The organism is Ensifer sp., from assembly GCF_035999135.1.
Taxonomy (GTDB): Bacteria; Pseudomonadota; Alphaproteobacteria; order Rhizobiales; family Rhizobiaceae; genus Ensifer.
The window spans coordinates 1-57,258 of sequence record NZ_DASYGZ010000171.1 but is presented as its reverse complement, the minus strand read 5'-3'; the positions used below and the strand labels follow the sequence as shown (position 1 = coordinate 57,258).

At 63.1% G+C, this 57,258-nt stretch carries 50 protein-coding genes (1 of these 50 only partly in view); 27 read left to right on the top strand and 23 right to left on the bottom strand.

Annotated features, from left to right (window positions below; genetic code table 11):
- The 3 genes in view from VGO12_RS22575 to VGO12_RS22565 are tightly spaced (at most 15 nt apart) and all read left to right on the top strand, a layout consistent with a single transcriptional unit that may run on beyond the window.
- On the top strand, positions 1-546 hold the 3' portion of the coding sequence (locus VGO12_RS22575; RefSeq protein ID WP_327514975.1) for an ABC transporter permease subunit. Its footprint begins 156 nt before the window's first position; only the last 546 of its 702 coding nucleotides appear in the window; the start codon falls outside the window, past its left edge; its stop codon occupies positions 544-546.
- Positions 547-561: 15 nt separating this feature from the next.
- Positions 562-1,326: an ABC transporter ATP-binding protein gene (locus VGO12_RS22570; protein WP_327514974.1), complete on the top strand. Its 765-nt coding sequence runs from the start codon at positions 562-564 to the stop codon at positions 1,324-1,326.
- A 10-nt stretch (positions 1,327-1,336) separates the two neighbouring features.
- Entirely contained in the window at positions 1,337-2,488 is a 1,152-nt protein-coding gene (locus VGO12_RS22565) for a M20 aminoacylase family protein (protein ID WP_327514973.1), read from the top strand.
- Positions 2,489-2,518: 30 nt separating this feature from the next.
- Here the strand turns inward: VGO12_RS22565 and VGO12_RS22560 are convergent, their stop codons facing one another.
- Positions 2,519-3,895, bottom strand: coding sequence for an FAD-containing oxidoreductase (locus VGO12_RS22560; protein WP_327514972.1), 1,377 nt, complete (start codon positions 3,893-3,895; stop codon positions 2,519-2,521).
- On the bottom strand, positions 3,892-4,359 hold the full coding sequence (locus tag VGO12_RS22555) for a DUF4126 domain-containing protein (protein ID WP_327514971.1): 468 nt from the start codon (positions 4,357-4,359) through the stop codon (positions 3,892-3,894). Before VGO12_RS22555 ends, VGO12_RS22560 begins: the two co-directional genes overlap by 4 nt.
- Positions 4,360-4,703: 344 nt before the next feature.
- Between VGO12_RS22555 and osmF the strand changes: the two genes are divergently transcribed.
- From osmF to VGO12_RS22505, 10 genes are all read left to right on the top strand, one after another.
- A complete protein-coding gene (gene osmF / locus VGO12_RS22550) occupies positions 4,704-5,609 on the top strand; it encodes a glycine betaine ABC transporter substrate-binding protein OsmF (RefSeq protein ID WP_414650766.1) in 906 nt (301 codons plus the stop codon).
- A 99-nt stretch (positions 5,610-5,708) separates the two neighbouring features.
- Positions 5,709-6,878: an ABC transporter permease gene (locus VGO12_RS22545; RefSeq protein WP_414650765.1), complete on the top strand. Its 1,170-nt coding sequence runs from the start codon at positions 5,709-5,711 to the stop codon at positions 6,876-6,878.
- On the top strand, positions 6,875-7,813 hold the full coding sequence (locus VGO12_RS22540) for an ABC transporter ATP-binding protein (protein WP_327514968.1): 939 nt from the start codon (positions 6,875-6,877) through the stop codon (positions 7,811-7,813). Before VGO12_RS22545 ends, VGO12_RS22540 begins: the two co-directional genes overlap by 4 nt.
- Complete coding sequence (locus tag VGO12_RS22535) at positions 7,813-8,550, top strand: ABC transporter permease (RefSeq protein WP_327514967.1); 738 nt, start codon at positions 7,813-7,815, stop codon at positions 8,548-8,550. The genes VGO12_RS22540 and VGO12_RS22535 overlap by 1 nt, the downstream gene beginning before the upstream one ends.
- Before the next feature lie 57 nt (positions 8,551-8,607).
- Positions 8,608-9,420: a pirin family protein gene (locus VGO12_RS22530; protein ID WP_327514966.1), complete on the top strand. Its 813-nt coding sequence runs from the start codon at positions 8,608-8,610 to the stop codon at positions 9,418-9,420.
- 242 nt (positions 9,421-9,662) lie between these two features.
- Complete coding sequence (locus tag VGO12_RS22525) at positions 9,663-10,820, top strand: Gfo/Idh/MocA family oxidoreductase (RefSeq protein WP_327514965.1); 1,158 nt, start codon at positions 9,663-9,665, stop codon at positions 10,818-10,820.
- Between the two features lie 13 nt (positions 10,821-10,833).
- Positions 10,834-11,718 (top strand): sugar ABC transporter permease, encoded by an 885-nt coding sequence (locus VGO12_RS22520; protein WP_327514964.1) that lies wholly within the window; start codon positions 10,834-10,836, stop codon positions 11,716-11,718.
- The gene (locus tag VGO12_RS22515; RefSeq protein ID WP_327514963.1) at positions 11,715-12,572 is read left to right on the top strand and encodes a carbohydrate ABC transporter permease; all 858 of its coding nucleotides are present in this window, start codon (positions 11,715-11,717) and stop codon (positions 12,570-12,572) included. Before VGO12_RS22520 ends, VGO12_RS22515 begins: the two co-directional genes overlap by 4 nt.
- Before the next feature lie 37 nt (positions 12,573-12,609).
- A complete protein-coding gene (locus tag VGO12_RS22510) occupies positions 12,610-13,839 on the top strand; it encodes an ABC transporter substrate-binding protein (RefSeq protein ID WP_327514962.1) in 1,230 nt (409 codons plus the stop codon).
- 94 nt (positions 13,840-13,933) lie between these two features.
- Positions 13,934-15,067, top strand: coding sequence for a sn-glycerol-3-phosphate ABC transporter ATP-binding protein UgpC (locus tag VGO12_RS22505; protein WP_327514961.1), 1,134 nt, complete (start codon positions 13,934-13,936; stop codon positions 15,065-15,067).
- A gap of 108 nt (positions 15,068-15,175) precedes the next feature.
- Here VGO12_RS22505 and VGO12_RS22500 read toward each other — a convergent pair whose 3' ends face one another.
- Entirely contained in the window at positions 15,176-16,648 is a 1,473-nt protein-coding gene (locus tag VGO12_RS22500) for a M81 family metallopeptidase (protein ID WP_327514960.1), read from the bottom strand.
- Positions 16,649-16,678: 30 nt separating this feature from the next.
- A complete protein-coding gene (locus VGO12_RS22495) occupies positions 16,679-17,170 on the bottom strand; it encodes a hypothetical protein (RefSeq protein ID WP_327514995.1) in 492 nt (163 codons plus the stop codon).
- Positions 17,171-17,283: 113 nt separating this feature from the next.
- Between VGO12_RS22495 and VGO12_RS22490 the strand changes: the two genes are divergently transcribed.
- From VGO12_RS22490 to VGO12_RS22465, 6 genes are all read left to right on the top strand, one after another.
- Positions 17,284-17,673, top strand: a complete 390-nt coding sequence (locus tag VGO12_RS22490) for a RidA family protein (protein ID WP_327494451.1) — start codon at positions 17,284-17,286, stop codon at positions 17,671-17,673.
- Between the two features lie 24 nt (positions 17,674-17,697).
- Positions 17,698-18,561 carry a MurR/RpiR family transcriptional regulator gene (locus tag VGO12_RS22485; protein ID WP_327514959.1) on the top strand — a complete coding sequence of 288 codons (864 nt, stop codon included), beginning with the start codon at positions 17,698-17,700 and terminating at the stop codon, positions 18,559-18,561.
- 21 nt (positions 18,562-18,582) lie between these two features.
- Positions 18,583-19,359: an SDR family oxidoreductase gene (locus VGO12_RS22480; protein ID WP_327514958.1), complete on the top strand. Its 777-nt coding sequence runs from the start codon at positions 18,583-18,585 to the stop codon at positions 19,357-19,359.
- 22 nt (positions 19,360-19,381) lie between these two features.
- Positions 19,382-21,301 carry a beta-N-acetylhexosaminidase gene (locus tag VGO12_RS22475; protein ID WP_327514957.1) on the top strand — a complete coding sequence of 640 codons (1,920 nt, stop codon included), beginning with the start codon at positions 19,382-19,384 and terminating at the stop codon, positions 21,299-21,301.
- Positions 21,302-21,312: 11 nt separating this feature from the next.
- Positions 21,313-22,755 (top strand): M81 family metallopeptidase, encoded by a 1,443-nt coding sequence (locus tag VGO12_RS22470; protein ID WP_327514956.1) that lies wholly within the window; start codon positions 21,313-21,315, stop codon positions 22,753-22,755.
- A gap of 84 nt (positions 22,756-22,839) precedes the next feature.
- Complete coding sequence (locus VGO12_RS22465) at positions 22,840-24,066, top strand: MFS transporter (RefSeq protein WP_327514955.1); 1,227 nt, start codon at positions 22,840-22,842, stop codon at positions 24,064-24,066.
- Positions 24,067-24,164: 98 nt separating this feature from the next.
- Here the strand turns inward: VGO12_RS22465 and VGO12_RS22460 are convergent, their stop codons facing one another.
- The 12 genes from VGO12_RS22460 to phnC form a co-directional block, all read right to left on the bottom strand.
- Complete coding sequence (locus VGO12_RS22460; protein ID WP_327514954.1) at positions 24,165-24,803, bottom strand: hypothetical protein; 639 nt, start codon at positions 24,801-24,803, stop codon at positions 24,165-24,167.
- 250 nt (positions 24,804-25,053) lie between these two features.
- Positions 25,054-26,727 (bottom strand): urocanate hydratase, encoded by a 1,674-nt coding sequence (hutU, locus tag VGO12_RS22455; RefSeq protein WP_327514994.1) that lies wholly within the window; start codon positions 26,725-26,727, stop codon positions 25,054-25,056.
- A 2-nt stretch (positions 26,728-26,729) separates the two neighbouring features.
- Positions 26,730-27,548: an N-formylglutamate deformylase gene (hutG, locus tag VGO12_RS22450; protein WP_327514953.1), complete on the bottom strand. Its 819-nt coding sequence runs from the start codon at positions 27,546-27,548 to the stop codon at positions 26,730-26,732.
- Position 27,549: 1 nt separating this feature from the next.
- Positions 27,550-29,085 carry a histidine ammonia-lyase gene (hutH, locus tag VGO12_RS22445; protein ID WP_327514952.1) on the bottom strand — a complete coding sequence of 512 codons (1,536 nt, stop codon included), beginning with the start codon at positions 29,083-29,085 and terminating at the stop codon, positions 27,550-27,552.
- Positions 29,082-30,326 carry an imidazolonepropionase gene (gene hutI, locus VGO12_RS22440; protein WP_327514951.1) on the bottom strand — a complete coding sequence of 415 codons (1,245 nt, stop codon included), beginning with the start codon at positions 30,324-30,326 and terminating at the stop codon, positions 29,082-29,084. The genes hutH and hutI overlap by 4 nt, the downstream gene beginning before the upstream one ends.
- Before the next feature lie 298 nt (positions 30,327-30,624).
- On the bottom strand, positions 30,625-31,212 hold the full coding sequence (phnN, locus tag VGO12_RS22435) for a phosphonate metabolism protein/1,5-bisphosphokinase (PRPP-forming) PhnN (RefSeq protein WP_327514950.1): 588 nt from the start codon (positions 31,210-31,212) through the stop codon (positions 30,625-30,627).
- The gene (locus tag VGO12_RS22430) at positions 31,209-32,348 is read right to left on the bottom strand and encodes an alpha-D-ribose 1-methylphosphonate 5-triphosphate diphosphatase (protein WP_327514949.1); all 1,140 of its coding nucleotides are present in this window, start codon (positions 32,346-32,348) and stop codon (positions 31,209-31,211) included. Before VGO12_RS22430 ends, phnN begins: the two co-directional genes overlap by 4 nt.
- Before the next feature lies 1 nt (position 32,349).
- The gene (locus VGO12_RS22425) at positions 32,350-33,057 is read right to left on the bottom strand and encodes a DUF1045 domain-containing protein (RefSeq protein WP_327514948.1); all 708 of its coding nucleotides are present in this window, start codon (positions 33,055-33,057) and stop codon (positions 32,350-32,352) included.
- 125 nt (positions 33,058-33,182) lie between these two features.
- Complete coding sequence (gene phnE, locus VGO12_RS22420) at positions 33,183-34,694, bottom strand: phosphonate ABC transporter, permease protein PhnE (protein WP_327514947.1); 1,512 nt, start codon at positions 34,692-34,694, stop codon at positions 33,183-33,185.
- Between the two features lie 9 nt (positions 34,695-34,703).
- Entirely contained in the window at positions 34,704-35,666 is a 963-nt protein-coding gene (gene phnE / locus VGO12_RS22415) for a phosphonate ABC transporter, permease protein PhnE (protein WP_327514946.1), read from the bottom strand.
- 178 nt (positions 35,667-35,844) lie between these two features.
- Positions 35,845-36,750: a phosphonate ABC transporter substrate-binding protein gene (gene phnD / locus VGO12_RS22410; protein ID WP_327514945.1), complete on the bottom strand. Its 906-nt coding sequence runs from the start codon at positions 36,748-36,750 to the stop codon at positions 35,845-35,847.
- A gap of 86 nt (positions 36,751-36,836) precedes the next feature.
- Positions 36,837-37,679, bottom strand: coding sequence for a phosphonate ABC transporter ATP-binding protein (phnC, locus tag VGO12_RS22405; protein ID WP_327514944.1), 843 nt, complete (start codon positions 37,677-37,679; stop codon positions 36,837-36,839).
- Between the two features lie 190 nt (positions 37,680-37,869).
- Between phnC and VGO12_RS22400 the strand changes: the two genes are divergently transcribed.
- On the top strand, positions 37,870-38,943 hold the full coding sequence (locus VGO12_RS22400; protein ID WP_327514943.1) for a 2-dehydropantoate 2-reductase: 1,074 nt from the start codon (positions 37,870-37,872) through the stop codon (positions 38,941-38,943).
- A 29-nt stretch (positions 38,944-38,972) separates the two neighbouring features.
- Here VGO12_RS22400 and VGO12_RS22395 read toward each other — a convergent pair whose 3' ends face one another.
- The 3 genes from VGO12_RS22395 to VGO12_RS22385 form a co-directional block, all read right to left on the bottom strand.
- Positions 38,973-39,353, bottom strand: a complete 381-nt coding sequence (locus VGO12_RS22395) for a YciI family protein (RefSeq protein ID WP_327514942.1) — start codon at positions 39,351-39,353, stop codon at positions 38,973-38,975.
- A 124-nt stretch (positions 39,354-39,477) separates the two neighbouring features.
- Entirely contained in the window at positions 39,478-40,605 is a 1,128-nt protein-coding gene (locus tag VGO12_RS22390; protein WP_327514941.1) for an FAD-binding oxidoreductase, read from the bottom strand.
- A 78-nt stretch (positions 40,606-40,683) separates the two neighbouring features.
- A complete protein-coding gene (locus tag VGO12_RS22385; protein WP_327514940.1) occupies positions 40,684-41,649 on the bottom strand; it encodes a LysR family transcriptional regulator in 966 nt (321 codons plus the stop codon).
- Between the two features lie 224 nt (positions 41,650-41,873).
- Between VGO12_RS22385 and VGO12_RS22380 the strand changes: the two genes are divergently transcribed.
- Positions 41,874-43,061, top strand: coding sequence for an acyl-CoA dehydrogenase (locus VGO12_RS22380; RefSeq protein ID WP_327514939.1), 1,188 nt, complete (start codon positions 41,874-41,876; stop codon positions 43,059-43,061).
- Positions 43,062-43,072: 11 nt separating this feature from the next.
- On the top strand, positions 43,073-44,257 hold the full coding sequence (locus VGO12_RS22375) for a CaiB/BaiF CoA-transferase family protein (RefSeq protein WP_327514938.1): 1,185 nt from the start codon (positions 43,073-43,075) through the stop codon (positions 44,255-44,257).
- Positions 44,258-44,352: 95 nt separating this feature from the next.
- Here the strand turns inward: VGO12_RS22375 and htpG are convergent, their stop codons facing one another.
- Entirely contained in the window at positions 44,353-46,242 is a 1,890-nt protein-coding gene (htpG, locus tag VGO12_RS22370; RefSeq protein WP_327514937.1) for a molecular chaperone HtpG, read from the bottom strand.
- Between the two features lie 360 nt (positions 46,243-46,602).
- On the opposite strand from htpG, the gene VGO12_RS22365 reads away from it, so the two are divergent.
- Genes VGO12_RS22365 through fabI form a run of 4 tightly spaced genes read left to right on the top strand, consistent with a single transcriptional unit; the run spans position 46,603 to position 51,779 of the window.
- Positions 46,603-48,813, top strand: coding sequence for a DUF3141 domain-containing protein (locus VGO12_RS22365; protein ID WP_327514936.1), 2,211 nt, complete (start codon positions 46,603-46,605; stop codon positions 48,811-48,813).
- Between the two features lie 19 nt (positions 48,814-48,832).
- Positions 48,833-49,789, top strand: coding sequence for a phosphate acetyltransferase (locus tag VGO12_RS22360; RefSeq protein WP_327514935.1), 957 nt, complete (start codon positions 48,833-48,835; stop codon positions 49,787-49,789).
- A 2-nt stretch (positions 49,790-49,791) separates the two neighbouring features.
- On the top strand, positions 49,792-50,976 hold the full coding sequence (locus VGO12_RS22355) for an acetate/propionate family kinase (protein ID WP_327514934.1): 1,185 nt from the start codon (positions 49,792-49,794) through the stop codon (positions 50,974-50,976).
- Positions 50,977-50,993: 17 nt separating this feature from the next.
- Positions 50,994-51,779, top strand: coding sequence for an enoyl-ACP reductase FabI (gene fabI, locus VGO12_RS22350; protein WP_327514933.1), 786 nt, complete (start codon positions 50,994-50,996; stop codon positions 51,777-51,779).
- A gap of 14 nt (positions 51,780-51,793) precedes the next feature.
- Here fabI and VGO12_RS22345 read toward each other — a convergent pair whose 3' ends face one another.
- Both VGO12_RS22345 and VGO12_RS22340 read right to left on the bottom strand, forming a co-directional pair.
- On the bottom strand, positions 51,794-53,269 hold the full coding sequence (locus tag VGO12_RS22345) for an NAD-dependent succinate-semialdehyde dehydrogenase (protein WP_327514932.1): 1,476 nt from the start codon (positions 53,267-53,269) through the stop codon (positions 51,794-51,796).
- 256 nt (positions 53,270-53,525) lie between these two features.
- On the bottom strand, positions 53,526-54,794 hold the full coding sequence (locus VGO12_RS22340; protein ID WP_327514931.1) for a 4-aminobutyrate--2-oxoglutarate transaminase: 1,269 nt from the start codon (positions 54,792-54,794) through the stop codon (positions 53,526-53,528).
- 224 nt (positions 54,795-55,018) lie between these two features.
- Here VGO12_RS22340 and VGO12_RS22335 point away from each other — a divergent pair, with 224 nt between their 5' ends.
- Complete coding sequence (locus VGO12_RS22335; protein ID WP_327514930.1) at positions 55,019-55,831, top strand: MerR family transcriptional regulator; 813 nt, start codon at positions 55,019-55,021, stop codon at positions 55,829-55,831.
- Positions 55,832-55,972: 141 nt separating this feature from the next.
- Here VGO12_RS22335 and fba read toward each other — a convergent pair whose 3' ends face one another.
- Positions 55,973-57,016, bottom strand: coding sequence for a class II fructose-bisphosphate aldolase (fba, locus tag VGO12_RS22330; RefSeq protein WP_327514929.1), 1,044 nt, complete (start codon positions 57,014-57,016; stop codon positions 55,973-55,975).
- Between the last annotated feature and the right edge of the window lie 242 nt (positions 57,017-57,258).

The following is a 57,258-nucleotide window of genomic DNA, read 5'->3' as shown; positions in this document are numbered from 1 at the left end:
CCGGCCTATGTCTTCACCTTTGCCTTTCGCGGCACGCCGCTCTTGGTGCAGATCTATCTGATCTATTACGGCCTCGGGCAGATCCTGCCAGGCACCTGGGTGCGCCACAGCTTTCTCTGGCCCTATCTGCGCGACGGCCTCTGGTATGCGATCTTCGCGCTCAGCCTCAACCAGGCGTCCTACAATGCCGAGGTCATCCGCGGCGCGATCAAGGCGATCCCGCGCGGCCAGATCGAGGCGGCAAAGTCGATCGGCATGCGCTCGTCGATGGTCCTTCGCCGCATCACCCTGCCGCAGGCGTTCCGTTCCTGCCTGCCGGTGCTGACGGGGGACCTGATCATCCTGTTGAAGACGACGTCGCTTGCCTCGACCATCACCATCCTCGAGGTCATGGGCACCGCCCGCATGCTGCAGCGCCAGTCGCTTCTGATCTTCGAACCGCTGATTGCTGCCGGCATCATCTATTTCACCGTCGTCTTCATCCTGACGCGCGTCATGGGCGTGGTCGAGAAGCGGCTGACCCGCTACCGCACGGCGAAGGCATAAGGAGGAGGAACGGACATGGTCGCATCAGCGCTTTCCGTGAACAACATTCACAAGAGCTTCGGGTCCGTCGAGGTGCTGAAAGGCGTCTCCTTCGAGGCGAAGTCCGGCGACGTCATCTCGCTGATCGGCAGCAGCGGCTCGGGCAAGAGCACGCTTTTGCGCTGCATCAATTACCTGGAGACGCCGGATGAGGGCCAGATCTCCGTTTCTGGCGAAGTCATTCGCACCGTGAAGGGCAAGGACGGCAAGTTCCATGCCGCCGACAAGCGGCAGCTCGAACATATCCGCACCCGCCTCGGCATGGTGTTCCAGAGCTTTAATCTCTGGTCCCACAAGACGATTCTCGAAAACATCATCGAGGGGCCGATCCACGTGCTCGGCATGGCTCGCAAGGACGCGATCGGCGAGGCCGAGCTCTTGATGGAAAAGGTCGGCATCACGCCCAAGTGCGATCATTATCCGAACCAGCTGTCGGGCGGCCAGCAGCAGCGCGCCGCCATCGCCCGGGCGCTGGCGATGAAGCCGGAGGTCATGCTCTTCGACGAGCCGACCTCGGCGCTTGATCCGGAGCTCGTCAACGAGGTGTTGCTCGTCATCAAGAAGCTCGCGGAGGAAGGCCGCACCATGGTGATGGTCACCCACGAAATGTCACTCGCCCGTGATATCTCCAGCGAAGTGATCTTCCTGCACAAGGGCCTGGTCGAAGAACGCGGCGCCCCCCAGCAGATGATGCGTGACCCGCAATCGGCGCGCCTGCGCCAGTTCCTGCAGATGGCTTGAGGAGGCCCTAATGCGCGACGCCAGCTTTTCCGACTTCCTGCCTGAACTGGTCAAGATCCGCCACACCCTGCACGCGATGCCCGAAATCGGCCTTTCCGAAGTGAAGACCTCGGACTATGTCGCCGGGCTGCTGCAATCCTGGGGCTTCGAGGTTACCCGCGGTCTCGCCACCACCGGCATCGTGGCGACGCTGAAGCGCGGCAACAGCAACCGCGCCATCGGCTTTCGCGCCGACATGGACGCGCTGCCGATGCAGGAGGAAACCGGACTTGCCTACCAGAGCAAGCATCCCGGCGCGATGCATGCCTGCGGCCATGACGGCCACACGAGCATGCTGCTGGGCGCCGCCTGGGCGCTGTCGAAGGACGAGAGCTTCAACGGCACGGTCCACCTGATCTTCCAGCCGGCCGAGGAGAATTTCGGCGGCGGCAAGCTGATGATCGAGGACGGGCTGTTCGAGCGGTTTCCCTGCGAACGGGTCTATGCGCTGCACAACTGGCCGGGGCTCCCGGTCGGGCAGTTCTCCAGCCGTGCCGGCGCAATCGCTGCGTCTATCGACGTGCTGACGCTGACGATCAAGGGCAAGGGCGGGCACGGCGCCCAGCCGGAGCTGACGGTCGATCCGGTTGTCGTCGGGTCGAGCGTGGTCATGGCGTTGCAGACGCTTGTCTCGCGCAACGTTTCCCCGCACCAGCCGTCTGTCCTGACGGTGGGCTCATTCCAGTCGGGATCCGCGTCGAACATCATCCCCGATACGGCGGTGCTTGAAATCAGCATGCGCGCGATGGATCCCGTTGTCCGCAACCAGTTGCAGGAACGCGTCGAACGGACCGCCCGCCTGCAGGCCGAAAGCTACGGCGCTGAGGCCACGTTCGACTGGCAGGTCGGCTATCCCGCGACGATCAACGACGCCGAGGCGGTTGACGATGCGCGCGCCGTCATCAGCGAGACTTTTGGCGCCGATGCCTATGTCGAATTGCCCGAACCGCTGATGGGCAGCGAGGACTTTTCGTTCCTGCTGGAAAAGGTGCCGGGCGCCTATGTGCTGATCGGCAACGGCGACAGCTCTGGGCTGCACACCACCCGCTACGACTTCAACGACGACATCCTCGAACGCGGCGCGACGTATTTCTACAACCTCGCACGCGCCGCGCTGGTCTGATTCAAAGCCGAAATGGATCGACCCGGTCGCTCAGGTGGCCGGGTGCAGGTCGCCAAAGACCGTCGGAATCAGTTCCGACACGGTCGGGTGGATGTGCACCGCATGCGTGATCGTGGTGTAGGGCTTGCCCGCATACATCACGTCGAGGATGCTCTGTACCGCCTCGTCACCGCCGGTGCCGAGGATCGAGGCGCCGAGGATTTCGTTGCTGTCGGCGTCGACGATGACCTTCATGAAGCCCTCGGTTTCGCCCTTTTCGACGGCGCGGCCGACGCGGGTCATCGGCCTGGTGCCGATCAGCAGCTTGCGCCCTGACTTGCGCGCTTCCGTTTCCGTCATGCCGGCGCGGCCAAGGGGCGGATCGATGAAGAGGCCGTAGGTCGAAATGCGGTCGCTCACCTTCCTGTTTTCGTTATCGAGCAAGTTCGCTGCGATGATCTCGAAATCATTGTAGGCGGTGTGGGTGAAGGCGCCGCGGCCGTTGCAGTCGCCCATCGCGAATATATGCGGGACGTTGGTCTTCAACTGCTCGTCGACCTCGACATAACCGCGGGCGTCGGTCTTGACGCCGGCGCGGTCGAGATCAAGATCATCGGTGTTTGGTCGCCGACCGGTCGCAAGCAGCAGATGCGAGCCGACGATTTCCGGCGCTCCTGCGGTACAGTCGACCCCGGCGGCGACATCGTCGCCGCGTTTGGCAAAGCGGATACACTCCGCATTGAGCCGGAAGTTTATGCCTTCCTTTTCGAGGATCGCGAGGATGGCGTCGGAGACATCCGTATCCTCGCGGCCGATCAGGCGCGGCCCCTTTTCGATCACCGTCACCTCGGAGCCGAAGCGACGGAACATCTGCGCGAACTCCAGCCCGATATAGCTACCGCCGACCACGATCAGGTGCCTGGGCAGGGTGTCGAGGTCCATGATCGAGACATTGGTGAGATAGGGCACGTCGGCCACGCCGGGGAAGTCCGGTGTCGCCGCACGCCCGCCGACATTCAGGAAGATCTGGTCGGCCGAAAGCAGGTCGCCGCCGACACGAACCTCATGCGGGCTTTCGAAGCGCGCGTGGCCCTCGAAGACCTTTATGTTCTCCATGCCCTTCAGCCAGTTTTCGACATTCTTGCGCGACGTGAAGCGCACCGTGTCCTTGCGCGCCATCACACGGGCGAAATCGATCGTGATGGGGCCGGTCGTCACACCGAAGTCCGCGCCTCGCCGCGCCAGATGGGCGGCGTAAGCGCTCGCAACCATCGCCTTGGTCGGCATGCAGCCGGTGTTGACGCAGGTGCCGCCGAAGTGCTTGCGCTCGACAAAGGCAACGGTCTTGCCGGCGGCCGTCAGCCGGCCGGCGAGCGATGGGCCGGCCTGGCCGGCGCCGATGATGATTGCGTCGAAATGTTCTGTCATGACACGGAGGACACCACCCAGAATGCGAGGAGAACGGCAACGACGTCCTCAAGAAGCGCGATCGGCAAGTCCTTGCCGCCGATGGCTGCCACCAGACGCTTGCGCGCTTCGTAACCGCCGAGCGTGCCGATGACGGCACCGATCACCCCGGCGACCAGTCCGCCCAGCATAGCACCTCCCGCCGTACCGAGCACCGCCCCGCAGAAGCCGCCCGAAACGATGCGCGCGCCGAACTGTTGCGGCACCTTGCGGCTGGGCGTGCTTGGCAATTGGTCGGTCACGAACTCGACCAGCGCCAGCAGGCCGAAGATGTAGGGTGTGAAGCGAAAGCCCGTGAAGGCGGCCCAGGTATTGGCGAGCGGCAGCCAGCCGGCGGCAGCGGCAATGCTGACGGCAGCGGGCGCGGTCATGGCGCGAAGGCCGGCGACCACGCCGATGATGAGCGCGAGAAGGTAGATCGACATTGTGTCCCCGAACGGTCGCCGGGCGAACCCGCGCCACCAGCCCCCCGGGGCGGTTCGGGTCGAGCGGCATCGCAACCAAAAGTGAAAGCAGGCGTTTCTGGCGGGCCTTTCCGAGAGTGGCCGACTATGCCTGCGATTGCAACGGTCAATCACGCGCAGCCAGAACGCAGTAGTCTACGCTTTCGATGGCGTCAGTCGATCCCAGGATTTTTCGACCGCCACAGTCTCCGCGCACGACCCTATTTTTTGCCGGGCCCTGACATATATGGAATGGCTTGCCCCGACGCGGCGAACGTTCCGTGGTCAAACTTGCGGAGCGAAATTCGAGGGAGAAACTCATGCGCTTGACTGGATTTTTTATCGGAACTGCCCTTGCCTTCACCCTGACTGCTGCGACTGCGAGTGCTGATGTCGTCGTCTCCTCGAAGATCGACACGGAAGGTGGCGTGCTCGGCAACATCATCCTCGCCGTGCTCAACGCCAACAACATCAAGACCGTGGACCGCGTGCAGCTCGGTGCGACGCCGGTGCTGCGCAAGGCGATCACCGCCGGTGAAATCGACATCTATCCCGAATATACCGGCAATGCCGCCTTCTTCTTCGAGAAGGCCGATGATCCGGTCTGGAAGGATGCGGCCAAGGGTTACGAGACCGCCAAGAAACTCGACTACGACGCCAACAAGATCGTCTGGCTGACCCCTTCGCCGGCCAACAACACCTGGGCGATTGGCCTTCGCAAGGAGGTGGCGGACGAGAACAAGCTGAAGACGCTGAGCGATTTCGGCAAGTATGTGTCCGGCGGCGGCAAGGTCGTTCTCGCTGCTTCATCCGAGTTCGTCAATTCGGCGGCGGCCCTTCCCGCCTTCCAGACGACCTACGGTTTCACCTTGAAGCAGGACCAACTGATCACGCTTTCGGGCGGTGACACGGCGGCGACCATCGCGGCTGCGGCCAACCAGACGAACGGCGCAAACGCGGCGATGGTCTATGGCACCGATGGCGGCATCGCGCCGTCTGGCCTCGTCGTCCTCGAGGATGACAAGGCCGTGCAGCCGGTCTACCAGCCGGCTCCGCTCATTCGCGAGGCAGTGCTGAAGGAAAACCCCGCGATCGAGGGGCTTTTGAAGCCGGTGTTCGAGAAGCTCGACCTCGTGACCCTGCAGGATCTCAACGGTCGCGTTCAGGTTGGCGGTGAGCCGGCCAAGGCGGTTGCAGAGGACTTCCTGAAGAAAAACGGCTTTCTGAAATAGGTTGACGGATAACCGGGACGCTGGTCCGATGGCCGGCGTTCCGGGGACATGCCTGCAGGTGCCGACGTCGCGCCGGCACGGGCGGGGAGGAAATGCGGCTTGAAAGATCTGCGCTTTGACAAGCTCGGAGTGATTATCGCGGCTTTGGCGCTGGCGGGGGCAGCTATCGCCCCGTTTGCCACGTTTCGCGCCAATCGCATCGTCGCCGGCGAGGCGAAGACAATCGTCGAAGCCCTCACTCTGCCGTGGAGTGCCCTGGTGCTGCTGGTGGTCCTTTCGAGCGTTGCTGTAGCGGCGCTGCGTGTGCCGGCCATGCTGCGTCTTGCCGCAGCGTTCACGGCGCTGGGTGTACTTGCGCTCGGCATCGGCATTGCCGCCCTTCATCTGACGCCCGAGGGCAACAGTTACGCCCGCGTCTCGCCGGCCTCCGGTTTCTGGATCATGCTCTTTGCCTTCGGGCTTCTCGCCGCCGATGCGCTGACACGCCTGCGTCCGACGCCCTTCGTGCGGATCGTGGTGCTCGTGGCGGTGTTGGCTTTTGCCGGGTTTCTCATTCTCTCCGGCAGCTGGGACGGACTGTCGATCCTGAAGGAATATGCAAGCCGGGCCGATACCTTCTGGGCGGAAGCGCGCAAGCATGTGACGTTGGCCCTCGGCTCACTCGCGGCTGCGACCATCATCGGCATTCCGCTCGGGGTCCTTTGCCACCGCTTCAGCCGCCTGCGCGACGGCCTCCTCGGCGTGCTCAACGCCATCCAGACGATCCCGTCGATCGCGCTCTTCGGTATCCTCATCGCGCCGCTCGGCTGGATCGCCGCGAACATTCCGGGGGCGTCTGCAATCGGCATACGCGGTATCGGGGTCGCGCCGGCTTTCGTTGCACTGTTCCTCTATTCGCTGTTGCCTGTCGTCGCGAACACGGTGGTCGGGCTTGCCGGCGTGTCGCGGGAGGCCAACGATGCCGCCCGCGGCATCGGCATGACCGATTGGCAACGACTGGTCGGCATCGAATTTCCCCTGGCCTTTCCGGTGATCCTCACCGGCATCCGCATCGTGCTCGTCCAGAACATCGGCCTCGCGACGATCGCCGCCTTGATCGGCGGCGGCGGCTTCGGCGTCTTTGTTTTCCAGGGGGTCGGCCAGACCGCCATGGACCTGGTGCTGCTCGGCGCAGTCCCGACCGTGGTGCTCGCCTTCGCCGCGGCAATCGTGCTCGACGCCTTGATCGAGATGGCCACACCCAACATCAGGCAGGCAGAAGCGACATGATCGAGATCGAGAACATCACCAAGCGCTACGGTGAGAACACCGTCGTCGACGACGTCAGCCTGACGGTGGCGCCGCGCACCGTGACGGTGATCGTCGGCACTTCGGGTTCAGGCAAGACGACGCTTCTGCGCATGATCAACCGGCTGGTCGAGCCGACATCGGGTGCAATCCGTCTCGACGGCGAGGACAATCGCGTGCTGCCGGACTACGAACTCAGGCGCCGGATCGGCTATGCGATCCAGGGCCATGGCCTGTTTCCGCACCGCACGGTCGCGCAGAACATTGCCACCGTCCCGACCCTGCTCGGCTGGGACCGTGCGCGCATCGATGCCAAGGTGGACGAGCTGCTAAGGCTCTTCCAGCTCGACCCGGCGGCGTTCGGACCGCGCTTTCCGCACGAACTTTCCGGCGGCCAGCAGCAGCGGGTGGGCGTTGCGCGCGCACTTGCCGCCGAACCGAAGGTCCTTTTGATGGACGAGCCCTTCGGCGCGCTCGATCCGATCATCCGTGCCAAGGCGCAGGACGACCTTCTGGCGATCCAGAAGCATTTCGAGACGACTGTCATTCTGGTCACCCATGACATGGAAGAGGCTTTTCATCTCGCCGACCGGATCGCGGTGATGGACAAGGGCAGGGTGGTGCAATACGCGACGCCCGCGGAAATGCTGCTCAACCCTGCAACGCCATTCGTCGAAAGCCTGATCGGAATGGCCGAACGGCCGTTCCGCCTGCTGGCGATCGAGCCGGTGCTCGATGCCGTCGAACCCGGTTCCGCGCAGGGTACGGCAATCGCCGCAACGCTCAGTCAGCGGGAGGCGCTTGCGACACTGTTGTGGTCCGGGCGCAGCGCCCTGCCGGTGACGGGCCCCGACGGCGAGGTCATCGGCAAGGTCAGCCTTGAGGGGCTGGCAAGACGGGCGGCCGGGCCAGCCTGATGCCGAAGATCTCCACCCTTGTTCGCCTTACCGTGTTCCTGCTGCTTGTCGCGTTCCTGCTGCAACCGCATTGGTTCGAACCGCTGCTGCGGCCGCTGGTCCAGGACAATGCGCCTGTTATCTACAACCAGGGCAGCCTGCTGCAGCTGACCATTCTGCACCTGCGTACGGTGGCCATCGCCACGGCCGTTGCGGCCGTCGTGGCGCTTGGGCTGGCGATCCTGGTGACACGTGCATCGGGCGCCGAGTTCCTCCCCCTCTCGCGCAGCCTGGTCAACATCGGTCAGACCTTTCCACCGGTCGCGGTTCTGGCGCTTGCCGTTCCCATTTTCGGCTTCGGCGAGAAGCCGACGTTGATCGCGCTGTTTCTCTATGGCCTGCTGCCGATCTTCGAAAACGCGTTGACCGGGCTCACGACCCTGCCGCCTTCGGTGATGGAGGCAGCGCGCGGGGCGGGCATGACGGGCGTCCAGCGGCTGCTCAAGGTCGAGCTTCCGCTGGCGATGCCGGTCATCCTTGCCGGCATCCGCCTTTCGGTCGTCATCAGCCTGGCGACGGCGACGATCGGCTCGACGGTTGCGGCAAAGACCCTTGGCGAGGTCATCATCGCCGGGCTGCAATCGAACAATCTCGCCTTCGTCGTCCAGGGCGGCCTGATCGTCGCCGTCCTGGCGGTGCTGCTGCACGATGGCTTGCAAGCGGTCGAAAGAAGGCTCGCGGCACGCATGGGGCGCTAGGCGTCGTCCCAGCAAGGCTGTCCCGGCAAACCGCAACGGACCGTGGTAAGGTGGAGCATGCTCTATCGCGGCGCCAAAAGTCCAGTCGTCAGGGATATGGGTGGGTTCAAGGTCCGCCTCAACATGCCCGGCTGGCTGTTGCCCTGGCCGCGCGACCATGGCTACGGTCCGCTTGCAATGGTGGCCGAAACGATACTGGATCCAGGCCGCCTGGTCGCCATGCACGAGCACCGCAATGACGAAATCCTCTCGTGGGTGCCCGATGGGATCATGCGGCACGACGATCGGGCAACCGGCAGGCTGATCACCGACTCAGCACATCTGATGGTGATGAATGCCGGGACGAGCTTCTGGCATTCGGAGGAGACCCTGGCGGAGGATCCGCCGCTCCGGATGCTGCAGATCCTCATCCGTCCCCACAGTCTCGACCTCCCACCGAAGATCCAGCACGGCGCAATCGAGCCGGCTCCCGCCAATTCCTGGCGGCACCTTGTCGGCGGGGAAGCTGGCACGGCTCCGTTCTTCGTGCGCAACGCCATCGACGTCTTCGATCTCAGGCTCGATGCCGGGACGAAAGCGGACTTCCCCCGCAAGGCGGGAAGGCACCTCTATTTTTATGTCTTCTCGGGATCCGTCGAGGCCGGTGGCATGCGGTTCGACGAAGGAGATCAGGGCCTGTTCATGTCGAGCGAGCCATTGGAGTTCGTCGGTATCGGTGATGCGCTGCTGGTTGCATTCCTCATCGATCCGCAGGCGCAGGTAACGCGCAAGGGAACCGTCGGCGACCATCCGAAGATACCGCCACCCTACCTTGCCCGTGCGCTGCTGCGACTGCTGCGCTGGCGGGATCGTCTGCGACGGAACGGCTGAAAGCATCAGCGTCCCCTCACGCAACGTGCAGTGGTCTGGTCCGCTTTCTTCCTGCTGTAGAGTTGCGAAGCGCGCACCCTCGTTGGTTGTCCACGAAATGCCTGCTTTCTCGGCATCTGCCTTCTATTATGAAAATGAATTTCACAATTTTACAAAATATGCGGATTCGAGTTGACGACCTGAAAAAACTGTCCCAGTCTGCGAAAATAAATTACGCCAAAAGGCAGGGGAACAGGACGAGAATGAAAGTTGGCATCATCGGACTCGGATTCCGTCTCGGGTATCTGGGCTATGTCTTCAAGGCCATGGATGAAAGCTTCGAGATCGCCGGTTACGTCGATCCGAACCCGGCCGGTCTCACCACGCTTACCGAAAAGGGCATCTCGCCCGGCAAGGCCTATGCGACCCCCGAAGAGCTGATCGCCAACGAGAAGCTCGATCTGCTGATGATCGGCTCGCCCAACCACATGCACCTCGACCATATCCGCATCGGTCTCGAGGCCGGGCTGAAGGTCTTCAGCGAAAAGCCGATCGTGACGACCGTGCAGGAGAGCCTGGAACTGGCCGCCCTGATGGCGAAATTCGGCCACGAGCGGCTGATGGTCGGCCTGGTGCTGCGCTATGCGCCGATGTATCGCGACCTTCGCCAGGCGCTTGCCGAGGGCAAGCTCGGCCAGGTGGTCTCGATCGAGGCATCCGAGCATATCGAGCCCTATCACGGCGCCTTCTTCATGCGCGACTGGCGCCGCTACGAGCGCTATTCCGGCAGTTTCATGCTGGAAAAATGCTGCCACGACCTCGACCTCTACAATGGCGTCATCGGTGCGCGACCGGAACGGGTCGCGAGCTTCGGCGGCCGCAAGAGCTTCATCCCTGCCAATGACCCGGCTCGTGAGGGCATCAACGATCTGGAGCTTTTTCACCGCAAGCCGAGCGGCTGGATGGGATCGGACAAGGTCTTCGACAGCGACGGCGACATCATCGATTACCAGGTGGCGATCGTCGAATACGCCAACGGCGTCGGCATGAATTTCCATACCAATCTCAACGTGCCGGACCAGTTCCGCCGCTTCTGCATCATGGGGTCGCGCGGCATGGCCGAGGGTGATTTCATCCGCGGCTATTTCGACGTGCACGAGATGCTGACCGGCAAGAAGGTCATCGAAAACAAGTACAAGGCCACGGAACTGTCGCAGCATTACGGTGCTGACGAGCAGATGGCGACCGACATCATCGGCCATGTGCGCGACGGCCGGCCGCTGCCCGTGTCGACGCGCGATGCGCTTGAGGCCGGCATTCTGGCGCTCTCGATGGACGAGGCACGGCGCAAGAAGAGCGTCATCGACCTCAGGCCCATCTGGGACCGTTTCGACGAAGCCCTGCATTCCCGCGCGGCGTAAGGGGAGGCGGCAGATGAGTGTTCAACGCAGCACGGTCATCTTCGCCTGGATCCTGCTTCTTCCTGCTGTCCTCTACGTCACGGTGATCGTCGCCTATCCATTGGTCGATACCTTCGTGCTTTCGTTTACGGACGCGTCGTTGAAGAAGACGACCAATTGGGTCGGGTGGACCAACTACGACAAGATTTTCAACGAGACCTTCGCCGAAGTCATCTTCCGGACCTTCGTCTGGACGTTCTTCTCGGTGTCGATCAAGATGATCATCGGCGTCTTCGGCGCAACGATGCTGAACGCGGCCGTGCCCGGCCGGGCGCTGTTCCGCCTGCTCACCATGCCGCCATGGATCGTGCCGATGGCCATCGGCATCTTCATGTGGGGCTGGATGTACAACGGCCAGTTCGGCATGATCTCGGGCGTGCTGCAGAACCTGGGTCTGAGCAACGGACCGATCGCCTTCCTGGCGCGGGGCGAAACTGCATTCTGGGCGACGATCGTCACCGATGTCTGGATCGGCGTGCCGTTGGTGACCCTCTACATGCTGGCGGCGATGCAGGCGATCCCGCAGGATCTCTACGAGGCCGCCTGGACCGATGGGGCAGGGCGCTTCTACCGCTTCCGCCGCATCACCCTGCCGCTGCTCGTGCCGTCGCTGATCACCATGTCGATGCTGTCGCTGATCGCGACCTTCAATTCCTTCGACATCATCTGGATCCTCACCCAGGGCGGCCCCAACGGCGAGACCACGACGATGATCATCGACACCTATCGCACCGCGATCGGGTCGAAGAAATACGGCGAAGGGGCGGCGCGCGCGGTGCTGATCTGCATCTTCCTGTCGATCTTCTGCTTCGCCTATTTCCGGGTCACGAGCCGCCTTTCTCAGGGGGAACAGAAATGAGCCAGCCGGCACTGATCAATCGTTACCGCTGGTACGAGCTTGTCGCCATCTATGCGGGCATCTTCGTCTTCCTCTGCTTCATCCTGGCGCCCTTCGTCGAAGGCTTCCTGGTGTCGCTGAAGCCGCTCGGGCTACTGTTTTCCTCGCCCTATCGCTTCTGGCCGGAAAACGGGTCGTTCGCCGCCTACTTCACGATGTGGGAGAGCGTGCCGGGCTTTGCCCGTTACATCTTCAATTCCTTCTTCATTTCCACCATCGTCACGGCGATCGTGCTGGTGCTGGTCGTTCCCGCCGCCTACGCTTTCGCCCGCTTCAACTTCCGCGGCGCCGGCGTTCTTCTCGGCGCGTTCCTGGCCGTCAACATGTTTTCAGGCGCGGTGCTGCTCATCCCGCTGTTCCGGCTGATGCGCACCTTCGGCGTGCTCAACACCTATCTGGCGATGATCGTACCGGGTGTCGCCTTCCTGATCCCGTCCGCGATCTGGCTCCTGCGCACCTACATGATGCGCATTCCGCGCGAACTCGACGAGGCCGCGTTCGTCGATGGTGCCAGCCACTTTTACACGCTGCGCCGGGTGATCCTGCCGATCGCCATGCCGGGCATCACCGTTGTGGCGATCACCACCTTCATCGGCGCCTATGCCCAGCAGTTCATCTACGCGCTGACCTTCAATTCCAAGAGCGAATACATGCCGCTGCCGGTCGGTCTCTTTGCCTATTTCGGACGTCAGGAAGTCGTCTGGAACGAGCTGATGGCCGCAAGCTTCGTCGGCATCGCGCCGGCTGTCGTCGTGATCTTCCTCTTGCAACGCTATCTCGTCAGCGGCCTGACCGCGGGCGCGGTGAAACAATAAGACTTAAGTCAACCACCAGAGAACGGGAGCATAAGACGTGTCTATCCAATTCAAGACGGGGGTGCTTGCCCTTGCCCTGCTCGGCTCGACCGCGCTCGGCGCCGTGACCGCCAAGGCGGCCGACCAGGAGATCAGCTGGATCTACTGCGGCGACACCATGGATGCTGTGCACGAGAAGTACATCAAGCAGTGGGAAGAGAAGAACCCGGGCTGGAAGGTAACCCCTGAAGTCGTCGGCTGGGCCCAGTGCCAGGACAAGGCAACGACGCTTGCCGCCGCCGGTACGCCGGTCGCCATGGCCTATGTCGGTTCGCGCACGCTGAAGGAATTCGCCCAGAACGACCTGATCGTCCCGGTGCCGATGACCGACGACGAAAAGAAGACCTACTATCCGAACATCGTCGACACGGTAACCTTCGACAACAACCAGTGGGGCGTTCCGATCGCGTTCTCGACCAAGGCGCTTTACTGGAACAAGGACCTGTTCAAGCAGGCCGGCCTCGATCCCGAGACGCCGCCGAAGACCTGGGCCGAAGAAATCGAGTTTGCCAAGACGATCAAGGAAAAGACCGGGATTGCCGGTTATGGTCTTCCGGCCAAGACCTTCGACAACACGATGCACCAGTTCATGCACTGGGTTTACACCAACAACGGCAAGGTCATCGACGGCGACAAGATCGTCATCGACAGCCCGCAGGTGCTGGCAGCGCTCCAGGCCTACAAGGACATCACGCCATTTTCGGTCGAAGGCGCCACCGCCTACGAGCAGAACGAGATCCGCGCCATCTTCCTGGATGGCAAGGTCGGCATGATCCAGGCTGGCTCGGGTGCTGCAACGCGTCTGAAGGAAACCAAGGTCAACTGGGGTGTCGCGCCGCTGCCGCTCGGCCCGGAAGCCAAGGGCGAGGGCACGCTGCTCATCACCGACAGCCTGGCGATCTTCAAGGGGTCGGGCGTCGAGGAGAAGGCAATCGAGTTCGCCAAGTTCATCACTTCGCCCGGTCCGCAGGGTGAGTATGAACTGCAGGGCGGCGCCGGCCTGACGCCGCTGCGTCCGTCGCCGATGGTCGACGAGTTCGTCAAGAAGGATCCTTACTGGAAGCCGTTCATCGACGGCATCACCTATGGTGGTCCCGAGCCGCTCTTTACCGACTACAAGGGCTTCCAGAACGTCATCATCGAGATGGTCCAGTCGGTCGTGACCGGCAAGGCCGAACCGGCCGACGCCTTGAAGAAGGCGGCTTCCAGCCTCGAAGAGTACAAGTAAGGCCACCGGGGCCGCGGATCCCCTTGGGGTTCGCGGCCCTCGCTTCCTTCTGCTATAAATGAGCCGCTTCTCGCCGGTGGCCGGAGACAGTTTCTTGGGACAGCTCAATCTCAACAAGGTTCAGAAATTCTACGGGACGTTCGAGGTGCTGAAAGGCATCGATCTCGAAGTCAGGAACGGTGAGTTCGTCGTTTTCGTCGGACCCTCCGGTTGCGGCAAGTCGACCTTGCTCAGGATGATCGCAGGTCTCGATGAGACCAGCTCGGGGGACATCCTGATCGAGAACAAGCGCGTCAACGACCTGCCGCCGGTCAAGCGCGGGATCGCCATGGTCTTCCAGTCCTATGCGCTCTATCCGCATATGTCCGTCTTCGAGAACATCGCCTTTCCGCTTCGCGTGGAAAAGATGGCCGAGGAGAAATTGAAGGCAAAGGTGGAGCATGCCGCACGCATCCTGCACCTGGACCAACGCCTGCAGCAGAAGCCGGGAATGTTGTCCGGTGGTCAGCGTCAGCGCGTGGCGATTGGGCGAGCGATCGTGCGCGAGCCGAAGATCTTCCTCTTCGACGAGCCGCTGTCGAACCTTGACGCAGCACTTCGGGCGGACATGCGCATCGAACTGGCGAAGCTGCATCGGCAATTGAAGGCAACGATGATCTACGTCACCCACGACCAGGTCGAGGCGATGACGATGGCGGACCGGATCGTCGTTCTCAATGCCGGTGAAATCGCGCAGACCGGCGCGCCGCTGGAGCTCTACCACAAACCTGCCAACACCTTCGTAGCCGGCTTTATCGGCAATCCGAAGATGAACCTTCTGCCGGTCACCTGCAAGGGCGTCAGCGATGCCGGCGTCGAGGTCGACTACAAGGGCCAGACGACGATCGTCCCGGTGACGCCACAGAGTGGCCTCGTCGGACGGACGCTGACGCTCGGAGTGCGGCCGGAACACATCGTGCTCGGCACAGGCGATCTTTCCCTCAAGGTCACGCCAACGGTGATCGAACGTCTCGGCGCTCACACGGTCGCCTATGCGGCGGTCGGTGGCGAGGGCGAGAACTTCTGCGCCATGTTGCCCGGCACTGCGGCCATTCGGCCGGAAGAGACGGTTCAGGCCGGTATCAAGGTTGCCGACTGCCACCTCTTCGACGAATCCGGCATCGCGCTGGAACGGCGGGTCGAGCTGACCGACATCGACATGGGTGTGCTCGATCCGGCTGCGGCCTGAGCGTTACGCCTGCCAAACGAAAACGGGCCGCTGGCTGTAGCAAGCCAGCGGCCCTTCTTTTTTAGCGCAGATCGTGCGTCTGCCGGCCGGCAACACTCCAGGAGCGGCTCAGGCCACGCCTTTCGCCTCGTGCGGATTGTCGACCTTCGGCCAGATGTTCTTCGGCGCCCGCTTGTAGGCGGTTTTCGCGGGGTTGTTCGGATAGGGCGTGCCCGCCGAGCAATAGAGGATTTCCGAGGCGATCTTCGAGAACGAGGCGTAGAAGTGATTGGTCGACTTGATGACCAGGATCTTCTTTTCCGTCGGGTCGATGCCCATGACAGAAAACAGGCTCGGGTCGAAGCTCTGCGCGCGCGTTGAATTCAGAATGATGTCGATGCCGTTGTAGCGGATGTGCGCTGCGTCGCCGAACGGGGCAAAACTCTCGCCGAAGCGCATTTCCGCGTCGCGCACCAGCTTCACGACCTTCACCGTTCCGTCGACCGGATTGCCGGTTCCCGGCGCCGATTTCGCGCCGAAGCGCAAGGGGATCTCGGCGCCTTCGCCGGCCGCCATGCAGATCTGCACCGCCATCGGGTCCCAGATGGTGCCGACGGCGACGTCGGTTGCGCCACGCGCCAGAAGCTCTTCGAGAAGGACCGTCGCATCCCCCGCCGTGCCGCCGCCCGGATTGTCCCAGACGTCGGCGATCACGACAGGGCCTTTCGACGCGGAAAGCGCCTCGGAAACGGCCTGCTTCTCGTCGATCTGCGGCATGATGAAGGTGCCGCGGTTGGAAAAGAGTTCGAGGCCAAGCTCGCGTGCCAGGGCTTGCCCCTTCTCCGGCTTGCCGTTGGTGACGGCGAGGAGCTTGGTTCCCATTTCCGGTACGTCGCCGGCCATGAAGCCGTGGACGACCGAAAGCGAAAGCACGTCCGCGTCTTCCTTTTCGATCCGCATCAGCTTGTCGACGAAGGAACGCATCGGATCGCGCGAGGTCGGATAGACGTCGATCATCCGACAGTCGAAGATCGACATGACAGGTGTCACCCGGCCCTCGAGCGTATCGACCGCGATCCGCCAGAGGTCCTCGGCGCGATCGACAAAGTCGGTGTGCGGAAACTCCTTGAAATAGACGAAGAAATTCGATGCCGCAGCGCGTTTGGCTGTCAGGTGGCTGTGCGGATCGAGTTCGGCGCAGACGAGGATGTCAGGTCCGACGATCTCGCGCACGCGCACGAGCAGATCGCCCTCCGGGTCTTCGTACCCGTCGGCGACCATCGCGCCATGCAGGCCAAGAACAACGGCGTCGACGGGCATGGCGGCGCGCAGCTGGCCGAGGATCTCGTCGCGCAGGCTCTCATAGGTCTGGCGGTTGACGAGGCCGGCCGGATCGGCCCAGGTCGCGGTTCCCTCGATCAGGTCCCAGCCTTTCTCGGCGCAGACCTGCCGGCCGACTGTAATCGGCGCCGTGCAGAGCGTCGGCGTTTCCGGATGCTCGCCCGGCGGCGCATAGAGCGAGGCTTCAAAAGCCCGGCGGTCGATGCAGATCGGAGAGAAGGTATTGGTCTCGGTCGCAAGCGCTGCTGTGAAGATCCGCAATGCCGTTTGCCTTTTTATGTCGCGTCGCGCTTAAGCCGGGCCCATCGGGTTCGGCAGGTAACCGGTGAAGCCGGCGATCTTCCAGCGTCCTTCATGCAGCCGGCAATAATAGACCGTCTGCCATTTCAGGATGTCGACGCTGCCGTCGGTCTTCTTCAGGCTGCCGTCGAACTTCTTGCGCGCCAGTGCCTGGTCACCGTTGACTTCGATGTCTTCGAGCGTCGTCGTCGTGAAAATCGCGTTGCGCGGATCTTCGGCGAAGCTTTCCTTTGCGAAGTCGGTTGCCTGGCGCAGCCATTCGTCGCGATAGGCGGCAAGCGACGGGAAGGTCAGCCGCCAGTTGTCCGGATTGGTTTCGCGGCGGCCGTCGATGCCGATGAAGCCGTCCTCGACGAAATCTGCTGACACCATCGACCAGTCCGCTGCCAGAAAGGCGGTGATGTCGCGCGAGACGAGCATCTCCCAGATCGAATGACGTGCGACGTCGGAGGAGGGGAATGGATTGAGGAAAGGATCCCGCATATTCTCGCCCTGGATTGAAATTCTTTTCATGAACGGTGTTTTTCGCTGGTCAAATTCCGCTTTCTATGGTCATTTGTCAACGATCGAAGAAAATAATTTGCACGAAGGCGGACATGACCATCAAGAGATACGGTACTGTGCAAGTCGGTGCCGGCGGCAAGCCATTGCCTTTTGCGCGCGCGGTCGAAGCGGACGGCTGGCTCTATGTTTCCGGTCAGGTCGCGATGGAAAATGGCGAGATCATCGAGGGCGGGATCATCCCCCAGACCCACAAGACGATCGCCAATGTTCTGGCCATTCTGACGGAAGCCGGCTACGGTCCTGAGCATGTGGTTCGTTGCGGCGTCTGGCTCGACGATCCCCGGGATTTCTGGACATTCAACAAGATCTACCAGGAGTATTTCGGTGCGCATCCGCCGGCGCGGGCCTGTGTCCAGTCGTCGATGATGGTTGATTGCAAGGTCGAGATCGACTGCGTCGCCTACAAGCCGAAGGAAGGCTGATCCGAAACAGGGCTTGAGCGGGCGATGGATATCTTCGCGACACTGCAGGAAGAAAAAGGGCGGCTCTCCCAGTCGGAAAACCGCATTGCCGATATTCTCCTCAATGATTTCGAGTTCGCGGTAAACGCGTCCATCATCGAACTGGCAGGCAAGGCCGACGTTTCGCCGCCGACCGTCACCCGCTTCTGTCGCCGCCTCGGGTGTGACAGTTTCTCCGATTTCAAGGTGCAGCTTGCCCGCACCGCCTATATCGGCATGCGCTACCTGAAGCCGGAACCGAAAAGCCGCGAGACCGGCGATGTCGCCCAGGACATCATCACCAAGTCGCAAAATGCGCTCTTCCTCCTCCATCGTTCGCTCGATCTCGCCGCGATCGAAGAGGCGGTCGAACGCATCGCCGCAGCGGAAATGATCTACGCCTTTGGTTCCGGCGGCAATTCGTCGATGGTTGCCGGCGAACTTCAAAACCGGCTCTTCCGTTACGGCCTGCGCATTACCTCGAGTTCCGACCACAGCATGCAGCTGATGATGACGGCGGCGGCCCGGCCGACGGACGTGCTGATCGGCTCCTCTTTTTCCGGCCGCAATGCCGAACTCGTGCGCGCCTTTACGCTCGCGCGCGAACTGAAGGTGCCGACCATCGCGCTGACGCAGAGCGGCAGTCCGGTGGCGGCGGTCGCCAGCATCACGGTTCCGGTGGACCTGCCCGAGGGTAACAACATCTACCGTCCCACCTCCACCCGCATCGCCTATCTGGCGCTGCTCGACATCCTCTCCAGTCTCGTCGCCTATCGGGTGCAACCGCTGGCGACGACCACACTTCGGCGCATCAAGCAGCAACTGGTCACGCACCGCGACGGTGACGATCGCCAGCTGCTCGGAGACTGACGTGCCGCGAAAGGTCAGCGCATGACGCAATACCTCGCGATCGTAACCGGTGCAGCCGGCGATATCGGCCGCGCCATCGCGCGCAAGCTTGCCGACGACCACGACGTGATCCTGCTCGTCGACATCGACGCAGAGGCAGCGACACGTGCTGCGCGCGCGCTTGGTGATGAAAATCGCTTCGTGGCAGCGGCCTGCGATGTCACGGATGTTGCAAGTGTCGCGGCGATGGCAGCAAAGGCGGCAAGTCTGGGGACGGTGCGCACGCTCGTCAACAATGCGGGCGCTGCCCGCGCCGTCAGCCTGCAGGAAACCACGCCGGACATCTGGCGCATGGACAACGCGCTGAACCTCGAAGCCGCGTTCCTCACCTTTCGCGCCGTCGAGGACATGCTGAAGGAGAGCCGCGGGACGGTGGTCAACATCGCCTCGGTCAATGGCATGAATGTCTTCGGGCACCCGGCCTACAGCGCCGCCAAGGCAGGCCTGCTGCATCTGACCCGCCTGATCGCGGTCGAATATGGCAAGTTCGGCATCCGCTCGAACGCCGTTGCACCCGGCACGGTGCGCACCCAGGCCTGGGAAGCACGGGCTCAGGCGAACCCCGATGTGTTCGACGAAGCGAAGCGCTGGTATCCGCTGCAGCGCATCGTCAACCCCGATGATGTCGCCAATGCCGTGCATTTCCTGGCGGGGCCGCTGGCTGCCGCCATCTCGGGCGTCTGCCTGCCGGTCGACTGCGGGCTTACCGCAGGGCAAGCGGAGCTGGCGCGCACATTCTCGCAATCAAGCGATTACTGACATCTGCATTCGGAGGAAGAGCATGCACCCGGTTTCCTATCGTCTCGAGGCGTCCTGGCAGCCGGACGGCGGGCCGTTCGGCCGGTTCACCTTCACGCTCTTCAACTTTTCGGGCGAGCCGCTTTCCGGCTTCAGGATCGTCTATACCTCGCTGACAAGGGTCATCGATCCGAACGCCTGCGAGAATGCTGTCTTCCTGCGCCGCAACGCCAATTTTCACGAATTCGCGCCGCCCGAGGGGCTGACGATCGAACACGGCGAGAGCTGGACCTTTACCGTCAGTGGCCTGCACCGCAATGCGCGCCATTGCACCGACGGTGCAAAATCCGCCTATTTGACGCTCGCCGACGGTCGACATGTTCCGGTTGCGGTTTCCGATCTGTTGCTCGAAAACGCGGTCAGCGAGCCGCCGCCGGTACTGTTGCCGGAAGGAAGGCTTGATCAACCCTATGCGCTGCAGCCTTGGCCGGCGGGACTCGATCTTCGGGCGGGCGACGGGTTTCCCGTGGTGCTCTACCCGGCCGCCGGCAGCGGTAGCGATGATGTCGCTGCCGTCGATACGGTGCTCGCGATGTATCACCGCTTGTTCCCTGCAGGCCACGCACCTTTCAGTCTCGCCGTCTCAAAGCAGGGGCGGGCAATTGTCTTTGCCGCCGACGCCGACCTGCAAGCGGAAGCCTATCGGCTGGCGTTTTCCGAAACCGAGATCAAGCTCAGCCATGGCGGCAGCGCCGGGCGGCAGTATGGATTGACGAGCCTGGCGCAACTGCTGGATGGCGCGCGCAATCATCCCGGAAAATTCCGCTTTCCGGCTGGCGGGACGATCTCGGACGCTCCGCGTTACAGCTGGCGCGGTTGCCATCTCGACGTCTCGCGTCAGTTCTACCCGACATCGGATGTGTCGCGGCTCATCGATATCCTCGCCTGGTTCAAGCTCAACGTCTTCCATTGGCACTTGACCGATGACGAGGCCTGGCGGCTGGAGATCAAGGCGTTTCCGGAGCTGACGACGCTCGGTGTGCTGCGAGGCCCTGACGAACCGCTGCTGCCGCAGCTTGGCAACGGCGCGGAGCCCGTCGGCGGGTTCTACAGCCAGGAGGACGTCAAGGCGATCGTCGCCCAGGCGTTGGCGCTTCATGTCGATGTCGTCCCGGAGATCGACATCCCCGGCCACAGCACAGCGACGCTTGTCGCGTTGCCCGATCTTGCCGATGGCCAGGAGGCGCCCGAAAGCTACCATTCGGTCCAGGGCTATCCGAACAATGCCTTGAACCCCGCGGTCGCCTTCACCTACGAGTTTCTCGAAAAGCTCTTCGACGAGATGGTCGAGCTTTTCCCGAGCGAATACATCCACATCGGCGGTGACGAGGTCGCGAACGGTTCGTGGCTCGCATCGCCGCTTGCCAAGCAACTGATGGAGCGCGAGGGCATTTCCGGGACCTTCGCCCTGCAGTCCTATTTCCTTCGGCGCGTGAAAGCGATGCTGACGGCACGCGACCGCAAGCTTGCGGGCTGGAACGAGGTGGCACATGGCGGCGGCGTCGCGGCCGAAGATACGCTGCTGATGGCCTGGGAGCGGCCGGAGGTCGGGATCGAACTGGCGCGCGAAGGCTACGACGTGGTGATGACGCCCGGTCAGGCCTACTATCTCGACATGGCGCAGGCGGACGCCTGGCAGGAACCGGGCGCGAGCTGGGCCGGGACGGCGACGCCGGCGCACACCTATGGCTATGAGGCCGAGGGCGAATTTCCGGACGCGTTGAAAGCGCGTCTCAAGGGCGTGCAGGCCTGCATCTGGTCTGAACATTACCTGTCGCGTGGCTACTTCAACCGACTGGTCTTTCCACGGCTTCCGGCAATCGCCGAAGCGGCCTGGACGCCGAAGGCGGGCAAGGACTGGCTGCGCTTCGCCGCCATCGCCCCGCTCAGCCCCAATCTCTAAGAGGAAAGCCCATGCGCATTGCCGTTGGTGGTATCCACACCGAATGCAGCACCTATTCGCCAGTCCTGATGACTGAGGAGGATTTTCGGGTGCTGCGCGGGCAGACGCTGCTGGAGGCCGAATACTTCAGCTTCATGAAGGCCGAGGGTGTCGAGCACCTTCCGCTGCTGCACGCGCGCGCGGTTCCAGGCGGCCCGGTGTCGCGGGCGACCTATGACGCGTTCAAGGCAGAGTTCCTGGCATTGCTGCGCGAAGCGCTGCCGATCGATGGGCTCTATCTCGCCATGCATGGCGCGATCAAGGTCGACGGCATGGACGACGCAGAAGGCGACTGGATCTCGGCCGCCCGCGCCGTCGTCGGCCCTGACTGCCCGATTGCCGCCAGCTACGACCTGCACGGCAATGTCAGCCAGAGGATCATCGACCAGCTCGACATCTTCGCCGCCTACCGCACCGCACCGCACATCGACACGCCGGAAACCATGACCCGTGCCTGGTCGACGCTCGTCTCGGCCTTGCGCGAGGGAACCCGTCCGGGCATCGCCTGGGCGCCGGTTCCTGTCCTTCTGCCTGGCGAGTGCACGTCGACCGAGGACGAGCCGGCAAAATCGCTTTACGCGCAACTGCCCGAGCTCGACAAGCGGCCGGGCATTCTCGATGCCAATCTGATGGTGGGGTATGTCTGGGCCGACGAGCCGCGGGCGACAGCCTGCGCGGTGGTGACCGCCACCGACAAGGCGGCAGCCGTTCAGGCGGCGGAAGAGATCGCCGCCGGCTACTGGACGGAACGCCGCAATTTCCGGTTCGGCCCCGTGACCGGGCCGCTCAGCGAGATGCTCGACATTGCCGAACGGGCGACAACGACGCCGATCATCCTGGCAGACTCGGGTGACAATCCGACTGGCGGCGGCGTCGGCGACCGGGCCGACGTATTGAAGGCGCTGCTTGCCCGCGGGTGGCGCGGCGCCCTGATCGCCGGGATCACCGACGCGCCGGCGGTCGAAGCCTGTTTTGCGGCCGGTCTCGGCGAGACGCTGATGCTGAAGATCGGCGGCAGCCTCGATCCGGCAAGCCAGAGCGCAGAGATGCTGGTCGACGTCGTGACGCTCGACGATCCGGGGCCAGCGCGGGAGCGGCAGGCGGTGGTGCGCGTCGGCGCCATTGATATCGTCATTGCCGCACGGCGCAGGCCCTATCACAATATCGAGGATTTTCGCCGCCTCGCTCTTGACCCGCAGGCGGTGCGGCTGCTCGTCGTCAAGTCGGGCTATCTCTCACCCGATCTCGCCCCGATCGCCAATCCGAACCTGATGGCGCTGACGGATGGTGTCGTCAACCAGGATATCGCCGGGCTTTCCAGCCTGCGTCGTTCCCGTCCGTCCTTCCCGTTCGATCCGGATTTTGCCTTCGAACCGGAGGCTCGCTTGTCGGCGCGCTGGTCGAGCGACGCCTGAACCTTGGCATACTGATCCTATCCCGCCCGATATCGGGCGGGTCTTTCCTCCCATATTTCTTCCACTTCGTGGATGCCCTTCATCATGACCTCGACCATCCTCAGCGCCATGCGCAACCCCGGTATGCGGATCAGCATGCTGGCAATCTTCCTGTTCGGTTTTGCGGGTGCCGCCACCTCGCCCTACCAGTCCGTCGTCGGCATCAACGAACTGGGCCTGAGCGACGCCGTCTATTCCCTGCTGATCCTGCTTGCTTCGACGGTCAACGTCATCGTCAGCGTCTCGATCGGCATCCTCGCGGACCGAGTCGGCAACTATCGTCTCTTGATGTCGACCGCGATCCTGTTTGGCGTCATCGGCTATGGCATCGTCTATCTGCTGCCCTACCAGGCGAGCTTCGTCGTCAGCGTTCTGGTGTTTCTGCCGATCTACGGCGCGCTCTACACGCTGCTCTTTGCCAATGTGCGCAGCATCGCCCGGCGCATGAGCGGCCACGACGCGGCGTCGCTGACGACGGGTGCGCGCGCCGCGATATCTGTCTCCTGGGTTCTCGTGCCCGGGCTCGTCGGCTTTGCACTGGCGGGTGGCGACAGCATGCTGCCGGCCTACCTGCTCGCCTGCCTCGGTTGCCTCGCCAACCTGCTGATCGTCTATTTTCGCCTGCCCAACGAAAAGGGCGCCGATGCCTCGCTCGGCAAGCGGCTCTCCTACTGGACGTCGTTTCGCGAAATCCTGGCGCCGGGCATTTTCCTGAGGGTGATTGCGGTTGCGACCATCACCTCGACGTTGCACGTCAATGCCGCGGTGCTGCCCTTGATCATGACCGACGAGATCGGCGGCAGCGTCACCGACATCGGCATCATCGTCGGAATCGTCGCCTTCCTCGAAGTGGTCTTCATCTTCGTCTGGGCGCGCATCCAGCTCAGCCTGGTTCCGTTCAAGGCGCTGGCGCTCGGGACGGCCATTTATATCGGCTACATGGTGCTGCTCAGTTTTGCCAATGCCACCTGGCAGATCTATGCGCTCACGCTCATCAGCGCCTTTGGCGCTGCGGCGCTGATCACCATTCCGATCAGCTATCTGCAGGAACTGATCGCCGATCGTCCCGGGCTCGGCAGCTCGCTGATCGCCGTGAACTTGTTCTTAAGCGGCGGTCTGTGCGCCGGCCTTTTTGCGCTCGGCACGCGGATCAGCGACTATTCCGGGACCGCTCTTCTCGGCGGTGTCGGGGGATTTGCTGGACTGGTGCTGCTGCTGGCCCTCGATGGCGACCGAACAGGGAAGACAACGAACCGCGGCCAACTCGGCTAGGGCAATTCCAGCGAAAGTGTGGAACGGTTTTCCGTCCGGAATTGCGTGATATCAAAGAGTTAGATCATTTCGCTGTTTCGTTGAAACAGCGAAATGATCTAGTCCCAGGGCTCATCGACAAAGCTGCAGGTGAATTTCGTTTGGTTGTCCTGAAGACATCTCTTCTTCTGATCGACGAGGATCATGATCCTCGCGATGAATCGTGAGAAATCGGCCTTGCTGGAATTAAAGGTTGCTATCCCGAGAGCGTGTGCCTGGGCCTGAGCCACGCAGGCAGCCAACTCCTGATCGGGAACATCGTTGTTTGCAACGACGACAGCTCTGTCAAAACGCCCTTCCGCGGAATAGCTTACGGCAGAAGCGCAGTTTGCTGCGCCAAGTGCCGCATTATCGTTCAGCAGCCTCTCGTAATAGGGGTCGAAGCCAAAGTCGTCTATTTTGCTGACATCGACCCGGCCATTCTGGACGGCATCTTTTCGAAAGATGACACCGATGGTGTTTCTCCCGAGGCCTGGTTGGGCTCGAACCTCAAGTCCGGCAGTGATGGCGAGCATTTGAATCGTTGAAAAGACGACGTCCCTCTTCTTGGTATCCCCTTGACTCATTCCGACGCCGATAAACTCGGGGAAGGCGGTAAAATGGCGCTCTCCGTTGCGAACAGGCCCGAGAAAACTCGCGTTCTGGGCGACTGAAGACGAAGCGACAAAGACGCTCGTGAGAAGGCCCGCGGTAAACATAAGATTTCTAATGGTTCTTCTCCTGTTTCAGCCTCAACACGCGAATCCTCCTCAGCGCTCGCGCAAGCGGACGAGACCTGCCGCAGAAAGATCGCCACCAATCCGTCTCGATTTTTCTATCATTGCGATCAATAGCTGCAAGGCGTCGAGGTGAGGAAGACGCGGTCCTGGTGCCGGTCTCATCAAAAAGTGATTGGGGCGCCTTTCGGCGCCCCAATCAATAAGTCCGTTCATATCAGTCGAGAGCGTGTCAGTTGCCGAGAATGCCCGGCAGCCGCAGCCCCTTGTCCTTGGCGCAGTCAAGCGCGATGTCGTAGCCGGCATCGGCGTGGCGCATGACGCCGGTCGCCGGGTCGTTCCAGAGAACGCGCTCCAGGCGCTTGGCCGCGTCATCCGTACCGTCCGCGCAGATGACGACGCCCGAATGCTGCGAGAAGCCCATGCCGACGCCGCCACCGTGGTGCAGCGAGACCCAGGTCGCGCCCGACGCCGTGTTGAGCAGGGCGTTGAGGAGCGGCCAGTCGGAAACTGCGTCCGAGCCGTCCTTCATCGCTTCGGTCTCGCGGTTCGGCGAGGCGACCGAGCCGGAGTCCAGATGGTCGCGGCCGATGACGACGGGCGCCTTCAGTTCGCCGTTCCTGACCATCTCGTTGAAGGCGAGGCCGAGGCGGTGGCGATCGCCGAGACCGACCCAGCAGATGCGTGCCGGCAGGCCCTGGAAGGAGATGCGCTCGCGGGCCATGTCCAGCCAGTTGTGCAGGTGGGTGTTGCCGGGGGTCAGTTCCTTGACCTTGGCGTCGGTCTTGTAGATGTCTTCCGGATCGCCTGAAAGAGCCGCCCAGCGGAACGGGCCGATGCCGCGGCAAAACAGAGGACGGATATAGGCCGGCACGAAGCCGGGGAAGGCGAAGGCGTTTTCGAGGCCCTCTTCCTTGGCGACCTGGCGGATGTTGTTGCCGTAATCGAAGGTCGGGATGCCCATGTCCTGGAACGCGATCATCGCTTCGACATGCTCGCGCATCGAGGCGCGGGCTGCCTTTTCGACCGCCTTCGGGTCGCTTTCGCGCTTGGCCTTCCATTCGGCCATCGTCCAGCCCTTCGGCAGGTAACCGTTGACCGGGTCGTGTGCCGAGGTCTGGTCGGTGACCATGTCGGGGCGGATACCGCGGCGGACCATCTCCGGCAGGATCTCGGCGGTGTTGCCGAGAAGACCGACGGACTTGGCTTCACCGTTCTTCGTCCAGCGGGCGATGATTTCCATAGCCTCGTCCAGCGTCTCGGCCTTTTCGTCGAGGTAGCGGGTGCGCAGGCGGAAATCGATCGAGTCCGGGTTGCATTCAACCGCAAGGCACGAGGCGCCCGCCATGACGGCTGCCAGCGGCTGGGCGCCGCCCATGCCGCCGAGGCCGCCGGTCAGCACCCACTTGCCCTTGAGATTGCCGCCATAGTGCTGGCGGCCGGCTTCGACGAAGGTCTCGTAGGTGCCCTGCACGATGCCTTGCGTGCCGATATAGATCCAGGAGCCGGCGGTCATCTGGCCGTACATGGCGAGACCCTTCTTATCCAGCTCGTTGAAATGGTCCCAGTTCGCCCAATGCGGCACAAGGTTGGAGTTGGCGATCAGGACGCGCGGCGCGTCCTTGTGGGTACGGAAGACGCCGACCGGCTTGCCCGACTGCACCATCAGCGTTTCGTCGTCATTGAGGTCCTTGAGCGTCTCGACGATCTTGTCGAAATCGGCCCATGTGCGCGCCGCCCGACCGATGCCGCCGTAGACGACCAGCTCATGCGGGTTTTCCGCAACGTTCGGATCCAGATTGTTCATCAGCATGCGCAGCGGCGCTTCGGTCAGCCAGCTCTTGGCGTTGAGCGTCGTGCCCTGGGGGGCGCGCACGTCGCGAATATTGTGGCGCGGATTGTTGATGGTCATGCCTCGCTCCCTGTCTGTCTCTTGAGGTCAAATGCTGTTGTTTCGATGCGGTTCAGAATGGCTTTCAGCGGCTGGCGCAGCAGTGCCGTGCGCGCGGCGTCGAGCGCGAAGGGCGGCTCTTCTGCTGCAAGGTGCGTGGACTGAGCCAGCTCCATCTGGATTGCATGCACGCCGGTCTCCGGACGGCCATAGTGGCGCGTCGTCCAGCCGCCCTTGAAGCGACCGTTGAGGATGTTGGTGTAACCCTCTGCCGATGCTGCGGTTTCGACGACTGCCTTCTCGATGGCCGGCGCGCAGGTCTTGCCCATGTCCGTGCCGATATTGAGGTCCGGCAGCTTACCTTCGAAGAGGAACGGGATGTGCGAGCGGATCGAGTGGCAGTCGTAAAGCACGGCCATGCCGTGGATCGCCTTGACGCGCTCGATTTCGGCAGCGAGGGCTGCGTGATAGGGCGCATGGAACGTCTGGAGGCGTTCGGCGACATCGGCTTCCGTTGGTGCTTGTCCGTCTTGCCAGATCGGCTTGCCGTCGAAATCCGTGTCCGGGATCAGGCCGGTCGTGTTCTGGCCGGGATACAGGCTGACGCCTGCGGGATCGCGGTTCGCGTCGATCACGTAGCGATGGAAGGTGGCGCGAACGACCGTCACGTCCTTCAGCAGGCCGTCATAGAGTTCGTGGATGTGCCAGTCTGTATCGGCGAGGATCCGGCCATTGTCGTTCAACCGGTCCCAGACTGCAGCCGGAACTTCAGTTCCCGTATGTGGAAAGCCGAGGATGACCGGGGACGTGCCTCTCGTGACTTCGAATACCGCCATCTCAGGCCTCCAGACCCGGCAAGATGTTACCGGAGACGGCGGCGTTGAGGCGCCCCGACGCAATGAGGTCGCCGGCGGCCTTGAGATCATCGGCCAGGTAGCGATCCTCTTCGATTGTCGGCGAAACGGCGCGAAGGGCGGCGGCCGCCTTTTGCAGTTCCGGGCTCGTCGTGAGCGGCGCGCGGAACTCGACGCCCTGGACGGCGGTCAGCGCTTCGATGCCGACGATCGAGAACAGGTTCTCGGTCATCAGCAGCAGGCGACGCGCGCCGTGGCAGGCCATCGAGACATGGTCTTCCTGGTTGGCGGATGTCGGGGTCGAGTCGACCGAGGCCGGATGCGACAGCTGCTTGTTTTCCGACATCAGCGCCGCGGAGGTGACCTCGGCGATCATCAGGCCGGAGTTGAGGCCGGGCTTCTTGGCAAGGAAGGCGGGCAGGCCATAGGAGAGGGCCGGATCGACGAGCAGCGCGATGCGGCGCTGGGAGATCGCACCGATCTCGCAGACGGCAAGGGCGATCTGGTCGGCGGCAAAGGCAACCGGCTCGGCGTGGAAATTGCCGCCGGAGACGACGGAATTGTCCGAAAGCACCAGCGGGTTGTCGGTGACGGCGTTGGCTTCGATCTCGAGTGTGCGGGCAACCGAACGCAGGATGTCGAGGCAGGCGCCGTCGACCTGCGGCTGGCAGCGGATGCAGTAGGGATCCTGCACGCGCTCGTCGCCCTCGATATGGCTTTCGCGGATGGCGGAGCCCGCAAGCAACGCCCGCAGGGCAGCAGCGGTATCGATCTGGCCGCGATGGCCGCGCAGCGAGTGAATGTCGGGGTGGAACGGCGCGGACGAGCCCATCGCCGCGTCGGTCGACATGGCGCCGGTAATGAGAGCTGCCTGGGCGGCGCGATGGGCACGGAAGAGGCCGGCAAGGGCTAGTGCCGTCGAGGTCTGCGTGCCGTTGATCAGCGCCAGGCCTTCCTTGGCGGCAAGGACGACCGGCGTCAGGCCGGCGGCGGCGAGTGCCTTGGCGCCAGACAGCCGTTCGCCTTTGTAGAAGGCTTCGCCATGACCCATCATGACCGCCGCCATATGGGCGAGCGGCGCGAGGTCGCCTGACGCGCCGACCGAGCCCTTTTCGGGGATCACCGGGATGACGCCCTTTTCCAGCATCGCTTCGATCAGGCGCACGAGTTCAAGGCGCACACCGGAGGCGCCGCGGCCGAGCGAGACGAGCTTCAGCGACAGGATCAGACGGACGATGTTTTCCGAAAGCGGTTCACCGACGCCGCAGCAATGCGACAGGATCAGGTTTCGTTGCAGTGTCGCGACGTCGGCACTGTCGATCTTGATCGAGGCCAGTTTGCCGAAGCCGGTGTTGATGCCGTAGACCGGCGCATTGCCGGCGACGATTTCGGCGATGCGTGCCGCAGCCTTGTTGATGCCGGCGTCAAAGGTTGGGTCGAGGCGGGCCGGCTCTCCGGTCCAGTAGATAGTTTCGAGGTCGCGAAGGGGCACGGAGCCCGGGTGAAGAATGATGGTCATTGACCGGTCCTTTGCCCACTAAAGATGCGTTCATGAAGCGGATTGAAGCCGATGCGGTAGACGAGTTCGGCCGGGTCTTCGATGTTCCAGATTGCCAGATCGGCCGACTTCCCGACTTCGATCGTTCCTGTTTCCGGGAGAAGACCAAGAGCGCGCGCGGCTTCGCGCGTCGCGCCGGCGAGGCATTCGGCCACCGTCAGTCGGAAGAACGTCGCCGACATGTTCATGGTGAGAAGCAGCGAGGTCAGCGGCGAGGTGCCGGGATTGCAATCGGTGGCGATCGCGATATGGGCGCCGGCGTCGCGCAGCGCCTGGACCGGCGGCAGGTGCTCTTCGCGGAGCGCATAGAAAGCGCCGGGCAAGAGCACGGCGACCGTGCCTGATTTGGCAAGGGCTGCAGCACCTTCGTCGTCGAGATATTCGAGATGATCGGCCGAGAGCGCGCCATAGTAGGCCGCGAGCTTGGCGCCGCCGAGATTGGAAAGCTGCTCGGCATGTAGCTTCACTGGCAGGCCAAGCGCTGTTGCGCGATCGAACACGCGGGCGATCTCGGCGGTCGAAAAGGCAATGCCTTCGCAAAAGCCGTCGACCGCATCCACCAGTCCTTCGGAATGGGCCGCATCGAGCCCGGGCAAAACGACGTCGGTGATGTAGTCGCCATTGCGCCCCTTGTAGTCGGCAGGCGTCGCATGGGCGGCGAGATAGCTGGTGACGATGCGGACTGGACGCAGTGTCTCGAGCTTGCGGGCAGCCCGCAGCATGTTGAGCTCGGCCGTCACGTTCAGGCCATAGCCGGATTTGACTTCGACCGTCGAAACGCCTTCGGCAAGAAGCGTGTCGAGACGCGGCAGGGCGCTTTCGACAAGCTGATCGACCGTCAGCGCATTGGTCGCCTTTACCGAGGAAACGATGCCGCCGCCGGCGCGCGCGATCTCTTCGTACGTTGCGCCTTCAAGCCGCATCTGGAATTCGCGGGCGCGGTTGCCGCCGTGAACGATGTGGGTGTGGCAGTCGATCAGCGCCGGCGTCATCACACGCCCCCCGCAATCGGTCGCTTCCAGCCCGCGGGTGAGGTCGGCAGGCAGGTCCTGCTCCGGTCCCGCATAGGCGATGCGCCCGTCGACGACTGCCACGGCCGCATTCTCGACGAGGCCAAGACCTTCAACGGTTTCGCTCATCGGCAGGAGGCGAACGTTGCGCCAGATGCCGGATGCCTGCTTGCGGGTCGAGAACTGAGTCATGAGGTCGCCTCCACTGGATATAATGTATATACATATTAACCTGTTCCACAAGAGGAAATTTGGGGAGCTTCGGGAAAAGGAAAGGGCGAAGGGGTCGCCCCAATGGGGGCGGTCGCCTGAAAAAATGGGCGTAGAACCCTGATGTAGACCGGTTTTTTTGCCGGGACCGGCCATTGACGGCTCGCAAAAAGAAAGGCTCCGAACCCGTGGGGCGGAGCCTTGAAGGCATGCTTTGGGACGGATGTCGCGAAGCGCGCTCGCGTATCGACGCGCGTCGAGGTCGCGATATCAGGTCACGCTAAGCCGCGTGATCCGCCTTGACGCGCAGGCGTTCGACAACTTCGACGAAGCGATTTCCGGCGACATCCAGCCGGCCGCTGTTGTCGATGATGCTGACGTCGGGGCCGGAGGTGACGTCCGGCGCCTGGCGGCTGAGACGCCGCAGCACCTCTTCCTCGCTCTCGCGGCCACGTTCGGCAAGCCGCTTTGCAAGAACCGGCGTCTCGGCGGTGATGACGACGACGGCGATGTCGCCGAAGGCGTTCCGAAACGCCGGCAGGGCGCCGCGGCTGCCATTGACGATCGCCGTCATGCCGCCTCTAACATGTTCGAGGACGGCGGCGGGAATGCCGTATTTCAGCCCGTGCGCGTCCCAGAAGACGGCGAACGCGCCGTCCTTCTGCATCTCCACGAACTCGTCTTCCGAGACGCTTTCATGCACCTCGCCGCCGGCATCCGAAGGGCGGGTGATGACGCGCCGGACGAAATGCACGTCGTGACAATCGCTAAAGTGCTGGGCGGCAAAACCCATGACACTGTCCTTACCTGCGCCGCTCGGACCGACGACGACGACGAGGGCGCCGCCGCCCTGTAGCTTCGCGCTCATGCGACACGCCGCCCTTCGCGCCAGACCGAGCGCACGACCGGAATACCTTCTTTACGGTGGACACGGGCGATGTCGGCGCGGAGGCCGACTGCGATGCGGCCGCGGTCATCAAGACCGACGGTGCGTGCCGGCGTCGAGGTCACCATCGAAATTGCCTTCGGCAGGTCGATGCCTTCGAGTTCGTCGGAAAGGACGAACGGAGCATGGATCAGGCTAAAGGGTACGTAGTCCGACGACAGCACGTCGAGAACGCCACGCTCGGCCAGGTCCCGGGCGGCGATGTTGCCGGAGTGCGACTTGCCGCGCACGATGTTCGGCGCGCCCATGAGCACGCTGAGGCCAGCGCGGTGCGAGGCTTCGGCCGCTTCAAAGCTCGTCGGGAATTCGGCGAGCTTGATACCGTAGCCGATCGATTCGTCGACATGGGCGACCGTTGCGTCATCATGGCTTGCGATGGTGATGCCGCGCTCGGCGCAGGCTTTGGCAAGCGCGTCGCGGTGAGGAGCGGCATACTGTGCCGACAGTGCCTGCTGGCGCGCGACGAATTTCTCGAATTCGGCGTCCGACAGGCCGCGCTTGGATTTGTAGTAGAGCGTGTACTGGTCCATCGTCTGGAACTGACGCTGGCCGGGAGCGTGGTCCATCAGCGAGACGAGCTTGACCTGCGGGTCGTTCTGGAAGTCCTCGTAGTGGTCGAGCACGTCGGAGGTCGAAACCTCGCAGCGCAGGTGGATCAGGTGGTCTGCGCGCAACCGGCCCTCTTCCTTCGCCCGCGCCAGTGCGTCAGCCATACTGCGCATCTCGCCCTTCTGGAAGCCGCCGTCTTCGTCGGAGCCGAGCCGCAGGCAGTCGAACACCGTGGTGATGCCCGAGGTTACCACCTGCGCGTCATGCGCCTGGATCGCGGCGATCTTCAGCCAGCGCACGCCTGGGCGCGGCGAATAGTGGGCTTCGAGGTGATCGGTGTGCAGTTCGATGAGGCCGGGGATCAGGAAGTCGCCTTCGAAGTCTTCGCCGCTGGCGACCGTTCCTTCGGAGATATCGGCAATCTTGCCGTCGCGGATCAGCACCGAACCGTCGAGAATACTGTCCTCGAGGACGATGCGGGCGTTGGTCAAAACCTGTTCTTTGCTCATCTCATGCAATCTTTCGTTGGGTGTCGCTGCCGAGCGGCAGCAGGGAGCGGACAGTAAAGGGTGCGCCGCGCTCCGGTTCGACGAAGAGCGCGACTGACGTTACGTGAAGCGGCTTGCCGATATGCTCCGCGAAAGTGGTTTCGAGGGCCGAGCGCATGATGCCGCTCGTCTCAGAGGGTACGGGGCCAGTCAGGGTCAGGTGGAACTGAAATTCTTCGAATACATAGGGATAGCCCCATTCCCTGAGGTACCGTCGCTGGCGTAGCGGCAGAGTTTCGGGCTTGCGACGGGCAAAATCCGCGTCGGATAGCGGCGCGCGGAACGGGTCGAAGCGATGGACGGCGTCTTCGGCCAGATCCTGCAGGTCGGCGGACGGGGCGGCCGGCACCAGGGCGAAGAACGGGCCAAGCTGATGCAACACGATCTCGGGGATCTCGAACGGATCGAGGTCTGCGGCGAAGCATTCGAAGATGCTCAGAAGCTCGTCCTCGCTGCGGCCTTCCGCAAGCTCGAAAGGCGCCTTCAGCGTGCCGTGGAAACCGTAGCGCCGCGGGTCGGCGGTCAACGCGCTTTGCGTCGCCTCGTCGATCCCGGCGATTGGCGCCGGGGTAATGTTCTCACCGGTAAAGGCGTCGCGGCCGAGCCAACGAGCCGCCACCTGCGACAGCCGGTCGTCCGCCGGCGGCGCGAAATAGATTGCATAACGCACGGTCTTCACTTTCTTGTCGCGACCGGCCCGCCGGGCGGCGGGTCGATTGTTTGCGGGATGCGATGCGCAGCTAGCCGATTTCCATGACAACATCATGATGGCAGACGCGCAATTCACGCTTCTGGTCAGTGACCCTTGCGTCCGATCAGTCGCGAACGGCACGCGTTCGAGATGCTGTCGAAAATAAAGACAACCAGCAAGATCAGAAGCACCATGTAGGCGACATTTTCCCAGTCGGAGTTGGTGCGCATCGCCTCCCAGAGCTTGAGGCCGATGCCGCCGGCGCCGACCGCGCCGATGATCGTCGCCGAGCGGGTGTTCGATTCCCAGAAATAGAGCGCCTGGCTGGCAAAGACCGGCAGCACCTGGGGCAGAACACCGAAGCGCTGCACGGCAAGCGGGGCGGCTCCGACCGACTTGACGCCCTCTCGCTGCTTGTCGTCGATGTTCTCCAGCGCCTCGGAGTAGAGCTTGCCGAGGGTGCCGGTGTCGGTAAAGAAGATCGCCGAAATGCCGGCTAGCGGTCCCGGGCCGAAGGCACGGGTGAAGAACAGTGCCCAGATGAACATGTCAACCGACCTGAGGAAGTCGAAGAAGCGCTTGACCAGCTGGTTGGTCAGGAAGTTCGGGGTGATGTTGCGGGCGGCGAGGAAGCAGAGCGGGAAGGCAATCAGCGACGCAAACAGCGTGCCGACGAAAGCCATGACCACGGTTTGCAGCAGCTTCGTCCAGACGTCCAAATGCTGCCACTCGGCGTTGTAGAGGATGTTGTTCCAGGCGAGCGACAGGTTGGACCGCGCCGGGTCGATGCGGTCACCGGATGTGATGAGCGATGCGACCTCGCCATAGCTCTTGCCGAAGAAGGGAGAGTTGGTGTCGAACAGGAAGTTTGCCCAGCCAAAGAACCGGTTGCGGACCGAGACCTCGTCACCCTCGACCTCGGCCCAGCCGGTGGTGCCAAAGGCAAGCACGATCTTCTCACCGGGCCGCTTTTGCGTCGCCCAGGCGGGCAGGGCCCCTTGCGGCGTCACCTCATCTGCGCCATCGACGGACATCACCAGCGTATCGCCGCCATGGGTCGCCTTCACGAGGCCATCGGCGATCTCGATCCTGGTCGATCGATCGTAGGTGACGACCACCCGCGTCAGAACCTCTTCCTTGCGGGTTTCGACCCGGCTCTCGGCTTCAGCCGTCGCGGTTTCCCCAAGTGCTGAGCCCGGCGTCATGAAGCTGAAGGACGAACTCGCCTTCGGCCTTGCCGTCTGGGCCGACGCGGGGATTTCGACCTGGCGCGTTACCGTCGCCTTGTCGAGCTCCACCCAGTCCGGATTGGGGTTGGGACCGAGCGGCGAGTTGCGCTGATAGTTGAGGCTCATCGTCCGGTCGGGCGCGACATGGATTTCCGGGCGCACCTCATAGGAGACCCAGTCGGCGAGATAGGTCCCGGCGATGCCCCAGTTGGCGTTGCCGAGCACCTGGCCGATCGAGAAGAACCACCAGCTGAAGATGAGGTAGGCGACGACGCCACCGGTGATCGCCGCGGTGCGTACGCGCTTGGAAGTCGAGGATTTCAGAAGTTCGGGATGGCGGGCCGCGATCGCGTCCATTTCCATCGGGCTCATTCGTGTCGTGGTCATGGCGCGCACCTACTGGGCAAGCTGGAAGGACTGCTCGCCGACGAGGCGGCGGCGAAGCCAGGCGGAAAACTGATCGACGGCAAAAATGGTCGCAAACAGCAGGATCACGATCGCAAGGGTCTTCGCCTGGTGGCCCTGGCCGATCGACAGGCGCAGAAGCTCGCCGATACCGCCGCCGCCAACGGCGCCGATGATGGTCGAGGCGCGCACGTTGATCTCAAGGCGCAGGAGGAAATAGCTGGCGAAGTTGGGCAGGACCTGCGGCACCATGCCGAACCAGACACGCTCGATCCAGTTGCCGCCGGCAGCGCGCAAGCCTTCGTCGGGCTTCATGTCGGCATTCTCGACCACTTCGTAAAAGAGCTTTCCGAGCGCGCCGATGGTGTGGATCGAAACCGCGGCGATCGCCGGAATGGGGCCGAGCGAGAGAATGGCGAGGAAAAAGCCGGCGATGACGACCTCGGGAAAGGCGCGCAAGATTTCCATGACGCGGCGAACGAGGCCGCGGATCCAGGGGTTTGGCATCAGGTTGCGTGCAGCGAAGAAGCAGAGCACGAAGCCCAGTGCCGTACCAATGACGGTGGAGAAGATCGCGATGTTCACGGTCTCCATCATCTTGTGAACATACTCGGGGATGTAGAAGCTCTCGGTCAGGTACAGCCGGCCTTCGGGGTAATTGTACTTGAAGCTACCATCGTCGTAGGGCGAGGGCAGATCGAACATGGCGCGGAAGATTTCCATGCCGTCGCGCGGAGCGAGATCGCCGACGAAATCGAAGAAATGCGGCAAGCGGTCGAAGAACTTTCCGGCGTTGGAATCGTTGGCAAACCAGAGCGAGCCTGAAAGCGCCAGGAAGAGGATGGCGAAGCCGAGCCAGGAATAGAGCCGGCGACGGGAACTCAGTTCCTGCCAGTGACGCTCGATGACGGCGCCGTTGTCGCTCAGTTGCCGCGGGAGCAGGGAAGTGGCCATGATCGTTCCGGCGGATGCCGGCCTCTTGAGCATTCCAGGAAAGCGGCAAACGGCTTTCCGTCAGGACATGCGTGAAAACTAAACGATGGATATGCCAGTAGCCGGATGCCAGGCACGCCCTTCAAACAGTGAAACGCTGGCCGTTTTTGCGGCCAGCGTTCCCATGTGATGCGGTTGATCAGCCGCCGATCGTCGCCTTGCGGGCATCGATGATCGGCTTGTAGAAATCGGAATTGACTTCGGTGTAGCCGGTGAAGTCGCCGCCCTGGATGGCCGAGAAGCATGCAGCGTCGGTCTTCGGCAGGTCGACCATGAACTGCTTGAACTTCGCCTTCATGTCATCGTTCATCGAGGTGCGCACGACGATCGGGCCGTTCGGGATCAGCGGCGACTTCCAGAGCTCGACCAGGTCGTTCATGTCGAGGATGCCCTTGTCGACCATCTTCTTCAGGTTGCCCGAAGTGTAGCCGTCCTTGAACTCGCCGACGCCCGAGCCGAAGGTCGTGCCGGCATCGAACGTGCCCTTGACGACTTCGAGAACGAGGTTTTCGTGACCGCCGCCGAAGCCGGTCTCACCGAAGAATTCCTTCACCGGTGCGCCGATTGCTTCCGGCAGGGTCACGAGCGGGACGAGGTAACCCGAAGTCGAGTCCGGATCGGCGAAGCCGAGCTTCTTGCCCTTCAGGTCTTCGATCTTGGTGATGCCGCTGTCCTTGCGGGCAACCATGATCGAGTGATAGCCGGTCGAGCCGTCGGTCTGGACGGTCGTCAGGATCGGCTCGACGGCGTCAGCCTTGGCGAGGTAGATCTTGGCATAGCCGGAAGCGCCGAGCTCGGCGTAGTCGAGCGTGCCGCCGAGCAGGCCCTGGATAACGCCGTCATAGTCGGCAGCCGGGAACAGCGAGACCTTCTCGACGCCGATGGCGGCCGGCAGCTTGTCGACGAGGCACTGGAAGTTGCGCAGGCGGTCGGCTTCGTTTTCGCCACCGAGGATGCCGATGCGGAATTCCTTGAGGTCTTCGGCCTGGGCATGGCCGATTACAGCGAGGAGCGCGACGGCGCTCAGAAGAGCTTTCTTCAGCATAAGGTTCTCCCGTGTGTCCGGCCTCGCCGGATCCATTTGGGTTGCAAAGAGGTGCCCTTGACGCGGGCTTTCGATCGTGGCGGGCGTCAGATGCCGGCCAGTGCCAGCGGCTTGAGGCCGGCCGATGCCGTTTCTTCCTGCGGTACTGCCGCCGGAATGGTGATGCTGGTGGAGGTCATCGATTCCTCGATGCCCGTGTCGGCGCCGTAGATCTCTGCGACCGCTGCCGCCGTCAGATCCTTGGGCTGCCCGTCGAAAACAACGCGGCCATGCGCCATGCCGATGATGCGTTCGCAGTAGTTGCGCGCCGTATCGAGCGTATGCAGGTTGGTGATGACCGTGATGCCGTCGCGCTCGTTGATGTCGCGAAGCGCATCCATGACGATCTTGGCGTTGAGCGGGTCGAGCGAGGCGATCGGCTCGTCGGCGAGCAGGACCTTCGGTTGCTGCATCAGCGCGCGGGCGATCGCGACGCGCTGCTGCTGACCGCCCGAAAGCGTTCCTGCCGGCTGAAGTGCGGACTGTTCGATGCCGAGGCGCTCGAGCGCGCCGATCGCCATGATCCGCTCTTCGCGGGTAAACATGTTGAGGACGCTGAGCACCGTCGAGCGGTGGTTGAGGCGGCCGAGCAGGACGTTGGTCAGGACGTCGAGGCGCGGCACCAGGTTGAACTGCTGGAAGATCATGGCGCAGTCGCGCTGCCAGGTGCGCAGCGCCGCACCACGCAGCGACGACACTTCCGCGCCGTCATAGGCGATCGAGCCCGACGACAGATCGACGAGGCGGTTGATCATGCGCAGCAGCGTCGACTTGCCGGCGCCGGAGCGGCCGATCACGCCGACCATCTGCCCTTGGGGGATGTCGAAAGTAACCGAACTCACGGCTGTCTTCTTGCCGAACTGGCGGGTTACATTCTTCAACTGAAACATGTCTTGCAGGTCCTCTCACGGGGAGACCGGTCATCGGTATGACACCTGCCTTAGCGGCGCTTCATGAAGGCGAAATGTCAGTTTGTTGTAACTTCTGTTACAGTTCACAGCCGGACGGGCCGCAGAGGGGAATTGCGATGAAAAGCTGGACCATTCGAGCCCGAGTTGGTCGCGAAGAGGATCCGGCAGCATGAGGATCGGAGTCCTGGGGGCAGGCGCCATCGGCGGGTTTGTCGGTGGCTGCCTGCTGGCTGGCAGGGCGGATGTCATCTTCGTCGGTCGTCAGGCGCGTGGCACCGTCTGGCAACAGGATGGACTGCGGCTGACCGATCTTGACGGCCGTGACGACGTCATCGGTCCCGAGCGCATTGCCTATTGCGATACCGTCTCTTCTCTCAGGGGATGCGATGTCGTCCTGGTGGCGGTGAAGTCCGGCCAGACCGCAGACGCCGCCGCATCGCTCTCTCCGGTTCTTGCTGCGGGCACGCCTGTCCTTAGCCTGCAGAACGGCATCGAAAACACCGCAACGCTGAAACGGGTGCTGCCGTCGGCCAAGGTCCTACGGGGGATGGTGCCGTTCAACGTCACCATGCCCGGACCGGCGCATCTGCATCGCGCGACTGAAGGGGAAATCGTCGTCGAGGACGATCCGGCAATGGTCTCGATCGCCCCGTTCTTCAGGGCCGGCGGACTGCCGCTTCAGCTCCGCCACGACATGGAGGCGGTGCAATGGGCCAAGCTGCTGATGAACCTCAACAACGCCGTTAATGCCCTTTCGGGGCTGCCGCTCCGCCAGCAGCTCGGCATGCGTGGCTTTCGCCGGTGTCTGGCGCTCAGCCAGCGGGAAGCGCTTTCGCTGCTTGTCGCGGAGGGCCGCGTCCGGCCCGCGCGGCTAACGCCGCTTCCACCAAGCTGGCTGCCAACGGTGCTTGATCTGCCGGATGGCCTGTTCCGGATGCTTGCAAGCCGGATGCTGAAGATTGACGAAACGGCGCGCTCATCGATGGCGGACGATCTTGCGGCCGGCCGGTTCCCGGAGGTCGACTGGATCAATGGCGAGCTCGTTGCGCTTGCCGCGAAACTCGGTCGATCGGCGCCGGTGAACGCGCGTCTTTGCGCGTTGGTAAAAGAGGCTGCAGCTCACGGCCTGAAACCGTGGCAGCCTGCAGCACTGCTCGAGGAGCTTGAGCGGGTCGCAAGGCCCCTTGCGCAACGGACAGGGGGCCACGCAGTCGAGGTTGGAGACGATCGGGGCGGATCTTAGGAGCGCAGAGCCGGTCGCCCGCGCATGTGCTAGCTGTGCGACCCCTCCAAATTCGCACCCGGTATATAGAGTGCGATCGGCCTGATTTCGTAGATCGCGGTCGGATTGCTCCGGCGAAGGTCGCGCGCCGCAGCGACTGCCGCCTCGATCGTCGGAAAATCGACGACGTAAAGCCCCAGCAATTCTTCCTTGGTCTCGGCAAACGGGCCGTCTGTGACGATCCCCGCGCCCGGGCCGCGAAGCGTGACGGCGCCTTCAGCGGGACCAAGCCGGGCGGCCGGGCCAAAGGCCTTCTGCGCGACAAATCGGTCGTGCACGGCGAGCAGGTCGGACATCAGCGTCGCATCCTCCTCTTCGCTCCAGGATTCGACCACGCCTGCGGTGTGATAAGCCAAGATCGCATAATACATGAACCGTCCTCCCTGACGTATTCGTGTCAGGTTTTGCGGGCCGCTTCAATCCGCTTGCTTGCGTCGTCGGTAGTAGTGCAACCCGGAGCGATCCAGACGCGCGATTGTGCGCCCGGTCCCGGGATCAGGTCCTGAGACGTGCGGGATCGAACATCGAGGCGGAGAGGCCGACTGTCTCGAAACCATCAGGCGCTCCAGCGCCGATCAGCAGATTGGCGGCGAGCGCTCCGAGCGCCGGCGAGGTCAGAATGCCGTAGCCACCCTGGCCGGCAAGCCAGAAGAAATCCGGGCGGTCGCGATCAAAGCCGATGACCGGCAGCCTGTCGGGTGAAAAGCTGCGCATGCCGGCCCAGCTCTTGAAGATCCGGCGCACCGGCACGGTCGTGGCCTCCTCGACAAAGTGGGCGGCCCAGGCAATATCGATTTCCTCGGGCTGAACGTCGGCCGGCTCGCACGGGGTGGCGTCGGCGGGAGACGACAGCAGCCGTCCGCCCTCGGGCTTCATGTAGAAGTCCTCATCGATCTCGTTGATTTCAGGCAACGTCAGCGCGTCGACGCCGTCAGGCAGATCGACGGTGATCGCCGTGCGACGGTGGGGCACGATGCCGATGGGAGCAACGCCGAAGAGTTCGGCGACCGGATCCGCCCAGCCGCCGGCGGCATTGACGACGGTCCCGGCGCTGATGTCGCCGCTATTGGTCGGCAGCACCCAGCGTTCACCGTCCCGCCGTGGAGCGAGCACGTCGCTGCGCTCGATGATTGCAGCGCCGTGCGATCGCGCGCCGCGAACATAACCCTGCAACAGGTTCTCGACCTCGATGTCCCAGAACTGCGGGTCGTAAAACGCGGCCGCAACATAGTCGCGCCGCAGGATCGGCACCCGCTCAATTGCCTCCTCGACGGTCAGGCGCAGCAGTTCGGGATTGGCACGGCTTTCCTCGGCGAAGACCTCCTCAAACCGCGCAACCTTCTCGGCATTGGCGATCATGACGCCGCCCCGCTGCTTGAGCAGCGCCACTTCGGAAAAGCCTTCTGGAGGAGTGTCAAAGAAGTGCTTGGAGATCGCGGCCAGCGCGCAGATCTCCGGCGCATTGTAGCGCAGAACGAATTCGGCGGCCGAACGCCCGGTGCTGTGATAACCGAGACCATCTTCCCGCTCGATGACGACGACGGAACGATGCGGCGCCAGAAAATAGGCGAGCGACAGTCCCGCTATTCCGCCACCGATGATTGCCACGTCGTAATCGCGCATGCCCGTCTCCATCTGCCAATGGCGGGACCATAGGGGCGGGAGTGGCCATGTTCAAATTTATAACCGGAAAGGTGACTATCAATCTTGCTGATGACGTGGCGGGTCGAGGCAATGGTCGAGCGCTTCGGTATCGGCGACGTGGGCGAGGAAGGCGGCCTCGGCCGGATTGAGGATCGCGTTCGGGTTGGAGATCCGGAAGACGTCGGTCGTCGGCAGCTCACTATAGGGTGGCAGCTGCCAGAGCCGACCATCGGCAACCGCGGGGTCTGCGAGATGATCGGGCAGCATGCCGATGCCGACATTGCCCGCAATCAGCCGCATCACCTCTTCGACGTTGCAGGAGACGGCGCGGACCTGCTGGCCGAAGGATCCGACGGCACGCACGGCGGTCACCGAATTCATGTGCTGCCCGCCGAGCACGTCGGCGATAAAGGCGATGTAGGGGTTGCCTCTGAGATCGTTGAAATCGACGCCTTGGGCGCCGAACAGCGGATGCCCGCGGCCGCAGTAGAGCGCATAACGCTCGCGCACGTGGAAGTGCCTGTTCAGCCAATCGGGGATGTTGCCGTCGCAAAGGCCGATGGTGGCCACGTTGCGCTCGACGGCGCTGAGAACGTCCACGGTCGTCGCAACGGTCACCGACAACGTGACCTTTGGGTGCTGTCGGAAGAAGCTCTCGAGCTTCAGGTCCCAGGCGGGATTGTGGGCGTGGCTGACCGAATGGATGTTAAGGTGGCCGGTCACCTCTTCGCCGGCGGTTTCAAGCACGTTCGGCAATCTTATGACCGCGGCGAAGATGTCGCGGCATTGCGCATGCAGGCGGCTTCCCGCGTCGGTCAGGTTGAAACGGCCCGGGCGCCGGTCGATGAGCTTCTGGCCAACGGTCTGCTCCAGCCGCTTCAGCGCCATGCTGACCGCCGGCTGTTGCAAGAGCAACCTGTTTGCCGCCGCCGTGATGCTGCCTTCCTCGACGAGCACGACGAAGGTGCGCAACAGGTTCCAGTCGAGATTGTGGGCGAAACGTTCGAGGCGGTAGTTGGCCATGGGTGCTCGTTGTGTCTCTTCGGCTATCCTGTCCGCATTCTCGCGCTTCAGTCATCGAAACCTCCCAGTCTTGTCGTCATATTTCAGCGTTTTTGCAACATCGCGTACCGCGTCCCGCGCCGTGGTCCATTCCCTGCACGCATGAGGCGGTGCCTCAATTTCGTTTGAAACGGCATGCACCCCTTGCGATAAGTTGAAACGGAAAAATCCGATGGGAGAGAAACATGGCCGGCAAGACGCAATTTCAATGGGATGATCCGTTGCTCCTCGACGATCAGCTGACCGAGGACGAGCGGATGATTCGCGATACCGCGCGGGCCTATGCGCAGGAGCGGCTGCAGCCGCGCGTCATCGCCGCCTACCGGGAAGAATCGACCGATCCGGAGATCTTCCGCGAAATGGGCGAGCTTGGACTGCTCGGCGTGACCGTATCCGAGGTCTATGGCGGCGTCGGCGCTTCCTACGTTGCCTATGGACTGGTTGCGCGCGAAGTCGAGCGCGTCGATTCGGGCTACCGCTCGATGATGAGCGTGCAGTCTTCGCTGGTGATCTATCCGATCTATGCCTACGGCTCGGAGGAGCAGAAGCGGAAATACCTGCCGAAGCTGATCAGCGGCGAGTGGATCGGCTGCTTCGGCCTGACGGAACCGGACGCCGGTTCGGATCCAGCCGGCATGAAGACCCGTGCGATCAAGACCGAGAGCGGATATCGCCTCGTCGGCTCGAAGATGTGGATTTCCAATGCGCCACTCGCCGACGTCTTCGTCGTCTGGGCAAAATCGGAAGCCCATGGCGGCGCGATCCGCGGCTTCGTTCTTGACAAGGGCATGAAGGGGCTTTCTGCGCCCAAGATCGCCGGCAAGCTGTCGCTGCGCGCCTCGATCACCGGCGAAATCGTCATGGACAATGTCGAGGTCGGCGAAGACGCATTGTTGCCGAATGTCGAGGGCCTGAAGGGTCCGTTCGGTTGCCTCAACCGTGCCCGCTACGGCATCTCCTGGGGCGCGCTCGGCGCTGCCGAATTCTGCTGGCATGCCGCCCGCCAGTACGGCCTTGACCGCAAGCAGTTCAACCGCCCGCTCGCCCAGACCCAGCTTTTCCAGAAGAAGCTTGCCGACATGCAGACGGAAATCACGCTTGGCCTTCTCGGATCGCTACGCGTCGGTCGCCTGATGGACGAGGGTCGCATGGCGCCGGAGATGATCTCGATCGTCAAGCGCAACAATTGCGGCAAGTCGCTCGACATCGCCCGCATGGCCCGCGACATGCACGGCGGCAACGGCATTTCCGAGGAATACCAGGTCATGCGTCACATGGTGAACCTCGAAACGGTCAACACCTATGAGGGCACGCACGACGTTCATGCGCTGATCCTCGGCCGCGCCCAGACCGGCCTTCAGGCCTTCTTCTGATCGGTGCCGTCATGGAAGCTCCGCTGAAGGGCATTCGTGTCCTGGAACTGGCCCGCATTCTCGCGGGCCCCTGGATCGGCCAGACCCTGGCCGATCTCGGTGCCGACGTCATCAAGGTCGAAAGCCCGGCCGGCGACGACACCCGAGCCTGGGGACCGCCCTTCGTTGCGGGCGAGGATGGCGAGACGCTCGACGCCGCCTATTTCCATGCCTGCAATCGCGGCAAGCGCTCGGTGGTGCTCGACTTCACGACCGAGGAGGGACAGGAGGCCGTGCGCCGCCTTGCCGCCAAGTCGGACGTGCTGCTCGAAAACTTCAAGGTCGGCGGGCTCGCGAAATACGGGCTCGACTACGAGAGCCTGAAGAAGGTCAACCCGCGGCTGATCTATTGCTCTGTCACCGGCTTCGGCCAGGATGGACCCTACGCCCATCGCGCCGGCTACGACTACATCGTCCAGGGCATGAGCGGTATCATGGACCTGACCGGCGAGCCCGATCGCGAGCCGCAGAAGATCGGCGTCGCCTTTGCCGACATCTTCACCGGCCTCTACGGCGTCATCGCCGTGCAGGCGGCCCTTGCCCAACGCGAGCGTACCGGCGAAGGGCAGCAGATCGACATGGCCTTGCTCGACTGCATGACGGGCGTTCTTGCAAACCAGGCGCTCAATTTCCTCGTCTCCGGCAAGGCACCGCGCCGGCTCGGCAATGCGCATCCGAACATCGCGCCCTACCAGGTGTTTCCGACGTCGGACGGTCACCTGATCGTTGCTGTCGGCAACGACCGGCAGTTCGTGAAGTTCTGCACGCTGCTCGGGCGTCCGGATCTGGCAGCGGACGAACGCTATCTGACCAACGCCTTGCGGGTGCAGAACCGGGACACGCTGACAGTGGCACTGGCCAACGAGACGGCGAAGATCGAACGCGATGCGCTGCTGGCGATGCTGGAAGATGCCGGCGTTCCGGGCGGACCGATCAACACCGTTGCGGATGTGTTTGCCGATCCGCAGATCGAGCATCGGCAGATGCGGGTGGATACGCCGCATACGGGCGCCGCCACGGGCACGTCGCCGGGTGTCCGTGCGCCGATCCGCTTTTCGGCAGCCGAACTTGCGCTCGATCGCGGCGCACCGCGGCTTGGCGAACACACGGACGAGGTGCTGGCCGAGGTCGGGATGCACACCGCGAAGGTCGGCTAACGTTAGGTCACAGTCTTGGCGGCGCTGCTCAGTCGCCGCCTGAAGAAACAGAAAAGAAGCCCCGGAAATTCCTGAGATTTCCGGGGCTTTTTTGTTTAGGCCCTGAGCGCGCGATCGAAGACGCGCGAGAGCCGCTCGGCAAAGCCGCGCGGATCCTGCGGCTTGTCGCCGTCGAGCACGCGCGCCTGGTCGAGCAGCAGCTGAACCGCGTCCGTGCGGAAGGCCGTATCGCCGGCGGGGCTGGCGGAGATCGCGGTGATCAGCGCATGGTTGGGGTTGATCTCGAGGATCGGCTTGGGGGCGTCATCGAGACGGCCGGCACCCTGCAGCATCTTTTCGAGCTGCCGGTCCGGTCCGTTTTCCGGCGCCACGAGGCAGACGGCACTTTCCGTCAGCCGCTCGGAGGTGCGAACATCCGACACGCTGGCGCCCAGCGTCTCCTTGGCAAAGGCGACGAAGTCGATCACCAGCTGGCTTGCCTTCGGGGCCTCGTCCTTGCTGCCTTCGGGCTTGGCGATATTGCCGAGATCGGCAGCACCCTGCGTGATCGACTTCCACGGCTTGCCGTCGAAATCGGGAGCCGACGTGACCCAGAAGCTGTCGACCGGATCGGTCAGCAGCAGCACCTCGATGCCGCGGGCGCGAAAACCCTCGAGCTGCGGCGAGGCCTTCAACTGGCCGAGATTGTCACCGGTCAGGTAGTAGATCGCCGACTGGCCGTCCTTCATGTCCTTGACGTAGTCGGCAAGGCTGCGCTGGTTCTCGTCTGACGTGGTGGTGCGGAAGCGCGACAGTCCGATCAATTGCTCGCGGCGCTCGTAGTCCTCGTAGATGCCTTCCTTCAGAACGCTGCCGAAGTTCTCCCAGACCTTCGTGAAGGTCTCCGGCTCGTTCTCGGCGAGCTTCTCGATCGCCGTCAGCACGCGGTTGGTCACGCCCCTGCGAATGCTGGCGAGCAACGGGCTTTCCTGGATCATCTCGCGCGAAACGTTGAGCGGCAGGTCCGATGTGTCGACGAGGCCGCGTACGAAACGCAGATAGCGCGGCAGCAATTCCGCTTCGTCGGTGATGAAGACGCGCTTGACGTAGAGCTTCATCCGACCCTTGCGGTCCGGGTCGAAGAGATCGAAGGGCTTGGAGCCGGGAACGAAGGCAAGGGCCGTGTATTCGTGGCGACCTTCGGCGCGGAAATGCACCGTCAGCGCCGGGTCGTCGTACTGGCCGGCAACGCCGCGGTAGAAATCCGCATAGTCTTCCTTGCTGATGTCGCTCTTCTGCTTGGTCCAGAGCGCCGTGCCGTCGCCGACCTGAACCGGCTCTGCACCGGGCTTTTCGAGGATGGAGATCGACACCGGCACATGGCCCGACTGATCCTTGACGATGCGCTCGACCGTCCAGCGCGAGGTGTAGGTCTTGGCGTCTTCCATCAGGTGCAGCGTGATGCGGGTGCCGCGTGCCGGAGCATCTGCGAGATCGGCAGCAGACACCGTGTAGCTGCCCTTGCCGTCGGAAGACCAGAGCCACGCGTGTTGCGAACCCGCGCGGCGCGACACGACGTCGACCTTGTCGGCGACCATGAAGGCGGAATAGAAACCGACGCCGAACTGGCCGATCAGCTGCGCGCCTTCCTTGCCCTGTGCCGCTTCGATGCGATCCATGAAGGCGCGGGTGCCGGAGCGGGCGATCGTGCCGAGCGCCTCGACCAGTTCGTCGCGGCCCATACCGATGCCGTTGTCCTCGACGACGAGACGGTTGTTGTCTTCGTCGAGGGTCAGCGTGATGCGGGCAGTCGGGTCGCCGGCAAGAAGCTCGGGCGAGCCGATCGCTTCATAGCGCAGTTTTTCGCAGGCATCCGCAGCGTTCGAAATCAACTCGCGCAGGAAGACGTTCTTGTCGGAATAGACCGAATGCACCATCAGATGGAGCAGTCGCGCCACATCGGCTTCGAAGACATGTTTCTCTACGGACATTTCGATTTCGCTCATTGCCTTGGCAACTCCTTTGGGTTTCGCCCCAATTGGCAAGCTGCGCCCCGAATTTCAAGGGTTGTCTTGCCGGGGGCACAATTCTGTATAATGCTGCAGTGCGAAGAGGGCGAGAAACGGCGGCGAGATACAGGACTTCGGACGGCGTAGGCAACGTATCGCGGACAGTGACAAATCGTGGTTACACGGCTGCGCTATGCTGGCTCGACCCGGGGCGACGTGGTTCAGACTGCCATTTCAAGTTGACGATATCGAACGTTGGCCTATCCCTTTTTGACGTAAGTCAACACTCGACCGCTTGCACTGCCCTATAGGCTAAGAAACAGGCCCAGCCTCAATTGCGCCCGAGGAGCGGATGTTATGCCCAAGCAGCCCATCAGCCCGACCCTGCCGACGTTTGCCGATGCTTATTCCTATTCGCTTGATGCCTGGCAAAGGGCGATCCTCTTTCTCGACGTCATGCGACAGCGCGGCGCGCAATATGAGGAGCATCGGACGCAAACGGCTCCGAATGTGCTGGAATTCGAGGCGCAGCTTGTCATTGACGGGCGCACGCTCGCGCGGCCTGTGAACTATGCGCTGGTCAGCATCGTGCCGCCCCAGGGCGTCGTGATCGATCAGTCGAAGCGCCCGTTTGTCGTGGTCGATCCGCGTGCGGGCCACGGCCCCGGGATCGGAGGTTTCAAGGCCGACAGCGAAATCGGCGTGGCGATGAAGGCGGGACATCCCTGCTACTTCATCGGCTTCCTGCCGGACCCCGTTCCGGGGCAGACGATCGAGGACATCGCCCTGGCCGAAGCCGGTTTCCTCGAAACTGTCATCGCCCGGCATCCACAAGCGGACGGCAAGCCTTGCGTGATCGGCAATTGCCAGGCGGGCTGGGCGGTGATGATCGTCGCAGCACTCAGGCCTGACCTCTTCGGCCCGATCATCATCGCCGGCGCGCCGCTTTCCTACTGGGCCGGCGTGCACGGGCAGAACCCGATGCGTTACTCCGGCGGGCTTCTTGGCGGCAGCTGGCTGACGGCGCTGACCGGAGACCTTGGCGCCGGCGTTTTCGATGGCGCCTGGCTGGTGCAGAACTTCGAAAACCAGAACCCCGCCAACACGCTCTGGGCGAAGCAGTACAATCTCTATTCCAAGATCGACACCGAGGCGGCGCGATATCTCGGGTTCGAGCGCTGGTGGGGTGGACACGTCACCCTCAATGCCGAGGAAATGCAGTTCATCGTCGATGAACTCTTCATCGGCAACAAGCTTGCGGCCGGCGAGATCCGGACCTCGGACGGCACCGCGGTCGACCTGCGCAACATCGGCTCGCCGATCGTCGTCTTCTGCTCGAAGGGCGACAATATCACCCCGCCGCAGCAAGCGCTGGACTGGATCCTCGATCTCTACGACAGCGTGGACGAGATCCGCGCCTACGGCCAGACGATCGTCTACACGGTCCACGAGACGATCGGGCATCTCGGCATCTTCGTCTCGGCCGGTGTCGCCCGCAAGGAGCACGGCGAGTTTGCGTCCAACATCGACCTGATCGACGTGCTGCCGCCCGGCCTCTATGAGGCGGTTCTGACGCCCGCAGCCGATGTGGTCGAGGGCCGGGACATGCTTTCCGGCGAGTGGCTGATGCGCTGCGAGGCGCGCACGCTCGACGATATCAGGGCGCTCGGCGGCAACGATATCGAAGACGAGAAGCGTTTTGCCACTGCTGCAAAACTCTCCGAGGTCAACCTGGCGCTCTATCGCACCTATCTGCAGCCGGCGGTCAAGGCGGCGGTGACGCCGCCGCTGGCCGAAGCCATGCGCAGCATACACCCCCTTCGCCTGCAATACGCGTTGTTCGGTCCCGACAATCCGTTCATGGCCTGGACCGCGGCTCTTGCCGAACAGGTGCGGGCAAACCGGGAGCCTGCCGCATCCGGCAATCCGTTCCTTGCGTGGCAGGAGGCGCTGTCGCAGCAGATGGTCGATGGCCTCGACGCCTGGCGTCGGACGAGCGAATACGTGTCGGAGCAGGCGTTCCATACGATCTATGGCGCTCCGCCCCTACAGGCCGCACTCGGCGTCGATCCCGCCCAGCCGTCACGCCGGGCGGCAAAAAGCCTGCTGCACCAGGAGCTTGTCGCGTCACGGATCACCGAACTCAAGGCGAGGGTGGCGGAAGGCGGTACCTGCGAGGCGCTTGCGCGAGCTCTGATCTTCGTCGGCATGGCGCGGGGTGGCGCGGACGAACGTGGTCTTGAGGCCGTCCGCCGGCTTCGGCGCGCTCACCCCGACGCCAGGCAGTTGGATCTTGCCGCCTTCAAGGCGGTGCTGCGGGAGCAGTATTTCATGCTGTTGATCGACGAGGATGCGGCACTCGCTGCCCTGCCGCAGCTTTTGCCCGAAGCAATTGACGAGCGGCGCACCGCGTTCGCAGCCTTGAACGAAGTGCTCGAAGCGTCTGGGTCGGTGTCCGGCCTGGCTGCCGAGAGGCTGCAACGGGTGGGAGCGCTTTTTCGCCTCGACAGCGAGCCGCCGGTCTCGATCACTGGCAACAAGGCTGCTCGCAGCCGCAAGGCGTCCTGAAAGACCAGGGAGGGTCAACGTGTCCGATCCAACCTTACAGCCACCAGCCCTGTCGAAATACGACCGCCTGATCGCTGCCGCGCGCGATGAGACACCGGCCGTCACGGTCGTCGCCCATCCCTGCGACGAGACGTCGCTGCGCGGCGCGCTGGAGGCCGCGACGCTGGGGTTGATCGCGCCCGTTCTCGTCGGTCCCGAGGCGAAAATCCGCAGTGTCGCGAATGAACACCGGCTGGATATCGGCCGTTGCGAGATCGTCGATGTACCGCACAGCCACGCAGCAGCGGCCAAGGCCGTTGCGATGATTCGCGAAGGCAAGGGCGAGCTCCTGATGAAGGGCAGCCTGCATACGGACGAGCTGATGAAGGAAGTGGCGGCATCGGCCACGGGCTTGAGGACCGATCGGCGCATCAGCCATGTCTTCATCATGGATGTACCGGGGCATGCAGAGACGCTGTTCATCACGGACGCGGCCATCAACATCTTTCCCGATCTCGAGGCCAAGCGCGACATCGTGCAGAACGCCATCGATCTCTGGGTGACGATCGGCCTTGGCGAGCCGCGCGTCGCGATCCTCTCGGCGGTCGAGACCGTCACCACGAAGATCCCCTCGACGATCGAGGCTGCGGCACTCTGCAAGATGGCCGAACGGGGGCAGATCACCGGCGGCCTCATCGATGGACCGCTTGCCTTCGACAATGCGATCGATCCGGAGGCAGCACGGATCAAGGGCATAACATCGCCGGTTGCCGGTCGTGGCCAGATCCTGGTGGTGCCGGATCTCGAGGCCGGCAATATGCTCGCCAAGAACCTCACCTTCCTGTCGCATGCCGATGCTGCCGGCATCGTTCTCGGTGCGCGGGTGCCGATCGTGCTGACATCGCGGGCGGATTCGGTTCGAACGCGCCTTGCGTCCTGCGCCGTGGCCGCGCTCTATGCCACCCGGCGTAGAATGCCTGAAGTTGCGGCGGTGTGACCATGGACGCGCTTCTCGTCGTCAATGCCGGCTCTTCCAGCCTCAAGTTCCAGATCTTCGGGATCGCCGGCGCCGGCCTTGATCTTCAGGTGAAAGGACAGATCGGCGGCATCGGCACGCGTCCGCGACTGCAGGCGAAGGCCGTCGATGGCGCCGTGCTTGTCGATCGGAACTATGAGGCCGAAGCCGTCGGCGATTTGCCGGCGGCCATCGCCGCCGCAAGAGACTGGCTGCTGACGCTCGGTGGCTTCACCCTGCGCGCCGTCGGCCACCGGGTGGTGCATGGCGGGCCTGACTACGCCGAGCCGGTGCTGATCGACGCGACGGTGCTAGAACGCCTGGCGAGCTACCAGGACCTGGCCCCGCTGCACCAGCCCAACAACCTCGCGCCGATCCGCCAGGCGATGGCGATCAACCCTGATGTGCCGCAGGTCGCCTGCTTCGACACCGCTTTCCATCATGGCCATCCCGAAGCGGTCAACTGCTATGCCATGCCCCGCCAATTCTATGACGAGGGCGTGCGGCGCTATGGCTTCCATGGCCTTTCCTACGAGTACATATCGAGACACCTCCGCGAGGTCGCTCCGCAGGTGGTAGCGGGTCGCGTGGTCGTCGCCCATCTCGGCAGCGGCGCCTCCATGTGTGCCCTTAAGGATGGCCATAGTATCGAGACGACCATGGGCTTCACGGCGCTTGACGGCCTGCCCATGGGGACGCGGCCCGGGCAGCTCGACCCGGGCGTCGTGCTCTACCTGATCCTGCAGCGGGGCATGAACGCCCAGGCCGTTTCCGACCTGCTCTACCATGACGCCGGCCTCAAGGGTCTCTCGGGCGTGTCCAACGACATGCGCGACCTGCTCGCGAGCGCCGATCCGCATGCGGAGCTCGCCATCGATCACTTCGTCTATCGCTGCGGCCTGAACGCCGGCATGCTGGCCGCGTCGCTCGGTGGTCTCGATGCCTTCGTCTTTACCGCCGGTGTCGGCGAGAATTCCGCGCCGATCCGCGCCCGCATCGCCGAGAAGCTCGCGTGGCTGGGAGCCGAACTCGACCCTGGCGCGAACGAGGCGGGCGACACGCTGATCTCGACGCCGTCTAGCCGCGTGGCGCTTTATGTTCTCCCGACCGACGAGGAATTGATGATCGCGCGACACACGCTGGCGCTCCTCAACTCCCGGCAAGCCTGATCCAACGGAGACGATCCATGTCCATTCCCGCCGCAAAAGCGAAGCTTCTGGACGGCCGTAAGGGCCTGGTGGTCGGCATCGCCAACGACCGGTCGATCGCCTGGGGCTGCGCCCGTGCCTTCCGCGCCTTCGGCGCCGAGGTCGCCGTCACCTACCTGAACGACAAGGCAAAACCCCATGTCGAGCCGCTGGCGCGCGAGCTCGAGGCGCCGATCTTCCTGCCGCTCGACGTCGCCGTTCCCGGTCAGATGGAGGCGGTTTTCGAGGAGATCGAGAAGGTCTGGGGCGAACTCGATTTCGTCGTGCATTCGATCGCCTTTTCTCCGAAGGACACACTCGGCGGGCGCGTCGTCGACGTGCCGCGCGATGGCTTCCTGAAGACCATGGACATATCCTGCTGGTCGTTCATCCGCATGGCGCATCTTGCCGAACCGCTGATGAAGAAGGGCGGCACGCTCTTCACCATGACCTATCACGGCTCTCAGGTGGTGGTGGAGAACTACAACATCATGGGCGTCGCTAAGGCGGCGCTCGAAAGTGCGGTGCGTTATCTCGCCGCCGAGCTCGGCCCCAAGGGCATCCGCGTGCACGCCATCTCGCCGGGCGCCCTTGCCACCCGTGCCGCATCCGGCATTCCGGAATTCGACGCGTTGCTTGAAAAGACCAAAGTCAAGTCGCCGAGCCGCGAATTGATCGACATCGACGATGTCGGTGCGGCAACCGCCTTCCTCGCCCACGACGCCGCACGGCTGATCACCGGCCAGGTCCTCTATGTCGACGGTGGCTACCACATCATCGATTAGCCCTGCATGGGCGCTCAAATGTTACCCATGCAGAGATATTTCATCTCGAGATAGTCCTCGAGCCCATGGCGCGAGCCTTCGCGGCCGATGCCCGACTGCTTTATGCCGCCGAAGGGGGCAGCTTCCGAGGACATGCGGCCGGTGTTGATGCCGACCATGCCGTATTCCAAGGCTTCAGCTACGTGCCAGACCCGCTTCAGGTTCTCCGCGTAGAAATAGGCGGCAAGGCCGTAGATCGTGTCGTTGGCTTCGGCGATGACCTGCTCGGCCGTCTCGAAGCGGATGATCGGGGCGATCGGGCCGAAGGTCTCTTCCTGGGCGACGCGCATGTCGGTCGAAATGCCGGTGAGAACGGTCGGCTCGAAGAACGTTCCTGAGGCGCCGATCCGGTTGCCGCCGGCGCGCACCTTGGCCCCCTTGGAAACGGCGTCGGCGACATGGGCCTCGATCTTCTCGATCGCATGCCTGTCAATCATCGGGCCTATGGTGATGCCCGGGGTAAAGCCGTCGCCGACGGTCAATTCGGCGACGCGCCTGACGAACTTCTCGGCAAAGGCGTCGTGCACGCCCGATTGCACATAGATGCGGTTGGCCGAAACGCAGGTCTGGCCGGCATTGCGGAATTTCGCCTGGATGGCGCCATCCACGGCCTCGTCAATGTCGGCATCGTCGAAGACGATGAAGGGGGCGTTGCCGCCGAGCTCCAGGCTCACCTTCTTGATTTGGTCGGAACATTGCCGCATCAACAGCCGGCCCACTTCAGTCGAACCGGTGAAACTGATCTTGCGCACCTTCGGATTGCTGCAGAGTTCCCGGCCGATCGCGGCCCCGTCGGCTGCATAGAGCAGGTTGAGGACGCCCTTGGGGAAGCCGGCCTTTTCGGCGAGCACGAACATAGCGCCGGCAACGAGCGGTGTCTGTTCGGCGGGCTTCAGGACGATGGCGCAGCCGGCCGCCAGAGCCGGCGAAATCTTGCGGGCGACCATCGAGGCCGGGAAGTTCCACGGCGTGATCGTGCCGACGACGCCGACTGGCTGTTTGATCACCAGCATGCGACGGTCGTTGGCAGGGGCCGGGAAGGTCTCACCATAGATGCGCTTGGCCTCTTCGGCGTACCATTCGACATAGGCTGCCGCATGCAGCACTTCACCCTTCGATTCGGAAATCGGCTTGCCCATTTCGGCCGTCAGGATGGCGGCCAGGTCGTCGGCATGGGCGACGATCAGGTCGTGCCAGCGGCGAAGCACGGCGCTGCGGTCCTTGGCGGGTTTTGCCGCCCAGAGAACTTGCGCCTTCGCTGCAGCCTCGATCGCCGCGTGGGCTTCTTCAATGCCCATGTCCGGAAGCGTTGCCAGCAGTTCGCCGGTCGAGGGGTTGAAGACGTCGAAGGCAGGCCCTGTCCAGTCCGCGGCGCGAGTGGCGACGGCCGGAAGCGACGCGAACAGATCTGCTGCGCTCAGGTGCCTGGTCAAGGCTGGGGTCAAGGTCATGGCGGGCATCCTCCGGCGATAGCCTGCCACGCGGCGGCAGGCCCGCTTTTGCTTGTTCTTGCGGATGCCGGTCAACGCCGGCACCCGAGCCTTGCGCGTCTGACGTCGCGCGCAGCATGTCCGGCGGGGTGCATGTCGATCAAGACGCGCTAAGCTCGCCGTAGCACTTTGAATTGCTACAGATTCTTTTGCTCAAGTCGATCCCGACCCGAGGAAATTTGTAGCGGGCAACCGCAGACGCGGTTGCCCGGACGTGTCAGCCGCGCGCAGCGATGATCGAGGCTTCGAGGGTGTCGAGTGCTTCGGCAAAGACCTCGTCCTGAATGGTGATCGGCGCCAGGAAGCGGATGACGTTGCCGTGTACGCCGCAGGTGAGCAGGATCAGGCCCTTTTCCAGAGCATTGAGCCGCACCTTGTTGGCGAAGTCGGCGCTCGGCAGGTTGGTCTTCACGTCGTTGAACTCGACGGCGTTCATGAAGCCGGGACCACGGATGTCGACGATCTCGGGTGCCTGTTCACGGATCGCTGCCAGGCGTTGCTTCAGGCGGCCACCGAGCTGTTCGGCGCGCTCGCAAAGTTTCTCTTCGGCAATGACGTCGAGCACGGCGTGGGCCGCGGCGATGCCGAGCGGGTTGCCGCCATAGGTGCCGCCAAGGCCGCCGGGTGCAGGCGCGTCCATGACTTCGGCACGGCCGGTCACAGCCGCAAGGGGGAAGCCGCCGGCGAGGCTCTTGGCCATCGTGGTGATGTCGGGCGCGACATCGTGATGATCCATCGCAAACATCTTGCCGGTGCGGGCAAAGCCGGTCTGGACTTCGTCGGCGATGAGCAGAATGCCGTGCTGGTCGCAGATTTCGCGCAGCGCCTTCATGAAGGCTGCCGGCGCCGGGTAGAAGCCACCTTCGCCCTGGACCGGTTCGAGAATGATCGCGGCGACGCGGCCGGGATCGACGTCGGCGGCGAAGAGCTTCTTCAGCGCGGCCAGCGACTGCTCGGTCGTGACGCCGTGCAACTCGATCGGGAAGGGAGCATGGAAGACGTCGCCCGGCATCGCGCCGAAACCGACCTTGTAGGGAACGACCTTGCCGGTCAGCGCCATGCCCATGAAGGTGCGACCATGGAAGCCGCCCGAAAACGCGATGACCGCCTGGCGGCCGGTCGACGCGCGGGCGATCTTGACCGCATTCTCCACAGCCTCGGCGCCGGTCGTCACGAAGATCGTCTTCTTGGCGAAGTCACCGGGCGTCAGCGCGTTCAGACGTTCGGCGAGGTGCACGTAGGTCTCGTAGGGCACCACCTGGTGGCAGGTATGGGTGAAACGGTCGATCTGAGCCTTGACCGCTTCAATGACCTTCGGATGGCGATGACCGGTGTTGACGACCGCAATGCCGGAGGCGAAGTCGATGTAGCGATTGCCGTCCTTGTCCCAGATTTCGGCGTTCTCGGCCCGATCGGCGTAGATCTGGGTGGTCATGCCGACGCCACGGGAAATGGCGGCGTTCTTGCGGTCGGTCAGGGTGGTCATGGTGCGTTCCTGTCGTCTGGAGTTAATATATTGCATTTTTTCTGCAAGTTTATTCTGGAAGTGGTACACCTTTCACAGTCGATTGCAAATCAAATTTGGTGATCGAGACACCGCGGCCGCTGATGCAGCGTTCTTGTCAGATCCCGACCGCGATGGCTAAGGTTGCAAACACGTTGGCGCTCCGCGGATTCGCGCAGCGCCAATCGGCGGCAAAGGAAATTGGAATGGGCGCTGTGCGCTACAAGGTTGCCGAGGCGGCGCGGCTTGCGGGGGTTTCCGCTTCGACGCTCAGGCTATGGGAAACGCAAGGGCTGGTCGTGCCGGAGCGCTCGCCGACGGGGCACAGGCAATTTACCGAAAGCGACCTTGCGCGGCTGAAACGCATCGCGTGGTTTCGCGCCGAGCGCGGGTTGAACCCGGCAGCGATCCGCGAGGCGCTGGACGCGGAAGGAGCCTCCGACGATCAAGCGAGCGGTGCGGTTGCGGAGGGCATAGACAATCAGGTCGGTCGCAAGCTTCGCAGCCTGAGGCATGCGGCCGGCAAGACGCTGGAGCAGGTCGCTGGCGATATCGGCATCGCCGCATCGGTCCTTTCGACGTTGGAGCGCACGTCGCAGGGTGTGTCGGTCGCGGTGCTGCATAACATTGCCGAATTCTTCGGCACGACGGTATCGAGCCTTTCCGGCGAGGAGGAGGCGGATGCGCGCGCCGTGGTGCGGGCAGGGGAATGGCGGGCATGGCCGCGCACGACGCCCGGCGTCACCGTTCAGCTGCTTGCCGACGGTCGCAACCAGATGGACTGCCACCGCTTCGTGCTGGAACCGGGCGCCTCCAGCGAAGGCGCCTACCGGCATGAGGGAGAGGAGTTCGTCCACGTGCTGTCCGGCCGGGTCGAGTTCATCCTCGACAGCGACCAGTTCTATGACCTCGGGGTCGGCGATTCCCTTTATTTCGAGAGCAAACGCCGTCACGCCTGGACGAACAGGCACGATGGCGAGACCGTGCTTCTCTGGGTCAACACCCCACCCACGTTCTAGCCCGCAGCGAGAGCAAGCCGACCCCATGATGCCTGAAAGAAGTCGGCGCGCGGTCCGTTGGAACCGCGCGCCGATTGGTATTCGGGAAGAGATGATCCACCCGCCTCATCCTGTCGATGAAGCGGGACGGAACCTTGCCGATCAGGCGGCTGCGTAGCGCTTTGCCATTTCCGACAGACGCAGGGCGCGGATTTTCGACGCCTTGCCGGCGGTGCGGAAGGCTTCAAAGCGTTCCTTGCAGACTTCGGTCATCAGCGCCGTTGCCGGCTTCAGGTAGTTGCGCGGGTCGAAGTTTTCCGGGTTCTCGGCAAAGTTCTTGCGGATCGTGCCGGTCATGGCGAGGCGCAGGTCGGTGTCGATGTTGACCTTGCGCACGCCGAGCGGGATGCCCTTCTGGATTTCGGAGACCGGAACGCCCCAGGTCGGCTTCATCTTGCCGCCATAGGTGTTGAACAGATCCTGCAGGTCCTTCGGGACGGAGGACGAGCCGTGCATGACCAGATGCGTGTTCGGCAGCTTCTTATTGATCTTGGCGATCGTTTCGATCGACAGGATGTCGCCGTCGGGCTCGCGGGTGAACTTGTAGGCGCCATGGCTGGTGCCGATGGCGACCGCGAGCGCATCGACGCCGGTCCTGGTGACGAAGTCGAGCGCCTGTTCCGGATCGGTCAGCAGCTCTTCGCGCGACAGCTTGCCTTCGAAGCCGTGGCCGTCTTCCTTGTCGCCGGCGCCAGTCTCGAGATTGCCGAGGCAGCCGAGTTCGCCTTCGACCGAAACGCCGGCCGCATGGGCGATCTTCACGACTTCAGCCGTTACCGCGACATTGTAGTCATAGCTCGCGACGGTCTTGCCGTCCTTCTCCAGCGAGCCGTCCATCATGACGGAGGTAAAGCCGTTGGTGATCGCCGAAATGCAGGTCGACGGCTGGTCGCCGTGGTCGAGGTGCAGACAGACCGGGATATGCGGATACTCTTCAGCGGCACCCAGGATCAGGTGGCGCAGGAACGCGTCGCCGGCATAGGAACGGGCGCCACGGCTGGCCTGCAGGATCACCGGGCTGTCGGTGGCATCGGCGGCGCGCATAACGGCTTGAATATATTCAAGATTGTTCACATTGAACGCCGGCAGCGCGTAGTCGTTCTCCGCCGCATGGTCGAGCAGTTGCCGCAATGTGATCAATGCCATTCGCTATTCTCCCTTGGTGTTCGGCGCACGTCTTGGTGCGCCACAAAAACAATCCGGCTTGAGACGCCGCATGACATCATCGCAGGCAGCGATGGCCGGTTCTCCGTGCGGCGTGACGGCGCGCGCGAATTGGTCGCGCCCACCGAAGTCAGGCGCACAATAGTTCATCGAAGTGGTTTGACAACCGGGCAAAAGGCAGGTTGCCAGAGGTCGAAAGACGCTTCAATCGATTTTACTGTGGA

Excerpts from the sequence above, each read along its gene's own strand:
- VGO12_RS22570 (WP_327514974.1), top strand. The coding sequence starts at position 562 with ATGGTCGCATCAGCGCTTTCCGTGAACAACATTCACAAGAGCTTCGGG.
- VGO12_RS22565 (WP_327514973.1), top strand. The coding sequence starts at position 1,337 with ATGCGCGACGCCAGCTTTTCCGACTTCCTGCCTGAACTGGTCAAGATC.
- VGO12_RS22560 (WP_327514972.1), bottom strand. The coding sequence starts at position 3,895 with ATGACAGAACATTTCGACGCAATCATCATCGGCGCCGGCCAGGCCGGC.
- VGO12_RS22555 (WP_327514971.1), bottom strand. The coding sequence starts at position 4,359 with ATGTCGATCTACCTTCTCGCGCTCATCATCGGCGTGGTCGCCGGCCTT.
- VGO12_RS22540 (WP_327514968.1), top strand. The coding sequence starts at position 6,875 with ATGATCGAGATCGAGAACATCACCAAGCGCTACGGTGAGAACACCGTC.
- VGO12_RS22535 (WP_327514967.1), top strand. The coding sequence starts at position 7,813 with ATGCCGAAGATCTCCACCCTTGTTCGCCTTACCGTGTTCCTGCTGCTT.
- VGO12_RS22530 (WP_327514966.1), top strand. The coding sequence starts at position 8,608 with ATGCTCTATCGCGGCGCCAAAAGTCCAGTCGTCAGGGATATGGGTGGG.
- VGO12_RS22525 (WP_327514965.1), top strand. The coding sequence starts at position 9,663 with ATGAAAGTTGGCATCATCGGACTCGGATTCCGTCTCGGGTATCTGGGC.
- VGO12_RS22520 (WP_327514964.1), top strand. The coding sequence starts at position 10,834 with ATGAGTGTTCAACGCAGCACGGTCATCTTCGCCTGGATCCTGCTTCTT.
- VGO12_RS22515 (WP_327514963.1), top strand. The coding sequence starts at position 11,715 with ATGAGCCAGCCGGCACTGATCAATCGTTACCGCTGGTACGAGCTTGTC.
- VGO12_RS22495 (WP_327514995.1), bottom strand. The coding sequence starts at position 17,170 with ATGCGGGATCCTTTCCTCAATCCATTCCCCTCCTCCGACGTCGCACGT.
- VGO12_RS22490 (WP_327494451.1), top strand. The coding sequence starts at position 17,284 with ATGACCATCAAGAGATACGGTACTGTGCAAGTCGGTGCCGGCGGCAAG.
- VGO12_RS22485 (WP_327514959.1), top strand. The coding sequence starts at position 17,698 with ATGGATATCTTCGCGACACTGCAGGAAGAAAAAGGGCGGCTCTCCCAG.
- VGO12_RS22480 (WP_327514958.1), top strand. The coding sequence starts at position 18,583 with ATGACGCAATACCTCGCGATCGTAACCGGTGCAGCCGGCGATATCGGC.
- VGO12_RS22475 (WP_327514957.1), top strand. The coding sequence starts at position 19,382 with ATGCACCCGGTTTCCTATCGTCTCGAGGCGTCCTGGCAGCCGGACGGC.
- VGO12_RS22470 (WP_327514956.1), top strand. The coding sequence starts at position 21,313 with ATGCGCATTGCCGTTGGTGGTATCCACACCGAATGCAGCACCTATTCG.
- VGO12_RS22465 (WP_327514955.1), top strand. The coding sequence starts at position 22,840 with ATGACCTCGACCATCCTCAGCGCCATGCGCAACCCCGGTATGCGGATC.
- VGO12_RS22460 (WP_327514954.1), bottom strand. The coding sequence starts at position 24,803 with ATGTTTACCGCGGGCCTTCTCACGAGCGTCTTTGTCGCTTCGTCTTCA.
- hutG (WP_327514953.1), bottom strand. The coding sequence starts at position 27,548 with ATGGCGGTATTCGAAGTCACGAGAGGCACGTCCCCGGTCATCCTCGGC.
- hutH (WP_327514952.1), bottom strand. The coding sequence starts at position 29,085 with ATGACCATCATTCTTCACCCGGGCTCCGTGCCCCTTCGCGACCTCGAA.
- hutI (WP_327514951.1), bottom strand. The coding sequence starts at position 30,326 with ATGACTCAGTTCTCGACCCGCAAGCAGGCATCCGGCATCTGGCGCAAC.
- phnN (WP_327514950.1), bottom strand. The coding sequence starts at position 31,212 with ATGAGCGCGAAGCTACAGGGCGGCGGCGCCCTCGTCGTCGTCGTCGGT.
- VGO12_RS22430 (WP_327514949.1), bottom strand. The coding sequence starts at position 32,348 with ATGAGCAAAGAACAGGTTTTGACCAACGCCCGCATCGTCCTCGAGGAC.
- phnE (WP_327514947.1), bottom strand. The coding sequence starts at position 34,694 with ATGACCACGACACGAATGAGCCCGATGGAAATGGACGCGATCGCGGCC.
- phnE (WP_327514946.1), bottom strand. The coding sequence starts at position 35,666 with ATGGCCACTTCCCTGCTCCCGCGGCAACTGAGCGACAACGGCGCCGTC.
- phnD (WP_327514945.1), bottom strand. The coding sequence starts at position 36,750 with ATGCTGAAGAAAGCTCTTCTGAGCGCCGTCGCGCTCCTCGCTGTAATC.
- phnC (WP_327514944.1), bottom strand. The coding sequence starts at position 37,679 with ATGTTTCAGTTGAAGAATGTAACCCGCCAGTTCGGCAAGAAGACAGCC.
- VGO12_RS22400 (WP_327514943.1), top strand. The coding sequence starts at position 37,870 with ATGAGGATCGGAGTCCTGGGGGCAGGCGCCATCGGCGGGTTTGTCGGT.
- VGO12_RS22395 (WP_327514942.1), bottom strand. The coding sequence starts at position 39,353 with ATGTATTATGCGATCTTGGCTTATCACACCGCAGGCGTGGTCGAATCC.
- VGO12_RS22390 (WP_327514941.1), bottom strand. The coding sequence starts at position 40,605 with ATGCGCGATTACGACGTGGCAATCATCGGTGGCGGAATAGCGGGACTG.
- VGO12_RS22385 (WP_327514940.1), bottom strand. The coding sequence starts at position 41,649 with ATGGCCAACTACCGCCTCGAACGTTTCGCCCACAATCTCGACTGGAAC.
- VGO12_RS22380 (WP_327514939.1), top strand. The coding sequence starts at position 41,874 with ATGGCCGGCAAGACGCAATTTCAATGGGATGATCCGTTGCTCCTCGAC.
- VGO12_RS22375 (WP_327514938.1), top strand. The coding sequence starts at position 43,073 with ATGGAAGCTCCGCTGAAGGGCATTCGTGTCCTGGAACTGGCCCGCATT.
- htpG (WP_327514937.1), bottom strand. The coding sequence starts at position 46,242 with ATGAGCGAAATCGAAATGTCCGTAGAGAAACATGTCTTCGAAGCCGAT.
- VGO12_RS22365 (WP_327514936.1), top strand. The coding sequence starts at position 46,603 with ATGCCCAAGCAGCCCATCAGCCCGACCCTGCCGACGTTTGCCGATGCT.
- VGO12_RS22355 (WP_327514934.1), top strand. The coding sequence starts at position 49,792 with ATGGACGCGCTTCTCGTCGTCAATGCCGGCTCTTCCAGCCTCAAGTTC.
- fabI (WP_327514933.1), top strand. The coding sequence starts at position 50,994 with ATGTCCATTCCCGCCGCAAAAGCGAAGCTTCTGGACGGCCGTAAGGGC.
- VGO12_RS22345 (WP_327514932.1), bottom strand. The coding sequence starts at position 53,269 with ATGACCTTGACCCCAGCCTTGACCAGGCACCTGAGCGCAGCAGATCTG.
- VGO12_RS22340 (WP_327514931.1), bottom strand. The coding sequence starts at position 54,794 with ATGACCACCCTGACCGACCGCAAGAACGCCGCCATTTCCCGTGGCGTC.
- VGO12_RS22335 (WP_327514930.1), top strand. The coding sequence starts at position 55,019 with ATGGGCGCTGTGCGCTACAAGGTTGCCGAGGCGGCGCGGCTTGCGGGG.
- fba (WP_327514929.1), bottom strand. The coding sequence starts at position 57,016 with ATGGCATTGATCACATTGCGGCAACTGCTCGACCATGCGGCGGAGAAC.